Origin of the sequence: Micromonospora sp. NPDC048830, assembly GCF_043198215.1 — a bacterium.
In the GTDB taxonomy this organism is placed as follows: domain Bacteria; phylum Actinomycetota; class Actinomycetes; order Mycobacteriales; family Micromonosporaceae; genus Micromonospora.
Genome location: NZ_JBICUP010000009.1, coordinates 57672 through 115342, shown reverse-complemented (window position 1 = coordinate 115342; position 57671 = coordinate 57672). Strand labels below are relative to the sequence as shown.

The 57671-nt window shown below is 74.2% G+C and carries 39 protein-coding genes and 1 pseudogene (2 of these 40 cut by a window edge); 14 read left to right on the top strand and 26 right to left on the bottom strand.

The window, feature by feature from the left end; translation table 11 throughout:
- From ACGFIZ_RS11290 to ACGFIZ_RS11265, 6 genes and pseudogenes are all read left to right on the top strand, one after another.
- Window positions 1-512 (top strand): annotated as a pseudogene (locus ACGFIZ_RS11290) (2-deoxy-5-keto-D-gluconate 6-phosphate aldolase domain-containing protein); its annotated part reaches 397 nt to the left of the window's first position; the annotation flags it as partial.
- Entirely contained in the window at window positions 509-1957 is a 1449-nt protein-coding gene (locus ACGFIZ_RS11285) for an L-fuculokinase (RefSeq protein ID WP_393418145.1), read from the top strand. The pseudogene ACGFIZ_RS11290 and the gene ACGFIZ_RS11285, both read left to right, overlap by 4 nt.
- Window positions 1958-1960: 3 nt before the next feature.
- Entirely contained in the window at window positions 1961-3193 is a 1233-nt protein-coding gene (locus tag ACGFIZ_RS11280) for an ABC transporter substrate-binding protein (protein ID WP_393418143.1), read from the top strand.
- A 108-nt stretch (window positions 3194-3301) separates the two neighbouring features.
- Entirely contained in the window at window positions 3302-4252 is a 951-nt protein-coding gene (locus tag ACGFIZ_RS11275) for a carbohydrate ABC transporter permease (protein WP_393418141.1), read from the top strand.
- A 2-nt stretch (window positions 4253-4254) separates the two neighbouring features.
- The gene (locus ACGFIZ_RS11270; RefSeq protein ID WP_393418139.1) at window positions 4255-5094 is read left to right on the top strand and encodes a carbohydrate ABC transporter permease; all 840 of its coding nucleotides are present in this window, start codon (window positions 4255-4257) and stop codon (window positions 5092-5094) included.
- Between the two features lie 95 nt (window positions 5095-5189).
- A complete protein-coding gene (locus tag ACGFIZ_RS11265) occupies window positions 5190-5504 on the top strand; it encodes a dihydrofolate reductase family protein (RefSeq protein ID WP_393418137.1) in 315 nt (104 codons plus the stop codon).
- A gap of 34 nt (window positions 5505-5538) precedes the next feature.
- Here the strand turns inward: ACGFIZ_RS11265 and ACGFIZ_RS11260 are convergent, their stop codons facing one another.
- Genes ACGFIZ_RS11260 through coxB form a run of 10 tightly spaced genes read right to left on the bottom strand, consistent with a single transcriptional unit; the run spans window position 5539 to window position 14713 of the window.
- Entirely contained in the window at window positions 5539-6018 is a 480-nt protein-coding gene (locus ACGFIZ_RS11260) for a DUF421 domain-containing protein (RefSeq protein ID WP_393418135.1), read from the bottom strand.
- Window positions 6015-7784 (bottom strand): cytochrome bc complex cytochrome b subunit, encoded by a 1770-nt coding sequence (locus ACGFIZ_RS11255; RefSeq protein WP_393418133.1) that lies wholly within the window; start codon window positions 7782-7784, stop codon window positions 6015-6017. Before ACGFIZ_RS11255 ends, ACGFIZ_RS11260 begins: the two co-directional genes overlap by 4 nt.
- A complete protein-coding gene (locus ACGFIZ_RS11250; protein ID WP_393418131.1) occupies window positions 7781-8644 on the bottom strand; it encodes a Rieske 2Fe-2S domain-containing protein in 864 nt (287 codons plus the stop codon). The genes ACGFIZ_RS11255 and ACGFIZ_RS11250 overlap by 4 nt, the downstream gene beginning before the upstream one ends.
- Window positions 8644-9432, bottom strand: coding sequence for a c-type cytochrome (locus ACGFIZ_RS11245; protein ID WP_393418129.1), 789 nt, complete (start codon window positions 9430-9432; stop codon window positions 8644-8646). The genes ACGFIZ_RS11250 and ACGFIZ_RS11245 overlap by 1 nt, the downstream gene beginning before the upstream one ends.
- 3 nt (window positions 9433-9435) lie before the next feature.
- Complete coding sequence (locus ACGFIZ_RS11240) at window positions 9436-9822, bottom strand: c-type cytochrome (RefSeq protein WP_393418127.1); 387 nt, start codon at window positions 9820-9822, stop codon at window positions 9436-9438.
- A complete protein-coding gene (locus ACGFIZ_RS11235) occupies window positions 9819-10724 on the bottom strand; it encodes a cytochrome c oxidase assembly protein (RefSeq protein ID WP_393418125.1) in 906 nt (301 codons plus the stop codon). The genes ACGFIZ_RS11240 and ACGFIZ_RS11235 overlap by 4 nt, the downstream gene beginning before the upstream one ends.
- Window positions 10721-11122, bottom strand: a complete 402-nt coding sequence (locus ACGFIZ_RS11230) for a hypothetical protein (RefSeq protein ID WP_393418123.1) — start codon at window positions 11120-11122, stop codon at window positions 10721-10723. Before ACGFIZ_RS11230 ends, ACGFIZ_RS11235 begins: the two co-directional genes overlap by 4 nt.
- On the bottom strand, window positions 11122-11751 hold the full coding sequence (locus ACGFIZ_RS11225) for a heme-copper oxidase subunit III (protein WP_393418121.1): 630 nt from the start codon (window positions 11749-11751) through the stop codon (window positions 11122-11124). Before ACGFIZ_RS11225 ends, ACGFIZ_RS11230 begins: the two co-directional genes overlap by 1 nt.
- Complete coding sequence (gene ctaD, locus ACGFIZ_RS11220; RefSeq protein ID WP_393418119.1) at window positions 11748-13676, bottom strand: cytochrome c oxidase subunit I; 1929 nt, start codon at window positions 13674-13676, stop codon at window positions 11748-11750. The genes ACGFIZ_RS11225 and ctaD overlap by 4 nt, the downstream gene beginning before the upstream one ends.
- A gap of 8 nt (window positions 13677-13684) precedes the next feature.
- Window positions 13685-14713, bottom strand: coding sequence for a cytochrome c oxidase subunit II (coxB, locus tag ACGFIZ_RS11215; RefSeq protein ID WP_393418117.1), 1029 nt, complete (start codon window positions 14711-14713; stop codon window positions 13685-13687).
- Window positions 14714-14852: 139 nt separating this feature from the next.
- On the opposite strand from coxB, the gene ccsA reads away from it, so the two are divergent.
- From ccsA to ACGFIZ_RS11190, 5 genes are read left to right on the top strand one after another with little or no spacing between them, the layout of a single operon-like run.
- Window positions 14853-15611 (top strand): cytochrome c biogenesis protein CcsA, encoded by a 759-nt coding sequence (ccsA, locus tag ACGFIZ_RS11210; RefSeq protein WP_393418115.1) that lies wholly within the window; start codon window positions 14853-14855, stop codon window positions 15609-15611.
- Entirely contained in the window at window positions 15608-16018 is a 411-nt protein-coding gene (locus ACGFIZ_RS11205) for a cytochrome c maturation protein CcmE (RefSeq protein WP_393418113.1), read from the top strand. The genes ccsA and ACGFIZ_RS11205 overlap by 4 nt, the downstream gene beginning before the upstream one ends.
- Complete coding sequence (locus ACGFIZ_RS11200) at window positions 16008-17978, top strand: heme lyase CcmF/NrfE family subunit (protein ID WP_393418111.1); 1971 nt, start codon at window positions 16008-16010, stop codon at window positions 17976-17978. Before ACGFIZ_RS11205 ends, ACGFIZ_RS11200 begins: the two co-directional genes overlap by 11 nt.
- A complete protein-coding gene (locus ACGFIZ_RS11195) occupies window positions 17975-18529 on the top strand; it encodes a TlpA family protein disulfide reductase (protein ID WP_393418109.1) in 555 nt (184 codons plus the stop codon). The genes ACGFIZ_RS11200 and ACGFIZ_RS11195 overlap by 4 nt, the downstream gene beginning before the upstream one ends.
- On the top strand, window positions 18526-19464 hold the full coding sequence (locus ACGFIZ_RS11190; protein WP_393418107.1) for a cytochrome c-type biogenesis protein CcmH: 939 nt from the start codon (window positions 18526-18528) through the stop codon (window positions 19462-19464). Before ACGFIZ_RS11195 ends, ACGFIZ_RS11190 begins: the two co-directional genes overlap by 4 nt.
- 274 nt (window positions 19465-19738) lie before the next feature.
- Here the strand turns inward: ACGFIZ_RS11190 and menC are convergent, their stop codons facing one another.
- From menC to ACGFIZ_RS11160, 6 genes are all read right to left on the bottom strand, one after another.
- Window positions 19739-20845 (bottom strand): o-succinylbenzoate synthase, encoded by a 1107-nt coding sequence (menC, locus tag ACGFIZ_RS11185; protein ID WP_393418105.1) that lies wholly within the window; start codon window positions 20843-20845, stop codon window positions 19739-19741.
- Window positions 20842-21702: a GNAT family N-acetyltransferase gene (locus ACGFIZ_RS11180; protein ID WP_393418103.1), complete on the bottom strand. Its 861-nt coding sequence runs from the start codon at window positions 21700-21702 to the stop codon at window positions 20842-20844. Before ACGFIZ_RS11180 ends, menC begins: the two co-directional genes overlap by 4 nt.
- 184 nt (window positions 21703-21886) lie before the next feature.
- Entirely contained in the window at window positions 21887-22831 is a 945-nt protein-coding gene (locus tag ACGFIZ_RS11175) for an SCO2521 family protein (RefSeq protein ID WP_393418101.1), read from the bottom strand.
- Window positions 22815-23849: an SCO2522 family protein gene (locus ACGFIZ_RS11170; protein ID WP_393418099.1), complete on the bottom strand. Its 1035-nt coding sequence runs from the start codon at window positions 23847-23849 to the stop codon at window positions 22815-22817. Before ACGFIZ_RS11170 ends, ACGFIZ_RS11175 begins: the two co-directional genes overlap by 17 nt.
- Window positions 23846-24781, bottom strand: coding sequence for an SCO2523 family variant P-loop protein (locus tag ACGFIZ_RS11165; protein WP_393418097.1), 936 nt, complete (start codon window positions 24779-24781; stop codon window positions 23846-23848). Before ACGFIZ_RS11165 ends, ACGFIZ_RS11170 begins: the two co-directional genes overlap by 4 nt.
- A 1-nt stretch (window position 24782) precedes the next feature.
- Window positions 24783-26627, bottom strand: a complete 1845-nt coding sequence (locus tag ACGFIZ_RS11160; RefSeq protein WP_393418095.1) for an SCO2524 family protein — start codon at window positions 26625-26627, stop codon at window positions 24783-24785.
- Between the two features lie 296 nt (window positions 26628-26923).
- Here ACGFIZ_RS11160 and ACGFIZ_RS11155 point away from each other — a divergent pair, with 296 nt between their 5' ends.
- A complete protein-coding gene (locus ACGFIZ_RS11155; RefSeq protein ID WP_393418093.1) occupies window positions 26924-31924 on the top strand; it encodes a pentapeptide repeat-containing protein in 5001 nt (1666 codons plus the stop codon).
- On the opposite strand, the gene ACGFIZ_RS11150 is transcribed toward ACGFIZ_RS11155, so the two are convergent.
- The 5 genes from ACGFIZ_RS11150 to ACGFIZ_RS11130 form a co-directional block, all read right to left on the bottom strand.
- On the bottom strand, window positions 31889-36535 hold the full coding sequence (locus tag ACGFIZ_RS11150; protein ID WP_393418091.1) for an SAV_2336 N-terminal domain-related protein: 4647 nt from the start codon (window positions 36533-36535) through the stop codon (window positions 31889-31891). The two genes, ACGFIZ_RS11155 and ACGFIZ_RS11150, sit on opposite strands and share 36 nt — an antisense overlap.
- On the bottom strand, window positions 36532-37605 hold the full coding sequence (locus ACGFIZ_RS11145) for an AAA family ATPase (protein WP_393418089.1): 1074 nt from the start codon (window positions 37603-37605) through the stop codon (window positions 36532-36534). The genes ACGFIZ_RS11150 and ACGFIZ_RS11145 overlap by 4 nt, the downstream gene beginning before the upstream one ends.
- Window positions 37598-39475, bottom strand: coding sequence for a trypsin-like peptidase domain-containing protein (locus ACGFIZ_RS11140; RefSeq protein ID WP_393418087.1), 1878 nt, complete (start codon window positions 39473-39475; stop codon window positions 37598-37600). Before ACGFIZ_RS11140 ends, ACGFIZ_RS11145 begins: the two co-directional genes overlap by 8 nt.
- Before the next feature lie 4 nt (window positions 39476-39479).
- Complete coding sequence (locus ACGFIZ_RS11135; protein WP_393418085.1) at window positions 39480-39824, bottom strand: CU044_2847 family protein; 345 nt, start codon at window positions 39822-39824, stop codon at window positions 39480-39482.
- A gap of 238 nt (window positions 39825-40062) precedes the next feature.
- The gene (locus ACGFIZ_RS11130; RefSeq protein WP_393418083.1) at window positions 40063-40695 is read right to left on the bottom strand and encodes a hypothetical protein; all 633 of its coding nucleotides are present in this window, start codon (window positions 40693-40695) and stop codon (window positions 40063-40065) included.
- 307 nt (window positions 40696-41002) lie between these two features.
- Between ACGFIZ_RS11130 and ACGFIZ_RS11125 the strand changes: the two genes are divergently transcribed.
- Window positions 41003-41518 (top strand): NUDIX hydrolase, encoded by a 516-nt coding sequence (locus ACGFIZ_RS11125; protein ID WP_393418081.1) that lies wholly within the window; start codon window positions 41003-41005, stop codon window positions 41516-41518.
- Between the two features lie 28 nt (window positions 41519-41546).
- A complete protein-coding gene (locus tag ACGFIZ_RS11120) occupies window positions 41547-42773 on the top strand; it encodes a hypothetical protein (protein WP_393418079.1) in 1227 nt (408 codons plus the stop codon).
- Between the two features lie 58 nt (window positions 42774-42831).
- Here ACGFIZ_RS11120 and ACGFIZ_RS11115 read toward each other — a convergent pair whose 3' ends face one another.
- The 5 genes in view from ACGFIZ_RS11115 to ACGFIZ_RS11095 are tightly spaced (at most 25 nt apart) and all read right to left on the bottom strand, a layout consistent with a single transcriptional unit that may run on beyond the window.
- Window positions 42832-48369 carry an amino acid adenylation domain-containing protein gene (locus ACGFIZ_RS11115; RefSeq protein ID WP_393418077.1) on the bottom strand — a complete coding sequence of 1846 codons (5538 nt, stop codon included), beginning with the start codon at window positions 48367-48369 and terminating at the stop codon, window positions 42832-42834.
- Window positions 48366-51488 carry an amino acid adenylation domain-containing protein gene (locus tag ACGFIZ_RS11110; RefSeq protein ID WP_393418075.1) on the bottom strand — a complete coding sequence of 1041 codons (3123 nt, stop codon included), beginning with the start codon at window positions 51486-51488 and terminating at the stop codon, window positions 48366-48368. The genes ACGFIZ_RS11115 and ACGFIZ_RS11110 overlap by 4 nt, the downstream gene beginning before the upstream one ends.
- Complete coding sequence (locus ACGFIZ_RS11105) at window positions 51485-51673, bottom strand: MbtH family NRPS accessory protein (protein WP_347668844.1); 189 nt, start codon at window positions 51671-51673, stop codon at window positions 51485-51487. Before ACGFIZ_RS11105 ends, ACGFIZ_RS11110 begins: the two co-directional genes overlap by 4 nt.
- Complete coding sequence (locus ACGFIZ_RS11100) at window positions 51673-52626, bottom strand: TauD/TfdA family dioxygenase (protein WP_393418072.1); 954 nt, start codon at window positions 52624-52626, stop codon at window positions 51673-51675. Before ACGFIZ_RS11100 ends, ACGFIZ_RS11105 begins: the two co-directional genes overlap by 1 nt.
- 25 nt (window positions 52627-52651) lie before the next feature.
- Window positions 52652-57671 carry the 3' portion of an SDR family NAD(P)-dependent oxidoreductase gene (locus tag ACGFIZ_RS11095; protein WP_393418070.1) on the bottom strand. It continues 488 nt past the right edge of the window, so only the last 5020 of its 5508 coding nucleotides appear in the window; the start codon falls outside the window, past its right edge; it ends in the stop codon at window positions 52652-52654.

Below are 57671 nucleotides of genomic sequence, written 5' to 3'. Positions count from 1 at the left end.
TGTCCCGGCTCCGGGAGCTCTCGGAGTGGGTGTCCCCGCGGCGTCAGCGGCTGATGCTGGAGCTTCTCGTGCTCCCGTCCGTCGAGCAGTTGGAGGCGGTCGGCGGCGACCGGGAGCGGTTCGACGCCGAGCTGCGCCCGCAGATCATGGTGGACACGATCCGCGCCTACCAGCAGGCTGGCATCGAAGCGGACATCTGGAAGGTCGAGGGCCTCGCCACCGTCGACCAGTACCAGGCGGTTGCCGCCCAGGCGCGGGCGGACGGCCGCGACGACGTCGAGTGCATCGTTCTCGGCCGTGGCGCCGACGACGCACAGATCCTGCGCTGGCTGCGCGCGGCCGGACAGGCCGACGGCTTCACCGGCTTCGCGATCGGCCGCAGCACGTGGGCGCCGAGCCTGGAGGGGCTGATGACCGGCCGCCTCGACCCGGAGCAGGCCCGCGCGGAGATCGCCGACCGGTTCGTGTCGTACGTGAACGCCTTCGAGGGCAGGGCCGGGGACCTCCCATGACCGGAGCGGCCGACGAGTTCTATCTCGGCGTCGACGTCGGCACGACGTACACGAAGATCCAGATCGTGGACGCCGACGGGAACGCCGTCGCGCTGAGCTCTCGGGCCACCCCCTGGGAGGGTGCGGCGGGAGCCACGCTCCTCGCCCCGGACCGGCTGCTCGACGAGGTACTCCAGCACCTCGAGGCGTTGCTCGACGACCACCCGGTGGGCCGGGTGGTCGGCATCGGGCTCACCGGGTTCGGCGAGACCGGCGTGCCGCTGGGCGCGCGGGGCGACGTCCTGGCACCTGGCCTGCCCTGGTACGACGTGCACGGCGCCAACCAGCTCGACCGGCTCGCCGTCACGCTCGGCCTGGAGGCGTTCACCGGCAGCAGCGGCCTGCCCGTGAACCTCAAGCCGTCGCTGTTCAAGTTCGCCTGGCTGGCCGAGCGGTACGCCCCGCTGTCGCAGTGGGTCCGGTGGCTCAGCATCCAGGAGTGGCTTGCGTTCCGGTTGACCGGGGCGCTCGCCGGCGAGGCGTCACTGGCCAGCCGCACCGGACTCCTCGACGTCGTCTCCGGCCGGCAGTCGGAGGAGACCAGCGCCTGGGCGGGCGTGCCGCCGACCCTGCTGCCCGACCGGGTGGGGGCCGGCACCTCGCTCGGCCCGGTGACGACCGGGCCGGCCAGGATCCGCGGCGCGCACGTCACCATCGCCGGCCTCGACCACCTCGTGGCCGCGGTCGGGCTGGGCGCCCTCGACGACGCCGATCTCGTCGACTCGTGCGGCACCGGCGAGGCGATCATCCGGCACCTTCCCGAGCGCCCGTGGAACGCGCTCAACCTGGTGGATGCGGTGAACCGCGGGCTGTCCGTCGGTCGGGACGTGTTTCCCGGCCGGCTGCAGGCCATGGCCAGCGTGCGCAGCGGGATCGGCATGGGGCGGTTCCTGAAGCTCATGGGAATCCAGCGCGACGAGCTGCCGGCGCTGGACGAGGCGGCGCTCGCCGTGGTTCCCCGGGCCGACGGACCCCGCGTCTCGAACGTCTGGCTCGACCAGGCTCAGCTCACCAACATCGACTACGAACCGGACCGGGCCGAGGTGTGGCGAGCCGTCATCGAGGCGGTGCAGGAACGCGCCGCCTACCTGGTCCACCAACTCGACGTCGTGGCCGGGATCCCCGCCCGCCGACGCATCATGACCGGTGGCGGGCTGACCAGCCACGCGGTCCGCGAGATCAAGCGCCGCTATCTCGGCGACTACGAACTGCCGGACATCTCCGAGGCCACGAGCCTCGGTGCCGCGCACTTCGCCCGGATGGCCGCCGGTGCCATCCCCCCGATCCGGATCACCGGATCACCAACCGACCCGGCAGTCGACAACGCCTCCCACCACCACCGTGCGCCCGTCGACCCTGCCGATCACCTCGCCAGCGTTCCTGGCGGCAGAGAAGATCAGAGGTAAGGCATGCGACACCACCGACTCGGCGCCGGCGTCTGCGCCGTGACCGCACTCGCCCTCCTCGCTGGCTGCGGCGATTCCGCCGGTACCGACAGCGACGGCCCGGAAACCATCACCTTCGCCGCGTCGATGCTCGGCGAGCCGAAGCGGGGCCCGGAACTGACGGCTCTGCTGGAGAAGTTCAACGCCAGTCAGGACGACTACGTCGTCAAACCGGTCTCCATCCCGTTCGCGTCCTTCGGCACGACCATCTTCACCCAGCTCGGCCAGGGCAAGGGCCCCGACGTCATCGCGTTCGACCAGATGAACATCTACGAGGCCGCCGATGCGAAACTGATCCGTCCGCTGGACGATGTCGTGAAGGACGTCGACCTCACCGCGGCCGCCGAGTCTCTCGTCATGGACGACCACCAGTGGGGCGTCCCGCTCGACGTCTCCAACTACGCGCTCATCTACAACCCCGACCTCGTCCCGAAGCCGCCGGCGACGTTCGAGGAGTTCGTCCGGGTCGCCCACGAACAGACGGTGGACGGCCGGTTCGGCTTCGCGTTCCGGACCACCCAGGCCGAGGAGGCCGGTGTCTGGTACGACCTGAGCAACTTCGTCTACGGCGCGGGCGGCGCGTGGAGCGACGACGCCGGCAACCCCACGATCAACAGCCCGCAGACGGTCGCCGGTGTCAAGGCGTACGCCGACGTCTACCAGGCCGGCGTCATCCCGAAGGGCTCGACCGCCGCCGACTACCGCCGCATGTTCGCCTCGGGCAAGATCGCCATGATGATCGACAACGGCGGGATCCCCACCGTTCTTCGTGGCACCAACCCCGACATCCCGATCGCCGCAGCGCCCGCACCGTTCCCGACGCAGACCATCGGCCAGGTGATGGCCGCCATCGGCATCAACGCCAACACCAAGCACGCCAAGGCGGCCGAGGCGTTCGTCCGCTGGTTCCTCGGTAAGGAAGCGCAGACGACCGTCCAGGGCTTCCTCGGCGGAAGCCTCGTCGCCACCCCCGTGGAACGGACCACGGAGGAGCTCACCAAGTCGCCGTTCGTCAAGGTGTTCGACGCGCAGAGCGACCACGCGCGTTCGTTCATCCCGACCGGGCTCGAAGTCGAGACGCCGCGGATCCGCTCCGCGGTGGTGCAAGCGGTGCTCAACGCGCTGCAGACCGGCGGCGACATCCAGCAGGCCCTCGACGGAGCGCAGGAGAAGGCCAAACAACTCGCCGGCAGGTAGCCGCCCACGGGAGTGGGGGCCGGCGCCGTGCCGCCCCCACTCCCCGCCCCCGTCCCGCCGGTACATCCCCCCGGGCGTACGCCCGTCCCCCGACGAAACGAGCCACACATGTCCGTACTCGACGCGACATCGACGCGCGGCCGCCAGCGTGTCGGCGGGCCGAAACCGGCACCGCGACGACGGGCGGGCGAGCGCCTGCTGCCCTACCTCCTCGCGGCGCCGGCCGTCTGCTACCTCGTGGCGTTCCAGGGCATCCCGTTCCTTCAGCAGGTCGTGCTGAGCTTCTCCGACACGAGCCTGCTCAACCCCACGAGCATCGACCTGATCGGCCTGGACAACTACCGCGACGTCCTCGCCGATCCCGGATTCCTCGGCGCCGTTCGCGTGACGATCGTGTACGTCATCGCCTGCGTCGCCGGAACGATGCTCCTCGGACTCGGCACGGCGCTCCTGATGAACCGCAACTTCAAGGGCCGCGGCATCGCGCGATCGCTGCTGATCATCCCCTGGGCGGCGCCGGCCGTCGCCGTCGCGCTCATCATGGCGTGGATCTTCAACCCCCAGTACGGCGTGGTGAACGACGCCCTCGGCGGCGTCGGCCTCGCGCCCACCGACGGGCAGTGGCTCGACAGCACCTCCCGAGCCCTGGGCACGATCCTCTGCATCACGATCTGGCAGTTGTTCCCCTTCACCGCCGTGATCATCCTCGCCGCGCTGCAGGCCGTTCCCGACGAACTCCACGAGGCGGCGCTGCTCGACGGAGCCACCTGGACGCAACGCTTCCGGGCCGTCACCTGGCCGGTCATCCGGCCCACGATCTCGATCCTGGCGCTGCTCATGACCATCTGGTCGATCCGCCGCTTCGAGTTGATCTGGCTGATGACCCAGGGTGGACCGGCCGGGAGCACCAACACCCTGGTCATCGACCTGTACCGGCGGGGATTCGTCGAGCGTGAGCTCGGGCATGCGGCCGCCGTCGGGTTCGTCGGGGTCGTCATCTCACTGGCGATCACCGTCATCTTCTTCGTCGTCACCAACCGAGCAGAGAAGTCGGCCTAGCCATGCGTCATGGACTCAAGTACCGAATGGGGCTGACCGGGGCCGTCACGGTCGTGCTCGCCCTCGTCGGTCTCGCCGTGTTCCCGTTCTACTGGATGCTCATCACCGCCACCCGTACCGACGACGAACTGTTCGGCGATCGACCACCCCTGTTGCCCGACCCGTCCGGGCTGGGCACGTTCGCCGACGTGTTCAGTGACACGACCATCGTCGACTGGCTCACCAACAGCGCCCTGATCGCCGCTGGGACGACGGTCCTGACGATGGCACTGGCCGTGCCGATCGCCTACGCCATGTCACGGTTCGACTTCCGTGGCAAGGTGCTCGTCGGCATCGGGCTCCTCGTGACCCAGATGCTTCCCGAGGCGGTGCTCGTCGTGCCGCTGTTGTCGGTGTTCAAGACGCTCCATCTGCTGGACAGCCGCAGTGGGCTCGTACTGGGCAACACCGCCTTCGTGCTGCCGGTCGTGACCTGGATCCTCAAGAGCGCCATCGACACCGTGCCACGCGACCTCGACAACGCGGCCAAGATCGACGGCTGCTCACCGGTCAGCATCCTGTGGCGAGTGATCGTTCCCATCGTCGCGCCCACCATGGCAGCCGGGTCCGTCATCGCGTTCTTCCACGGGTGGAACGAGTACATCTTCGCGGTGAGCTTCCTTACCGACCCCGGGCTCCAGCCGATGTCCGTGGGCCTCGCCGGATTCATCGGGGAGATCAGCACACCGGTCCAGACCGTCATGTCCGTCGGAATGATCTACACGCTGCCCGCCGTGGCGCTCTACCTGCTCATGCAGCGCTACATCGTGTCGGGCATGGCCGCCGGAAGCGTCAAGGGATGACGGCGACGACCCATACCGCCGCCGACGGGTGAGCCAACCCGGCCGATGGGCCGCGCGACGAGGGCTTCGCGCAGTGGCTCGTCGACACCGACAAGGTGGTCCTCTCCTCCACTCTCGGCGAGGCCCCGTGGGAGCGGACGACGGTCGTTGACAAGCCGACCACCGAGGTGGTCGCGGACCTCAGGGCGACCGAGGGCGGCGACATTCTCGTGCTCTCCAGCGCGAGCGTCATCAAGGCGCTGCTGGCGGCCGACGAGGTCGACCGGCTGGCGCTCACGATCTTCCCGGTCTTCCTCGGCGGCGGGCCGCGCCTCTTCGACGACGGCCTGCCCTCGGGGCAGTGGGCGCTCGCCAGCCAGGCCGCCGGCGAGCGTGGCACGTTGGCTCTCGTCTACGACCGCGTCCGCTGAGCCAAGGCTGCCGGCGCACGAAGGTGGGGTCCATTCATCCGGCTGGTGCCCGGGCCACGATCGACAGGCGGCCCTGCTGCTCCAGCACCGCGAAGTCGATCCCACCCGGGTCGGTCACCCCGTGCCCGCGCAGCAGCGCGTCGAGATCGGCACGGGTCAGGCCGGCCACGCGTAACTGGTCCTCCAGGACCTGGCCGTGCGCCACCAGGAGCAGGGGTGCGTGGTCGACCAGGCGACGGCCCAGCCGGGTGAACCGGACCCGGGTGAGCACGGCGTGGGCGAGGAGGATCGCCAGCAGGGTGACCATACCGGCCAGGTAGCTGGCGTCCGGCGCGCTGGGCAGCCGGCCGACGATGGCGCCGACCGCGACGGCGGCCACGAAGTCGTACGGAGAGACGTCGCCCACGGTGCGGCGGCGGCTGATCCGGAAACCGGCCACGGCGGTGACGTAGAGCAGCACCGCCTTGAGCCCAACCCAGACCAGCTCGGGCGGGTGCCCGATCAGCGCCCTCACGGCCGCCCGCTCGGTCCGGCGGGCTCGTCCGCCGGTGGCGACCCGGGTTCGGCCGGGTCCGGCGGGGGCGGCCCCCGACGGCCGCCGCGCCGCCGGTGGTCGAGGAGGAGGCCGACCAGAAGCGATCCGGCGGCGGCGGCGCGACCCCAGCGGCGCAGTGCGGTGCGGACCCGGCCGGGCGGCGGGGGCGGCGGCGGGCCGGGCACCACCGCCCGGTCCACGCCCGGGTACGCGAGCCGGGCTGCCCCGACCGCCTCCTCCCGCGACGTGACCGCCCGGTTGCTGGTGAGAGTCACCTGCCCGGTGTCGTCCCGGTAGCGCCACCGCCACAGCGCACCCTCCGGCCACAGCTCGACCTGCCCCGGTCGGTGCAGGTCGGGGACCTCGGGTTCGTCCTCGCGGGCCGGGCGCCGGGGCGCGGGGCGGGTCGCCCGGCGCAGGTCGGCGCGGGTGAGCTCACCGAGCGAGGATGCCTCCCCGCGGCGCAGCGCCCGCGCGACGAGGAAGGCGAGGACACCGGCCAGGACCGGCAGGACGAGCACCAGGATCCGGAACACTGTGAGCAGGTCGTAGACCGGCACGCGGAGGAGCCGGGCGAGGATGTCGTCACCCGCGGCCACGACGAGCAGACCGTAGAAGGTCAGGGCGCACACGCCGATGCCGATCCGGGCCGGGTGGTCCCGGGGCCGGTCGAGCAGTTGGTGCAGCTGGCGGTCGCCTGTGCGCCACCGTTCGAGGAACGGCCACAGGTAGAGGAGGAGGAAGGTCAGCCCGCCGAGGACGACGCCGGGGAAGAACGGCGCCGGCACCAGGTACCCGCCGATGCGGAACTCCCACGGCGGGAACAGGCGCAGCGCGCCGTCGCCCCAGGCGACGTACCAGTCCGGCTGGGCCGGTGAGGTCGACTGTGCGGGCTCGAACGGGCCGTACAGCCAGACCGGGTTGATCTGGACCAGGCCGCCGAGGGCGAACAGCACCGCCAGGATCCAGGAGAAGAGGGCGAGGGTACGCAGGGTGTAGCTCGGCCACAGCCGGGATCCGACCACGTTGTGCTCGGTCCGGCCCGGGCCCGGGAACTGGGTGTGCTTCTGCCGAACCACGGCACCCAGGTGCAGCGAGATGAGAGCGACGAGGACGGCCGGTACGAGCAGCACATGGGTGACGAACATCCGAGGAATCATCTCGTCGGACGGGAACTCGCCACCCAGGGCCAGTGCGACCAGCCACGTACCGACCACGGGGATGGACTCCACCACGGAGGTGATGATCCGCAGGCCCAGCCCGGACACGAGATCGTCGGGCATCGAGTAGCCGGTGAAGCCGTTCGCCAGGGCGAGGGCGAGCATGGTCACGCCGATCAGCCAGTTGAGTTCGCGCGGCTTGCGGAAGGCCCCGGTGAAGAAGATCCGGGCCAGGTGGAGCGTGATCGCCGCGACGAAGGCCAGCGCCGCCCAGTGGTGGGTCTGCCGGATCAGCAGGCCGGCCCGGACGTCCCAGCTCAGCCGCACGGTGGAGGCGTACGCGGCGGAGGTGGTCGCGCCGTCCAGGGGAGCGTAGGAGCCGTGGTAGACCCGGTCGGCGGAGCTGGCGTCGAAGAAGAAGGTGAGGTAGACCCCGGTGAGGATCAGCGTGACGAACGAGTAGAGCGCGATCTCGCCCAGCATGAACGACCAGTGGTCCGGAAAGACCTTCGCCAGCGCCCGGCGGGTGATGGGCGAGAGCCGGAACCGGTCGTCCAGCGCGCGGGCCAGGCTGCCGAGAATCATGGCCGGCTCCAGAAGCCGGCGCCGGGCGGCGAGGTGAAGTCGCCGGTCGCCCGGAGGTAGCCGTCGGAGCCCACCTCGACCGGCAGTCCCGGCAGCGGCCGGGCCGCGGGGCCCGCGACCGGCCGGGCACCCGCCAGCAGGTCGAACGACGACTGGTGGCAGGGGCAGAGCACCCGGCCGGTGCCCTTCAGGTAGAGCCGTACCGGACAGCCTGCGTGGGTGCAAAGCAGCGACCAGACGGCCAGTCCGCCGAGGTGCCCGCCAGCGGGCTGGCGGATGAAGCGCCCGGGGTCGAGACGGACCGCGAACGCGGGGGCGTCCCCGACGTCGACGCCGCCCTCGGGGAAGACCCCGACGAGCGTCTCGGCGGGCACGTCCTCCGGGCGCAACGGTCGTCCCTCGCTGTCGACCAGCCGGACGCCGGGCCCCCACGGGGTGTCCTTCAGCGACCGCGCCGGGCGTTGCCGGCCCGACGGGAGCAGGGAACGCAGCGGGAACAGCGCGGCGACGCCGAGGGCGGTCAGCGCGAAGCCGAGCGCCGCGAGCAGCCCCCACCGGCGCGTGGGGCTGTCCGGCGCGTGGAGCACGGCTGCCGTCATCGCCTGCTCGGCCGGGGGCGGGGTGAAGCCCTCGTGCTCCTCGACGTAACCGCCGACCCGGACCAGCCGCCGGGACCAGACCGCGAGCCCCACCGCCAAACCGGCGAAGGCGACCGCCAGGCACACCCCCTCCCACTGGGTTCCGCCGTCCAGCCCGTACGTGACCGCGAAGCCGATCGCCCCGGCGGCGCTCACCAGGAACGCGCCGGTGATCCGGCGGCTCGCGGCCCGCTCGGCCTTCGGCTGAGTGCCGCCGCTCATCACTCACCCGCCCTTCGGCTCAGCCAGCGCACGGCGCCCACCAGCAGCCCGAGCACCACCACCCAGGCGACCAGCCCCTCGGCCAGCGGACCCAGCCGGCCGAGCGGGTTGCCGCCCCGGTCCAGCCGCTCGCCGCGCAGCTCCCGGACGTAGCCGGTCAGGTCGTCGACCTGCCGGTCGGTCAGCACCTGGCTGGGAAAGGCCGGCATCAGTCCCGGCCCGACGCGGACGGCCTCGGCGACCTGGGTGGGCGAGGCGTCGTACAGCGGCGGCGCGATCCAGCCGTTGGTGAGAGCGGCGCCCGAGCCGGTCGCCCCGTGGCAGGGCGCGCAGTTGGCGGCGAAGAGATCTCGGCCCGAGACGACGTCGCCGGGGCCGACCTGGGGGATCTGCGGGCCCCCGCCGCCGAAGCTGGCCACGTGGTCGACCAGCGCCGAGATCTCCTCGGGGGAGAAGACCGGCGGCCGGCGCGACGACTGTTGCACCTCCTGTGTCACGGGCATCCGGCCGGTGGAGAGCTGGAAGTCCACCGAGGCCGGGCCGACGCCGATCAACGACGGCCCGCGCTGCGACCCCTGCCCCTGCGGGCCGTGGCAGCTCGCGCACTGCTCCAGGTAGAGCCGGCTGCCCAGGTCGGCCGCGGGAGCGGTGGTCGCCGGGGTCGGCGCGGCCGGGCCGGGCGCGGACGCGAGCGCCACCGGTCCCGCGGCGAGCACCAGCACGACCCCCGCCGCGAGCGCCCGGCGTGGATGCGCCGCCGGCAACGTCACCGCTCGTCGTCGCCGCATCGATCAGTCCAGGGTGTAGAGGTAGGCCGCGATGTCCTGCGCGTCGATCGCGCTGACGCCCAGCTTCGGCATGGCGGTGCCCGGCTCGACGGCCTGCGGATCCATGATCCACCGTTGCAGGTTGTCCGCGTTGTTGGGCAGCTCACCGGCGACGTAGGAACGGGCGCCGAAGCGGGTCAGCGGCGGGCCCACGAGTCCGTCGGCCCGCGCGACGCCGGGGATGGTGTGGCACGAGCCGCAGCCGTACCGGGCGATCAGCTGCGCGCCCCGGTCCGGGCGGCCGGCCCGGGACTCGGGCGGCGGCGGTGGCGACGTCGACGCGCACCCGGTCACGGCGACGATCGGCAGCACCGCCAGCACGGTCGCCAGAACCCAGAGCCGACCGCTCATCGCACCGTTCCTTCCGTCGTGGTGCCGGTCGCCGCCGGCTTCGGGGGCCGGCCCGGACAGGCGGCGACCAGACGGTCGGGTCGCTCCCGGTTCAGCTGCAGCAGCCAGTTCAGGAAGATCGCCAAGGTGGCCACCAGCACGACCAGGTCCATCGGCGCCCACATCAGCAGCCCGGCGAGCTGCTGGTCGGCCAGCGGGTCGGGGCCGAGGACGCGCGCGGGATAGACCGGTTCGGGGGCGAAGGTGAGGGCCGCGCCGAGGGCCGAGGCGGGCAGCATGGTGCCGACCAGCAGCAGCACCGACACCGGTGCCGGGGTGCGGTGCCCGGCCGCGCCGAGCACGGGCGCCCACAGCAGCCAGGCCGCCGCCACCAGGCTCAGATGCTCGGCGGTGTGCACGACCGGGTGGTCCACCGCGGCGACGTACGGGCCTGGCAGGTGCCACAGCCACAGGACGAGGGTCTGCCCCGCTCCCGCCAGCAGGGCGTACCGGGTCGGACGGCGCAGCCAGCGCACCGGCCGTGCGGCCCGCACGCGGGCCAACTGCCGGCGCAGCGACCGCGGCGCGGCCAGGGTCAGCGGCAGGCCGGCCGCGCCGGCCGCGAGCAGGGGGCCAGCCACCAGCGCGAACAGCATGTGCTGGGCCATGTGCCCGGCGAAGGAGGACTCCGCCAGCCGATGCAGCGGGCCCTGGTCAGCCGCCAGCGCCACCAGCAGCCCGCCGGCGAACGCGCCCACCCGCCGGCCCGGCACCACCCGGCCGGGGCCACGGCGCGTCCACACCTCGTGCACGCCCCGGCCGTAGCCGGCCGCGATCAGGCAGAGCCCGGCGACGACCAGCATGGTCAGCAGGCCGTCCGCGACGTCGCCCGGGCCGGGCCCGTGGGCCCGGTAGCCGCTCACCGCTGACATGGCGGGAACACCAACACGGCGACCCCGCCGAGCACGATGATCGCCAGAAACAGCAGGTTCGCCCAGACGCCCACCACGGCGAGCAGCCGCGACCGGCTCGTCGCCCGGTCCGCGTCGCCCGCCGCCTGCGCCCGCGCGGTCCGCCACCACACGAACGCGGCCACCAGAAGCGATCCCGCGGTGGCCACGGCGGGTACGACCACGGCGATGCCGAGCGCCTGCCAGAGCGGCACGCCGGAGATGTGCTGGGATCCGGCGGCGCAGGCCAGTTCGTCCAGGCTCCAGGCGGCGAGCAGGTGCACCGCCCAGGCGACGGCGCCACCGAGCACGCCGTACCAGAGCAGCAGCCCGCCGGCGAGGCGGATCCGCGGACCGGGCTGGGCGCTCATCACAACCGCGGGGAGAGGTAGATGGTGAACAGGATGGCCACCCACACCGTGTCGACGAAGTGCCAGTAGATGGCGACGTTGCGGACCCGGTCGTGGCGGTGGGCGCCGAAGCTGCCGCCGCGCAGGGACGCGACGAGCAGCCAGCCGATCATGGTCAGTCCGACCAGCACGTGCAGCCCGTGGAATCCGGTGATGACGTAGAACAGCGAGCCGTACGCGTTGGTGGTCAGGCTGAACATGTGCAGCTTCTCGTCGTACTCGGTGCCCTGCAACAGCAGGAAGGTCGTCCCCATCAGGAGAGTGGCCGCCATCCCGAGCCGCAGCCGCCAGCGTTGGCCGTGCCGGATGCCGCGCTCGGCCCACATGACCGGCAGGCTGCTGGGCACCAGGATCGCCGTCATCACCAGCGGCTTGAGCAGCGTCGGGTCCTCGATGCCGGGGGGCGGCCACTGCGGGCCGTACTGGAAGCGCAGGTAGAAGTAGCTGCCGAGCAGGCAGGCGAAGAGGGTGGCCTCGGTGGCCACGAACATCACCATGCCCCACCAGCCGGTGGGCCGGCCCGCCGGCAGTTCCGTGGTGAGCGCCTCGGCGCCGGTGGCCGCGGCCACGACTCCGCCCCGGTCCGTCATGACGCGACTCCGAGTTCCTCGTCCGGGCGGCGCGTCGGCCAGAGCCAGGCCGCGACGGTCGCCGCCACCGCCACCACCGCGGCGACGGCGACCGGGTACCAGGCCAGCAGCATGGCGACGAAGAAGACCAGCAGCGCGCCGGCGAGCACCAGGGGCTTGAAGGTGGGCTCCGGCATCTGCACCGCCCGCTCGGGGCGCGCGTCCAGCTCGCTGGTGAACAGGGTGCGCCGGCCGTGGCTGAGGATGCGGTCCTCGGTCGCTCCCGAGGTGGTCGACTCGACGGTGCGCTCGTCCCAGGTGGGATGCACGCTGTGCACCTGCGGGATCACCAGGAAGTTGTACGGCTCGGGCGGTGACGCGGTGGACCATTCGAGGGTGTCCCCGTCCCACGGGTCGGCCGGCGCGGGCCGGCCCCGCCGCACCGCGTGCACCACCCCGACGAGCACCAGCAGCAGGCTGACCGCCAGCAGGTACGCCCCGATCGTGCTGACCAGGTTCCAACCGTTCCATCCCAGGTCGCCGCGGTAGGTGTAGACCCGCCGGGGCATGCCGAACAGGCCGTAGAGGTGCATGGGGAAGAACGTGACGTGCATGCCGGTGAAGAACAGCCAGAACGCCCACCGGGCGAGCCCCTCGTGGTACATCCGGCCGGTCAGCTTGGGCAGCCAGTAGTAGATGCCCGCGAGGATCGGGAAGACCGCGCCGCCGACCAGCACGTAGTGGAAGTGGGCCACCACGAAGTAGGAGTCGGTGACCTGCTGGTCGAACGCGGTCAGCGCGAACATCGCGCCGGTGAAGCCACCGAGCACGAAGGTCACGATGAACCCGATGACGAACAGCAGCGGCGCGCGGAGCACCAGCCGGCCGAGCAGCATGGTGGCCAGCCAGGCGAAGATCTGGATTCCGGACGGGATGGTGATGATCGTGCTGGCCGCGCTGAAGAAGCTGTACGACAGCTGCGGCAGTCCGGTGGCGAACATGTGGTGTACCCACACCCCGAACGAGATGATCGAGATCGCGACGATCGCCAGCACGATGAGCGGGTAGCCGACGACGCCCCGGCGGGTGAAGGCGGGCAGCACGGCGGAGACGATGCCCAGCGCCGGCATCACGATGATGTACACGTCGGGGTGCCCGAAGATCCAGAACAGGTGCTGCCAGAGCAGCACGTTCCCGCCGTGGGACGGGTCGAAGAAGTGGGCGCCGAACCGGCGGTCGAGGAAGAGCAGCGCGTTGTCCGTGTTCAGCGCCGGCAACGCGAAGATCACCATGAACGCGGTGGCCACGATCGCCCAGACGAACAGCGGCACCCGGTTGAGCGACATCCCCGGCGCGCGCAGCTTGAGCGCGGTGACGATGAAGTTGATCGCGCCCGCCGTGGTCGAGATGCCGAGGAAGAGCAGGCCGAGCGCGTAGACGTCCATGTGCAGGCCGGGGTTGTTCCGCACGTCGTTCAGCGGCGCGTAGGCGAACCAGCCGTTGTTCGGGGCGGCGCCGAAGGGCAGGCTCGCCCACATGAACAGCCCGGCGAACAGGAACACCCAGTAGCCGAAGGCGTTCAACCTCGGGAACGCCATGTCCCGGGAGCCGATCATCAACGGGACGAGGAAGTTGCCGAAGCCGAACAGCATGGGGGTGGCGAACAGGAAGATCATCGCCGTGCCGTGCATGGTGAACAGCTGGTTGTACTCCTGTGGGGAGAGGACCTCCGCCTCGGGCCGGGCCAGCTGGGTACGCATGGTCAGCGCGCCGAGTCCGGCGAGGGCGAAGAAGAACCCGGCGGTGACCAGGTAGCGCCGGCCGATCTTCTTGTGGTCCACCGTGGTGAACCAGGCGCGCAGCGACCGGGGCTCCTCCCAGTGCTCGGTCAGCCGAGCCAGGTCGTCCCGCCCGACGCCGGGCGGTGTGCCGGTGGTGGTGGACATCGTCGCACCTACTCCAGTGACCGCAGGTAGGCGATGAGGTCGGGCAACCGGGCGGCGTCGACCGGCTGCGGGGGCATCGCGTTGCCGGGCTTGACGGTCTGGGAGTTGGCGATCCACCCGCCGAGGTGCCCGGCGTCGTTGGGCACCGCCCCGGCGCCGATGCTCCACCGCGAGCCCACGTCCGACAGGTCGGGCCCCACCCGCCCCTGCGCGCCGGTGCCCCGGATCGAGTGGCAGGCGGCGCAGGTGCCCTGCACGAACGCCTGCTGCCCACGCCGCTCGGCGTCGGTCCGGGGCGCCCGGGCCGGAGCGTCCAGCCGGGCCAGCCAGGCATCGAACTCGGCGCGGGACTGCGCCACCACCAGGAACGCCATGTGGGCGTGCTGGGTGCCGCAGTACTCGGCGCACTGGCCACGGTAGCTACCGGCCTGCCGCGCCTCCAACCAGGTCTCCCGGGTCTCGCCGGCGATCAGGTCCGTCTTCGGCATGAGCTGCGGCACCCAGAAGCTGTGCAGCACGTCGGCGGTCCGCAGGCGCACCTTGACCCGCTCCCCCACCGGGATGTGAATCTCGTTGGCGGTGGCGCCGGAGGCGTCCGGGTAGCGCACCTCCCACCACCACTTGTGGCCGGTGACCTCCACGGTCAGTGCGTCCCGGCCCTGGCCGGCACCGAGCGCGGCGAGGTCCCGCAGGCCGACCCCGTAGACGGCCACCAGGATGACGAAGGGAATCGCGGCCCCGGCTATGGTCACGAACCGCAGCGGCTGGCCGTGGCGCACCCGTGCGGCACCCCGCCGGAACACCAGCGCCCAGGCGAGCAGCGCCATGACCTCGACGAAGACCACCACGGAGATCCAGAACAGCAGCCACCAGAGGCCGCTGATCCGCGCCGCCCCGGTCCCGGCGGGGTTCAACGCCGACGGGCTGTCGCCGGAACAGCCGGCGAGCAGCAGCAGGCCGGACAGCAGCGGCAGCACCGCCCAGGGCCGGCGCTGCCGCCGGGCCGGGCGTGACCTGGTTTCCACTGTCGTCTCCACCGGGAAGAACCCTAATCACGGCCGCCCGGCTTCCTCCGTTTTATTCCGAAAGGCGCTGTATGTGGGGCCGAGCGCCTTATGGTGGGCTCCACAGTCCCCACCCTCAGCGAAGCGCCTCCTGGGCGCGGACAGGGAGATCATGCGCGCCCGCAGCGTGGACCTCGTCGCGGACACCGCCCGGGCCGCCGCCGCCCGCCGAACAATGGCATGGTTCGCCGCCGGGCTCGCCGCCGCAGCAACCGTGACCGGGGGCTGGCTCGCACCACCCGACGAGGTGCAGGGCCACGCACAACGGCTGATGTACCTGCACGTTCCCGCCGCCTGGACCGCATACGCCGCATTCGCCGTCGTACTCGCCGGCAGCGGAGCATACCTGCACGGCCGCGACCTACGCTGGGACCGGTTCGCCCGAGCCGCCGCCGAAGTCGGCGTCACCCTGACCGCCGCAGCCATCGCCACCGGAGCCCTCTGGGGCCGACTGGTCTGGGGCACCTGGTGGGCCTGGGACCCCCGACTCGTCAGCACCGCCCTGCTCCTGCTCACCTACACCGGCTACCTCGCCCTACGCCACGCAGCCGCCGAACACACCGGAACCCACAACGGCAACAACCACCAGACAGCCCGACCGGCCGCGATCCTCGGCACAACCGCATTCCTACTCGTACCGGTGGTCCACTTCTCCGTCCTCTGGTGGCGGTCGCTGCACCAGCAGGCCACCGTGCTCGCCCCCGACCGCCCACCGATCGACCCACGCATGGGCCTCGCCCTGCTCCTCGCCGTGGCCGCCGCCACCCTCGCCGCGCTCTGCGTCCTGCTACACCGGGTGGTCCGGCTGGAACGCCGACTCGGCGCGGACGCCGCCCCCGCCGCCGAGCGCCTCCCGGCCCGGGTCGGATGAGCCGTCGCCGGGCCGGCCGGGCCGCTGTCGTCGCCGTGCTGGCCGCCGCCGGCGCGCTGTTGGTCGCCGCCGCGCTGGCCGACACCCTCACCTACTACCGCACCCCCGCCGAGGTGCTCGGCGACCCCGCCGCGGCCCGGGACCGGGTCCGCCTCGGCGGCGACGTCGTGCCCGGGTCGCTGCGCCGCGACGGCGACCTGCTGGTCTTCCGCCTCGCCGAGGGCGGTCGGGAGATCACCGTCGAGCAGCGCGGCGTGCCGCCGGAGACGTTCCGGGAGGGCGAGGGGGCGGTCGTCGAGGGCACGCTGTCGCCCGACGGCGTGTTCCACGCCGACCACGTCGTGGTCCGGCACGGCAACGAGTACCGCCCGGCCACCAGCCTCCCGGAGCCCGCCCGTGCTCGGTGACCTGGGCACCGCGAGCCTCGCCGCCGGACTGCTCTGCGCGACCCTGACCGCCCTGCTCTGGCTACGGGTGGCCCTGTTCGCCGCACCCACCCGGCCGGCCCGGCTGGCCTCCGCCGCGACCCTGGCGGCCGCCACCGCCGCCTGCGCCCTGCTGGAGGCGGCCCTGCTGCGGCACGACTTCGGCGTGGAGTTCGTCGCGGAGAACGGCGGGCGGCACGTCCCGGCGTACCACACCGTGACCAGCCTCTGGGCGGCGCTGGACGGGTCGCTGCTGCTCTGGCTGCTGGTCCTCGCCGGGTACGCCGCCCTGCTGGCCCACCGCCGCCGGTACCCGGCCCGGCTGCACGCGTACGCCATGGCGGTCGTCAGCACCGTGACCGTGTTCTTCTTCGCGCTGTCCGCGTTCGCGGCCAACCCGTTCCGGCCGGTGAGCCCGGTGCCCGCCGACGGTCCCGGCCCGAACCCGCTGCTGCAGCAGCACCCGGCGATGGGCGTGCACCCGCCGCTGCTGTACGCCGGGTACCTGGGCCTGGTGGTGCCGTTCGCGTTCGCGCTCGCCGCGCCACTGGCCGGGCCGCAGGGGCGGGACTGGGTGCGGGCCGCCCGCCCGTGGACGCTGGCCGCCTGGGCGGCGCTGACCGCGGGCATCGGGCTCGGCGCCTGGTGGTCGTACGCGGTGCTGGGCTGGGGCGGCTACTGGGCGTGGGACCCGGTGGAGAACGCCTCCCTGCTGCCGTGGCTCACCGCCACCGCGTTCCTGCACACCGCCACCCGCCGCGGCGCCGGCCGGGCCGGCTGGAACCTGGTGCTGGCCTGCGCGAGCTTCGTGCTGGTGCTGTTCGGCACGTTCCTCACCCGCTCCGGGGCGGTGTCCAGCGTGCACGCCTTCACGGACTCGCCGCTGGGGCCGATGCTGCTCGGCTTCGTGCTGCTGGCGGTGGTCGCGGCGACCCTCCTGGCCGGCCGGCGGGCGCCCGAGCCGCCCCGCCGCGCCGCCGCGCCGGCCCTGTCCCGCAGCACCGCCGTGCTGGCCAACAGCGTGCTGCTGGTGACGATCGCGGCGGTGGTGCTCGTCGGCACGGTCTTCCCGCTGCTGTCCAGCCCGCTCGGCGGCGTACGCACCTCGGTGGGCCCGCCCTACTACCAGCGGACGGCGGTGCCGCTGGCGGTCGCTGTGCTCCTCGTCATGGGGACGCTGCCGGCGGTCACGGCCCGCGCGGGGGGACTCCGGCGGCTCGCCGTGCCCGGGGGCGTCGCGCTGGCCACCGTCGCGGCGGTGGGGCTGCTCAGCCGGCCCGGCCCGGCGGCGCTGACCGCGTTCGGCGCGGCGGCGTTCGTGCTCACCGGCGTGGCCACGGAACTGGCGGAGCGGATGCCACACCCCGGCCGGTCGCGACGCGGCGACTCCGGCGCGGCCGCCGCCGGGCGCCGGCACCGGCGGCCCGGCCGGGTCGGCGGGCTGGTCGCGCACGCCGGGATCGCCCTGGTCGCCGTGGGCGTGGCCGGATCTGCCGCGTACGGCCGCGACGTGGAGCGGGTCGTCGGCGCCGGGGAGACGCTGGGGGTGGCCGGCGCGTCCGTGCGCCTGGTCGGCGTGGACCGGACCGCCGAGGAGGGGACGATGACCGTCCGGGCCCGGCTGCGGCTGACCGGTGCGGGCGGCGAACGCACCCTCGCGCCGGCGCTGCGCTACCACCCCGCCCGGGACGCCACTGTCACCGTGCCGGCGATCCGCACCGGGCCGCTGCGGGACACGTACGTCACGCTGCTCGCGGTGGCCCCGGACGGCGGCAGCGCCACCGTGCGGCTGGCGGTCAACCCGCTCGTCGGGCTGCTCTGGACCGGCGGCGCGCTGACGGCCGCCGGGGGCCTGCTCGCGGCGGCCGGCGCCGTCCGCCCGCGCCGCCGGGCCGCCGCCCCGGCGGGACCCGGGCCGGTGCCTGCCGGGACGCCGGCATGATCCGCCCCCGTTTCCGTACGCCGCGCGTCGGCCCGGCGCTGGCGCTGGCGCTCACCGCCGCCCTGGGCACGGTCCTCGCCCTCGGCCTGCGGCAGCCCGCGCCGCCGCCGGACTCCGCCGCGGCCCGCGGCACGCCCGCGCCGGCCCCGGCGCTCGCGGGCGCCACCCTGGACGGCGGCCGGTTCGACCTGGCCGACGCCCGTGGTCAGGTGGTGCTGGTCAACGTCTTCGCCTCCTGGTGCGGCCCCTGCCGCGACGAGCTGCCGCTGCTGGTCGACGCCGACCGGCGCTGGTCGCCGCAGGGGCTGCGGCTGGTGGGGCTGAACGTCCGGGACGGGGCCGACGCGGTCCGCGCGCTGCTGGAGCAGACCGGCGCGCAGGGGTTGACCGTGCTGCCGGACCCGGACGGCACCCGGGCGGTCGACTGGGGGGTCCGGGGGGTGCCGGAGACGTTCCTGGTGGACCGCGACGGCCGGATCGTCGACCGGCAGCGGGGCGTGGTCACCGGGCAGTGGCTGGAGCAGCGGGTGGCGCCGCTGCTGGCCCGATGAGGTGGCGGGCCGCCCTCGGGGGGCTCGTCCTCGCGGCCCTGCTCGCCGCCGCCGGCGCGGGGCTGGCCCGGTCGGCCGGCGGCACCGACCGCCAGGACCCGGTGCGCGCCGTGGCCGCCGGGCTGCGCTGCCCGGCCTGCCAGGGCGAGTCGGTCGCCGACTCCCGCTCGCCGATCGCCGCCGCCATGCGGCAGGTCGTGGCGGACCAGGTCGCGCAGGGCCGGGACGCCGAGGAGGTCCGCCGGTGGTTCGTCGACCGGTACGGGCCGGAGGTGCTGGCCGACGCGCCCGGCCGGGCCGGGCCGCTGCTCTGGGCCGTACCCGCGCTGGCCCTGCTGGGCGCCGGCTGGGCCGCCCTGCGTACGCTGCGGCCCCGCGCGGCGCCGCCTGCCCCCGGGCCTGGCGCGCCGACCGGTTCCGGCTCCGGGGCAAGCGCGCTCCCCACCCACGTGCCTGCCGCGCCGCCCGGCCGGGGGGTCCGCCGGGCGTGGCGGGTCGCCTCGGTCGGGGTGGTCGCCCTCGTGGCGTCGGTCGCGGTGACCGCCGGCCGGCTCGACCGGCCGGGCCCGCCGGCCCAGCCGGCGGACCCGGTGACGGTCGCCGTCGCGCTGGCCCGTGACCTGGAGGCGCAGCGGCGCTACGACGCCGCCGCCCGGATGTACGAGGAGGCGCTGCGGGACCGGCCCGACGACGCGATCCGGCTGCGGCTGGCGTTCGCGCTGCTGCGGGCCGGCGACGCCGCCGGAGCGGAGGACTCGGCGCGGAGGGTGCTGGCCCGCGCCCCGGACGCCCCCGACGGCCTGCTCGTGCTCGGGCTGGCGCAGCGCGACCGCCGCTCCCCCGGGGCGGCGGCCACCCTGCGCCGGTTCCTCACGGTCGCGCCGGGGCACCCGGCCGCCGCCGAGATCCGCCGGCTCGTGGTCGCCGGCGGGTGAATCCTGGAAATCGGCCGACGGGCGCCCTGCCCCGATCGCGGCGACCGGTAGCGGGACGCCGGGCACGGGGAGGCGGACACGGACGGTCGGCCCCTGTGGAGCTGCCCGCACGAACGGGGCGGCGAGACGGGGCGGCGAGACGGGGCGGCCAGGGGTCCACGCGGGCTACGCGCCGAGCGGGGCGAGCCCTGCCGGATCGGAGGGGGTGCGGTAGCACAGGCGGGGCAGCTCCACAGCGTCCGACAGAGCGCGGCGGGGACCCGGTCACGGCACGTCAGAGATCGATCCACTCGCTGCGCACCGACGCCTCCTTCAGTGCGGCATCGTCCGGTTCCACCCCGATCCCCGGCCCGGTCGGCACCTCGATCCAACCGTCCCGCATGGTGATCGGCGGGGTGATGTCCCGGGCGAAGAAGCGGTCCGACGCCGACACGTCGCCGACCAGGGAGAAGTTCGGCAGCGCGGCCAGCGCCAGGTTGGCCGCGCGGCCGATGCCGGTTTCCAGCATGCCGCCGACCCACACCGGCACGCCGTGTGCGGCGCAGATGTCGTGGATCCGTCGTGCCTGCAGGTATCCGCCGACCCGACCGGGCTTGATGTTGATGACGGCGGCGGCCCCCGACTCGATCGCCTCGACGGCCCGCGCGGGAGAGGTGACCGACTCGTCGAGGCAGATCGGCGTACGCAGTCGCCGGGCCAGCGCGGCGTGCCCGCGCAGGTCGTCCTCGACCAGCGGCTGTTCGATCATCAGCAGCTCGAACGGGTCCAGTTTGGCGAGGTGGACGGCGTCAGCGAGCGTGTACGCCCCGTTCGCGTCCACCTGCAGGGGCACCGCGTCGCCGATGTGCTCGCGCACGGCGCGGACCGGCGCCACGTCCCAGCCCGGCTGGATCTTCAGCTTGATCCGCTGGTATCCGGCGGCCAGGTAGCCGTCGACCGCGTCGAGCAGTTGCGGGATCGACGCCATGATGCCGACGGAGACGCCGGACGGAACCGCCGGCCGGACGGCGCCGAGGTAGTCGGCCAGCGGCATGTTGGCCTGCCGGAGCTGGGCGTCCAGGATCGCGATCTCCAGCGCCGCCTTCGCCATCGGATGCCCCTTGACGGCGGTGAGGGCGTCCCCGACCGCCGCCGCGGTGACGTCGGGCAGGGCGCTGACCGCGGGAACGAGGAAGCGGATCAGCGCGTCGGCGGCGCCGTCGACGTACTCGGCGGAGTAGAGCGGCTGCGGCAGGGCGACGCATTCACCCCAGCCCACCACATCGGGCGTGACCGCCTTCACCAGGAGCGCCTCCCGGTCGTACTCCACGCCGAACGAGGTCTGGAACGGCGCCACCAGCGGCAGCCGCACCCAGTGCAGCTCGATCCGGGTGAGTTTCACGGCTCGTACGACGGGGTCGTGTGGGCCGGCACGAGGACGTACTCGTGGGTGCTGGTCATGCCCGCCACCCGGTAGTTGTCGGCGAAGAGCGCCAGGAAGCGGTCCCGTACCTCGAAGCGCTCGCGCTGGGCCCGCTGGCGGTCGGTTCTCCGAAGCATCTCGATGTCCTCCGGTACTGCGATCAGCTCTGCGCCGGGGACCACACGGGCGTGCCGCCGCATCGCCCCGGGTTCGCCGGTCATGGCCTGCTCGACCCACTCGGAACGCAGGGCCCACTCGACCAGGAGCCGGTCGGTGCGTTCGTTGGTGTTGACGCCGTCGTCGAGTCGCCCGTAGAAGTCCGGCCGGTAGGCGGTGACCGTCGCGCCGAGCTTGCACAGGTTGAAGTACCCGTTGCGGCAGACCAGCGGGTCGTACGTCCACGAGATGGCGTCGATGCCGCGCTCCAGCGCCCACCTGCGTTGATGCCGCTTGAGCGCGAGCCCCGTGCCGCGGCCGCGTTCCGCCTGGGACACGCCGGTGATGTAGGAGTGCAGATGATCCGGTCGGCCGGTGCGCGCACCGAGCATTCCCACGGTGCACCCGACCATGCGGCCGTCACGGTACGCGCCCACCACGTAGTTGCCGGAGTGGCACAGGGTCCGGAGCAGGCTGACGTTGATCAATTCGCTGCGCTCCGCGTCGGTGCTGGCGCCCCAGACCGTCCACAGCAGCTCCGCGGCGGTCTCTATCTGCTCGCCGGTGTGCAGGGTGGCGATCGTCAGCCCGGCCTGCGACGACGTGGTGCCCGAGCCGGTCGGGTCGGCGTCCGCGCCGACCGCGGTTCGCCGCTCGACCACGGCACCTTCGGTCTTCACCACCGCCACCTACCGTCCTCATGCGCGGAATCGCGACATGCAATCCCTGCTCAGCCTGGAGACATAACCACAATCTAACGCCGGCGTAGCATTCGTCGCAAATACCCGAAAAGGCCTTGCGTTACCCAGGGCGGCATACAAGATAACCCATTCAGGGGAGGCGCCGTCGACCCGGTTCGATCCACTAACGAAAGAGCTGTAGGGCATCCGGCGCCCGGTTGACCAACGCGGCGGCCATGGCGATCTGATCACGGATCCGCCGCACGGAGGCGTCCCACTGTCGGGACAGCCCGGGCCTGCCCTCCAGTCCCTCCCAGACGGACAGCGCGAACCCGTCCAGCCGGGCCGCCGGCATCCACAGGTGCAGCAGGTGATCGACGGCCGGCCGCAGCCGGTGGATGATCTGCACGGGCTCGCCGACCCCGATCTGGCTCTGCTCGATGATCGACAACAGCGCGGTCAGCAACCAGTCGTGCAGCGCCAGATCCTCACACAGCGCGACGACGTCGGCCACCGCCGCCTGCCCCAGCAACAGCCGCACGGACCGCAGGCCGTCCTCCCGGACGGTGAGCCGCACCCGGGCCGCCTGGACGTCCTCGTCGGTCAGCGCCGCCCACCGCAGCACCGTACGGCGCGCCCGCACCGGCGTCCGCCGGTCCAGCAGCGACGACCCCTGCACCTCGGCGAGGAGCCGGTTGCAGAACGCGCCCATGCCCATCGTGGACGCCCGCCTGTCCGCGTCGAGGTGGGCCGCCGCCGTCCCGGGCAGGTCGGTCCGGCCGAGGGTCTCCACCACACCGAGCCGCGCCAGGTAGTGCGACCAGGCCCGCCGGTAGCCGCCCCCGACCGGCTCGACCCGCACCACGGCGGAACTCTGCAACACCCGCCCGCCGGTGAGGCAGACCCGGCCCGTGAGCGTGCCCACGCCGCGCACCCGGGCACCCGAGCGGGCGGCGATCCGGCAGTCCACCCCGGTGAAGGTGTGCGGGCTGACCGCGTACCCGATCGGGCGTTCCGAGACGCGGACGCGCTCGCCGGCCAGCAGCGCCAGCACGTTCTCCGCCAGCTCACGGGGCACGTCGCCGGAATGGCGCAGGGCCGTGGTCTGCACCTCACCCAGGACCAGCACCGTGCACCGGTCCGGTGTCGACGAACAGATACTCGATCCGATCGACCACGGCGGGCGGCAGGGCGATCCCCTCGTCGGCGCCGCGCCCGCCGAGCTGGTCGAGTACGGCGGGATCCACCGCCACCTGCTGCATTATCGTCCGGACCGCGTTCTCGATCGGCAGGAACAGCGGGGCGCAGATCGTCATGGTCCGGTAGGCGCTGAACGGCGCCGCCCGCTCGTTGAGCCGCAGCACCGCGGGCAGCCGACGCCAGTCGTCCGGCAGCTCGTCCGGCAGCGGCCTCGGCACCGCGACCCGGCGGCCCTTGTCCCGCAGGACGCCCAGCCGCAGCAGCTGCCACACGGCGGCCAGCATCGCGCAGGACCACTGCCGGCCCCGCTCACCGTCCCGCCACAGCTCGATGTCGGCGAAGATGGAGTGGTTGACGGCGGCGTTCTCGGCAGGCGGCAGCCACGCGCTCGGCCGCTTCATCGCCTCGTGACGGTCCGTGGCCGGCGAACGCTGCCCGTTGCACAACCACCCTGTGTGACGCACCGGTGGACGGGCCCCGGTGCTGTCCGGGGGTGGGTCCTCCACGATCCGCGCCTCGACCAGTTCGGCCAGCGACAGGCCGGCCGGAGCGTCGTCCGCCGGTTCGGCCGGGTCCGCGTCGGCCGGGTCCACCGGGTCCGCGCACCCGGACTCGCGGGCGAGGTAGTCGAGCTCCAGGCCCCCCTCCCGGGCCGCCGCGAGCAATTTCGGCAGCAGTGTGCGGGGCGACTCCGGCTGCCCGAAGTAATCGTCGATCAGCACGCACGTGCTGATTCGCGCGGTCTTTCCCTGGACCGCGTCGCGGCAGGCGGCCCGGGCGGTCGCGGACCACCTGGCGATTCGACGGAAATGGTCGGTGAAAAAGTCGACGCCCCGGCTGAGGTCGGGGGAGTAGAAATGGCCCAACTCGATCGACAAATGCGAAAGCGGAATGGACTCCACCCGCGCGTCCGCGGTCGACTCGAAGAACTCGGCGTCGGCTCTCATGTGGTGGCCCACACTTCGTCGTCCACGAGGTTCCGGGCGAGCTCGTCGAACGCGGCCACCGTCGACAGGTTGGCGATGTCCCGGGCGACGACGTCGTTGTCGGAGAGCAGCTGCTCGCGCCACTGCAACACCGGATCGAGCGGAACCGAACCGAGCAACGCCAGCCGCCCGACCCGATGCCGGGCGGCGAGCCGCCGCAGGTCCTGGTCGCAGTCGCGCAGCCACGCGACCTGGGCGGGCCGCAGTCCGCGCAGCTCGGCGGAGTCCGGGTCGACCACCGCGGTGCGGACGAACCGGATCGACGCCGCCAGTCGCTCCCGGTCGTGCCCGGCGCGCTCACCGACGTCGAGGATGCCGTCCTTGCCGTAGACGAGGCCGGCGGCGGCCGGAATGTGCTGCCGGGTCCAGCGGTGGAAGACCAGCCAGCGGGCGACCACGCCGCGCAGTGCCGCGTCGGCCGTCGCCTCCAGCACCAACTGGGTCGCGTACGACCGTCCGGCACTGAGGTCGATCAGGCACATGTCGAACTCCTCGTCGAGTGCGAGAAGCAGCCGGACGCACCGGCGCAGGGCCTCCTTGTCCGGCCGGAACTCACCGCCGTCCTGGTCACCCGGGAAGAGCATGAGCTGCCCGGAGCCGGGCGGGCGGTGCCGCAGGCTGGCCCGGGCCGACCGGTTCCACACGTCGATGCGCAGGGGCTCCTCGACCGCCGCGTGCGGGTCCTGCTCCATCAGGTACGAGTGCAGCCCGCCGCCCTCCCGCACGCCCCGCGCGGCGTCGACGATCTGGAAGATCGATCCGGCGGTGGGCGAGCCGAAGTCGAAGTCGAGGTAGCAGACCTCGGCACCGGCGAGGGCGCGGCGGTACACGACGTTGCAGCTCGTGACCGACCTTCCGGTGCCGCCCTTGTCGGACGCCGCGAAGACCAGCACGCTAGTCTCCAACCTCGGATTCCCGGGCCGCGGCGAGTTTGTCCAGCTCGCGTAGGACGTCCAGGGTCAGTGCGGCGGCCGTGCCGGGCCGGGTGGGCAGCAGCCGGCGTGCCCGCCGCAGCCCGATCGCCTGCCGGCTCAGGCTGTCACGCAGCGCCGGACCACCCTCTCCCGAGCCGCGCAGTTGCTCCTCGTCGAACACGTCCTCCGCCTCGACCAGGAGTTCGGTGGCGATGTCCGACAGCATCGAGCCAGGCGGCGGCACGCCCTGGATCAGGTCGGCCGCCGTGCCCATGCACTGCATGGCCCGGGTGGTGTGGTACCAACTGGGCGTCCCGCGGCGGGGCAGCGTCGGGTACACGTTGGCCGGCTCATCCCACAGGCCGGCCCCCTTGCCGTCACGCAGCCGGCGCCGTTCCAGGTGCCGCCACGCCTCGTCGGCCAGACGCAGCAACCGGGCCCGCAGGCGGTGGTCGTTGGCCTGGGCCGCGACGGCCAGTGCCCGGCCGAGCAAGAGGGTGCCCAGCTCACCCAGCCGCCAGCCGAGTGGGGGCGCGTCCGATCCCGCGAGATCGGCGCCGACGAGCGCGACCCAGGTGCCTGGGTGGTGCAGCTTCAGGGCGGGATCGGCGGCGAGCGGACGGCGCCTGATCCGCCCGCGGTCGGCCAGATCTTCGAGCACCCGGGCGATCCGGGCCAGGTCGGAGTCGGGGGCGCCCTGGTCGAGCAGGGCGTGGCGCACGAGAGAGACGACCAGCAGACTGTAGTAGTCGCTCTCCTCCTCGTCCGTCGTCCGCCAGGGCAGGTCCTCGACCGGCCAGCGATCATCGCCGAGGGTGGCGATCGTGGACCAGTAGCGCTGGGCCAGATCCCACTGCAGGTTGAGGATCCGGGCGAGCGACTGCTGCTCCTCGTCGAGCAGGCCCTGCAGCCGGGTCTCGCGGGAGAAGAGGTCACGGATGCCGTCCACCGCCACCACCGTGAAGTAGAGGTACGGGTACGGCTCGGCGAGCCCGGGCTGGGCGTACACGGTCGTCGGCGTCTTGACCGGTTCCGCGCCCTGGACGATGCCCCAGGACCAGCCGCACTCGAACAGCAGGTCGCGGTTCTCCAGCAGCGTCTCCACCTCGTCGGCGGACGAGCCCAGCTCACGGAGGCCGGCCATGACGTCGGTCAGCGAGTTCCGGATCCGGGCGACCAGCTCGGCGGAGTACCCCTCCTCCGGGCTGACGGTCTCGCACAGCGCCCGCCCCGCGCGGCTGTCGCCCCGGAAGACGCTGAGGGTGAAACTGCGCTGGAGCCCGGCCATCGCCGCCGTCAGCCGCTTCCGCGCGTCGACTTCCACCTTGTCGATCTCTTCGCGGTGGGACGGCCGCTGCACCTGCGGCCGGTAGCCACGCAGGAACCCGATGGCGGCCGTGGCGAGCACGACCGACGTGGCGTACGAGTCGACCACCTCGAGCGCCAGCTGCTCCGGGGTGGGCTCCCGGTCGTCGTCGGGCGCGGTGGTGAGGTAGCTGCCGCCGGAGAACTCCGGCAGCCCCGTCCCGGGGTCGGTGTAGCACCGCAGGTACTCCCCGATGAGCCGGACGACCCGCTGCGGGATCTCCACGGCACCACCGAACGAGGCGAGCGCGGCGCAGACGTCCGGCTTGGTCTCGTCCGGACGGTCGAAACGGATGCCGGGCAGTTTCGTCGGCGGCAGCAGGAGGCAGAGAAGCAACTCGGCGTCACTGATGGAGTTGCGGCCGGACCGGTCGCCCCAGGAGAATGCCTGCCCCGAACCGCACCACCTGGATATCGCTTTCCACACTGACAGCAGTTCCTGGCGCGGCTGAAGTCTCATTGATCGGCAACCACCGTTCATTCACCTCGGGCAATACGCCACGCGGCGTCGTCCGCGCCGGGCAGCCAACCTCAGGAACAGTGCCTCTCCTGCGGCGCAGCATATCCCGCCAGCCCATTGGACCAACAGCGTCACATTCCGGGCGTATCAATATTTAGCCCGCATAACGGAACGGCCTATTTATGGATCATCGACAATTGGTACGCTCGTTACCGCCCATGGCAGACGAAGAGCGCTCCCGTACGCGGCCTGCGCGTCTCACCACTCGCCCGCGCCTGCCGGGAAGGCTCCCGGAAGTGGGGAGAACACCGGTTTACACCACGTCGCCGATCACGATCCTGCACTGCCGGGACTTCCTGACCACGATGCGTTCTCCGCAGGTCGGAGGGCCGGCTCCGCGCGATGTGGTCACCGCCCTGCTCGACCAACTGGCTTCCTCGGAGGTGACCCGACCGCCGGACCTGGTGATGATCGCCGGCAATCTCGCCGAGCGGGCGACCTCCGCGGAATACGAAATCGCGCACCAACTTCTCGGCACCCTGCGGGACGCGCTCGGGCTCGACGCCCGCCGGATCGTGCTGGTCCCCGGCAGCAGCGACGTCAACCGCCTCAAATGCCACGCCTACTTTCTCCAGTGCGCCGCCGACGAGGAACAGCCGGCGCCGCCGTACTGGGAGAAGTGGCAGCCGTTCGCCACGATGGTGCGCCGGTTCCACGGCACGGAACTGCCCAAGGACCAACCCTGGGGCCTCACCGAATACCCGGACCTGGGCGTCGTCGTCGCCGGCCTCAACTCCACGATGGCCCAGACCCACCTGCCGGACGACGAGTACGGCTACCTGGGCGCGGAGCAGATCGACTGGTTCGCCGACCAGCTCGCCGCACCGGCCCGGCGCGACTGGCTGCGGGTCGGCGTGCTGCACCACCGGCCGGACGGAGCGGACGGCGGCGGCCGGCTCGCCGACGCCGACCGGTTCGTCACCGCCCTGGGCCCGCACCTGGACCTGGTCGTGCACGGCCAGCCGGACGGGCCCACCGTGGCCCTCCTCCCCGGTGGCGCGCCGGTGATCGGCGGCGGGAACGGCGGCTGGCAACTCCTCGAGGCGCATCCGGACCACGTACGGCTGCACGCGCTGCCACCCGGTCCGCACCCGGCCGGCACCGACCCGGTCCCGCTGCCGTACCCTCCCCCGCGCCGGCCGGCGCCCCGCCCCCGCCCGCCGAGTCCACCGGCTGCGCTGCGCCGGCTGGCGGACCAGGTCGCGGAGGTGTGCCGGCTGCGCCACCCGGACGCCGACGTCGCCCTGGTGCCGCAGCCGGACTCGACCCGGCTCGCCTACCTGCGGATCTCTCCCGACCCCGCGCACGGCGACCGCGGCCCGGCGGAGCAGCACCCGGTCGGGGTGTGCGCGGCCGTCCCGACCCGCGACGACGTCGCGTGGTTCGGCACCGTGCTGGCCCGGTTCCGGATCGGCGGCGCCGGCCGCACCGCCAGCCTCGTGCACGTCGGCGCGGAGACGGACCAGCGGCTGCGCGACTGGGCCCGCGCGCGCGGCGTCGCCCTCGTCACCTTCGCCGACTTCCAGCTCGGGTCCGACCTCGACCGCTTCGCCGAGCGGCAGGCCGCCGTGCTGGACAGCGACCCCGTCTACCCGTCCGCCGCATACGTCCCGCAGCGCTACACGGAGTTCCTGCCGGGACCACGGGCGCCGTCCGAGGCGCCGCCGTCCACGGATCTTCTGGCGTGGCTGCGCGACTGGGTCGACGCGCCGCGCGGGCGGCTGGTGGTGGTGCTGGGCACGTTCGGGCACGGCAAGACCTTCCTCCTGCGCGAGCTGGCCCGGCGGATGCGCGGCGACGGTTGCCGGACCGTGCCGGTACTGATTGACCTGCGGGGCTTCGAGAAGGCGTACAGCCTGGACGAGCTCGTCGCCGTCCAGCTCTCCCGGCACGGCCAGCGGCAGATCGACCTGGACGCGTTCCGGTACCTGCGCCGCGAGGGCAGGGTCGCGCTGCTCTTCGACGGCTTCGACGAGCTGGCCACCCGGGTCAGCTACGACCGCGCGACCAACCACCTGGAGACGATCGTGCAGGCCGCCGAGGAACGGGCCAAGGTCATCGTCACCAGCCGTGACCAGCACTTCCTCACCGACGCCGACGTGCTGTCGGCGTTGGGGGCGCAACTCGGCGCCGACCGCCGGGTCGTCCGCCTGGCCGACTTCGACGACCAGCAGATCCTCACCTTCCTCACCCACCAGCTGCGCGACCCGGTCAGCGCCCAGCGCCGCCTCGACCTGCTCCGGCACGTCAACGACCTGCTGGGGCTGTCCCGCAACCCGCGGCTGCTCGGGTTCATCACCGAGCTCGGTGAGGAGCCCCTGCGGATCGCGAGCGACGCCGGGAACCCGATCACCCCCGCCGACCTCTACCAGCAGGTACTCGACCGCTGGTTGGCCTACGAGACCAGGCGACTGGGCCGCCTCGGTCCGCTCGCACCCGACGAGGCGGACCTGTGGGAGGCCGTCACCCACCTGGCGCTCCGGTTGTGGGACTCGCCCGACGACAGTCTCAGCCTGGACGACCTCGGAGCCGCCGCGGCCACGCTGTCCCAGCTCACCGCCGCGGCGGTCGGTGAGACGGCCGCCCTGGAACCGCAGGAGAGCGCCCACCTGCTCGGGTCCAGCACCCTGCTGGTCCGGTCCGGGCTGCGCCGGTTCACCTTCGTCCACCACTCGGTACGGGAGTGGCTGATCGCCAAGCACCTCGCCGGTCAGCTGACCGCCGGCGGCGGCGCCGCCCCCGGCCTGGTCGGACGGTCCATGTCCCCCCTCATGATCGACTTCCTGGTCGGCCTGGCCGGCCGCGACGTCATGCGCGACTGGGCGGAGCAGACCCTGGCCGACAAGTCCACCGCGCGCGGAGTCGGACGCAACGCCGTCGAGGTCCTCCGCCACCTCCGGGTGGCCACCTCGTCCCCACTCCACATGCCCGGCTTCGACCTGCGCGGGGAGGACTTCTCCGCCCGGTTCCTCGCCGGCGCCGACCTCAGCGGCGCCGACCTGACCGGCGCCCGGCTGGTGGGCGCCGACCTGACCGGGGCCAACCTGACCGAGGCCAACCTCACCGGCGCCCGCCTGGACCGGGCCGCGCTCCGGGACGCCGACCTCACCGAGGCCGACTTCACCGGGGCGAGACTGCTCGGCACGGACCTGACCGGCGCGGTGTTCACCGGCGTACGGCTGCGCCGGGCCGCGCTGGTGGCCGCGACCGGAGCCGACGGCGAGGCGCTGCGCGGCGTGGACGCGCTCGGCGCCGCACTGCCCGGGGACGCCGCCGCCGAGCCGCAGATCGCCTCGTCCGCCGTCGTGCACGCCGTCGCGGTGGCCTTCGGGGTGCGGCTGCTGGCCGGAGGTGGCGAAGACGGCGCCATCCGGGTGTGGGACGCCGGAAACGGGACCCCGCTGCGGGTGCTCACCGGGCACACCGGCGCGGTGCGGGCCATCGCCTGCACACCCGACGGCCGGTACCTGGCCAGCGGCGGCGACGACGAGACCGTCCGCGTCTGGGACACCACCACCGGCCGCACCGTACACACCCTCACCGGCCACACCGGCCGCGTACGCGCCCTCGCCTACAGCCCCCACAGCCGGCACCTCGCCAGCGGCGGCGACGACGAGACCGTCCGCGTCTGGGACACCACCACCGGCCGCACCGTACACACCCTCACCGGCCACACCGGCCGCGTACGCGCCCTCGCCTACAGCCCCCACAGCCGGCACCTCGCCAGCGGCGGCGACGACGAGACCGTCCGCGTCTGGGACACCACCACCGGCCGCACCGTACACACCCTCACCGGCCACACCGGCACGATCCACGCCGTCGGGTACGCGCCGTCGGGCGACCGGATCGCCAGCGCCAGCGACGACCGGCGCATCCACGTGTGGGACGTGGCCACGAGCGCCATCGTCCACACCATGACCGGGCACACCGGCTGGATCCGCGCCCTCGCCTTCTCCCCCGAGGGGCGGCGGCTGGCCAGCGCCGGCGACGACAGCACCATCCGGGTCTGGGACACCGGCACCGGCCAGGCGCTGCACACCCTCACGGGCCACACCGGCACCGTCCACGCCGTGGCCTACTACCAGGACGGCCGGCAGTTGGCCAGCGCCGGCGACGACGAGACCGTCCGCGTCTGGGACACCGCCGACGGCAGGCCGTCCCGCACCCTCCGGGGCGGCGGCGGTGACTCCTGTGCGCTGTGTTTCTCCCCTCGGGAGGACGATCCCTGGATGGCGGTCGGATCGGGCGACGGCGCCGTACGGATCTGGAGCGCCGTGGTCGGCGACCAGCCCCGCGTGCTCAGCGAACCGGTCGGCCCCGACACGGCCGTCACCGCCCTCGCCGTCTCCTCGGACGGCCGCTACCTCGCCTGCGCCGCCCACGACGGCGGCATCCGGGTCTGGCACCCCGCCACGGCGGCGCTCGAGGCGACCCTGACCGGGCACATCGGGGCCGTCCGCGCGATCGCCTTCTCCCCCGACGGGCGCCACCTGGCCAGCGCCGGCACCGACGGCACGATCCGGATGTGGGACGTCACCGGCCACGGCGGGGTCCGTGCCCTCGCCGGTCAGTACGGCGGGGTCACCACCATCGCGTTCTCGCCGGACGGGCACCACCTGGCCAGCGCCGGCACCGACGGCATCCGGGTCTGGCACCTCGCCACCGGGCGGCGGCAGTCCGTGCCGGGGCACGCCAACACCGTCCGGGCGGTCGCCTTCTCCCCCGACGGGCGCCACCTGGCCAGCGCGGACGAGGACGGAGCGATCAGGATCCGGGGCATCGACGCCGGCCAGCCGCCGCGGGCCCTCGCCGGGCACCAGGGTCCGGTCACCGCCATCGCCTTCTCCCCCGACGGGCGCCACCTGGCCAGCGCCGGTGCCGACGGCACCATCCGGATCTGGGCCACCGCCACCGGCCGGCTCACCCACACGCTCACCGGCCACGCCGGGTGGATCTGCTCGCTGGCCTACACCCCGGACGGCCGGCACCTCGCCAGCGCCGGCGGGGACCGCGCCGTCCGGTTCTGGGACACCACGCGCCGAGGGCCGCGGGCGGTGCTCGTACCGCTGGTCGCCGGCGGCTCGGCCGTCCTGCTCGACGACCAGCGGTACGTCCTGGCGGGACAGCCGCACGGCGAGTACTGGTACGCCATCGGCATGTGCCGGTTCGAGCCCGGCGAACTCGACCCGTACGTGCCGGCGCTAAGGCCGGTCCCGGCCGGCGGGCGGCTCTGGTGAGCCGTCCGCCCCTCCCTGGTCCGGGCTCCCCTGGCCCGCGCCGGACCGGTCGAGGTGGTCGAGCACCCGACGGGCCGCGACCCGCACCTCCACGGGTGCGGCCGGGTCGGCGACCGCCGCCCGCGCCCACCGGCGGGCGGTGTCGTGCCCGGCGAGGTCGCACAGGAACTCCACCAGCAGCGGGGACATCTCCCGGCGCAGCAGCCCGCGCACCCGGCCGGCCGGGTGGTCCGGATCCAGTTGGTCGGCGACCTCCCGGGCGACCAGCCACTCCAGGACCGAGCGGTCGACGAAGTGGAAGCGGTAGGCCGGATCGCGGACCAGCAGGGTGCCGGCGCCCAGCAGCCGTGCCGTCTCGCTGCGGCCGGACGCCCCACCACCCCGGGCGGTGGTGAGCCGGGTCAGCACGTCGGCCGCCGCACCCAGCGCGTCCGCGCCGAGCGCCGCCTCGCCCGACTCCCACAGTCGCCGGGCCAGGTAGGTCACCGCGCGCTCCAGGTCGGCCAGGGGCGTCAGGCCGAGGACGTCGTCGGCGCCGCCACGCCGCCGTTCCCCGTCGAGCCACTCGCTGATCAGCCGCCGGTAGAGGTCCGCCACGGTCACCCGGCCGTCACCCGACGCGGCCGCGCGCAGCCGCTGCTCGTCGATGTCGGCGATGAAGGCGAGCATCCGCGGGTTGCGGGCCATCCGCAGCAGGCCGCCGACCCGCCCGAGCAACTCCAGGCGGGCCCGCGCCCGCTCCGGGCCGCCGAGCCGCCGGGCCAGGAACTCGAGTATCTGCTCCCGGTCCAGGCCCACCAGCCGCACCCAGCGCACCACCGGGCCGGTCGGACCCCCGACGGAGTACGGGCCGAGCGCGTCGGCGAGCAGGTCGGCGTCCCGGCTCACCAGGACGACCTTCCCGCGGCCGGGCCGGATCCGCGCGCCGGCCTCCCACCCGGCCACCCAGTCACGCAGCCGGTCGTGGGTGGTGCGGGCGGCGAGCTCGTCGAGCCCGTCGCACAACAGCGCGACGCGCCCCTCGCGCAGCAGGTACCGGCTCCGGTCCAGGTCCACCCGGCGCAGGCCGCCCCGGGACAGGTGGATCGCCACCAGCTCGTCCAGGCCGACGCGCCAGTCCAGGCTCCGCAGATCCACCAGGATCGGCACGACCGGGTCGCGGTCGGCGTGCAGCCGGCGCGCCAGCTCCCGCAACAGGAACGTCTTGCCGGTCCCCGAGGCGCCCACCACCGCGATCATCTGCCCCTCCGGGGCGGCCAGCCAGCGGCGGAGACGGCCCAGCAGCTCGGGCGCCGGCTCGGCCGGCCCCGCGTCGCCGGCGCGGGACGCCCCGCTGTCGGGGTCGAACAGGACGTACGGCTGCGGGACGTAACGGGCGGCCGGGAACGCCGGGTCGTCGGCCAGCAACGCCGCCTGCCCCTCGGCGTACCAGAGCACGTCGTCACCGAGCTCGAAGTCGGCGAAGCTCACCAGCCGAACACCCTGGCCGAGGGCCCGGTCCCGGAGGCCGGAGTGGGCCGGCACCGACCGGCAGACCAGCATGGCGTCGCGGCCCGGACCGTCCGGCCGGACCACGTCGGCCAGGAACCGCTGCACGGTCTCCGCGCGCGGCTCACCGTCGAACACACCGATCAGGTACGGGGCGGACAGGTGATCGCCGGCCGGCGAGACCACCAGGTAACCGGCCCGCGGCGCACCCGGCGGCGCACCCGGCCACCGGTGCTCCGCGAGGACGGCACCCGGCGTACGGGCCCGGTACGCCCGCGCCACCCGGGCCACCAGGTCGGTCCGGGATCCGTCGACGAGGTCGTCCACGCCGGCCGCGCCCGCCGCACCGGCGTCCCGGTCGCCCACCTCCGGCGGCCACCAGTGGTCGCCGTACGCGTGCGAGACGTCCCGCCCGGCCGCCGCGCCCCGCCGGGCGTGGCTCTGTGGCAGCACCCGCAGCTTCCCCGGCCGGAGGTCGACGAGCTGGTACCGGTACCCGCCGGGCGTACCCGTCCCGTGCGTCGCGTCCGGCGGCAGCAAGCCGTCCGCGCCGTGGAGGCCGACCGCCGGCACCCCGGTCAGACCGATCTCACGTACGCCGCCGGGGTGGTCGTGCAGCACCACGTCCAGCTGGGCGGCCAGCAGTCGGGCGAAGGCGTCCGCGTCGCGCAGCCCCGTGTCGTCCGCGCCGTCGGTCGGGTTGTGGTGCAGCACACCGACGCGCAGCCAGCCGCGCCGTTCGTAGTCGCGCAGCCGGTCGGCGAACCACTCCAGCTGGGCGTGGCCCAGCCGACCGAACCGTTCCCCCGGTAGGTGACTCACCGACATGGTGGAGTTCAGCGCGGCGACCACCGTGCGCGCGGCGGGCACCGGCAGCAGCTGCCACGGCTGGTGCGGCTGGAACGCCGTCGCGCCGGGCAGCCTGGCGGTCAGCTCCGCGAACGGTTCCCACTTCGGCCAGTACGGCGGGACCGGCTCCGCACCGTCCGCCGCCCGGCTCAGAAAGTGGGCCAGGCACCGCCCCTCGTTGACGTCGGACAGGCCGGGGACGACGATCACGCGCCCGGTGGGCAGGCCCAGCCGCGTCCGCAGGTTCTCCAGCAGGCGATGGGCCGCCTGGTACTCCGCCGGGGTGGCCCGCCGGGCCGCACCCCCGGTGACGATCACGAGGTCGGGTGCCCTCCCCTCGCGGTGACACGCGGCCGCGAGGTCGTCGAGCAGCTCCGGGCCGGACGGTCCCGAGGCGGATCCGGCGCCGTCCGGGTCGCCCGTCGCCGGGTCGCCCTCCCCGGCCAGCCTCGACCCGCTCACCTGCAGGATCGTGAGGTGGCCGGCTGCTGCGGCGGCCGAGCCCAGCCGCGGCCCGCCGCCCGGAGCAGTCGCCGACGGCCCCGGACCGCCCGCCGGCTCCGGATCGCCAGGTGCCGCGCGCCCGGCCAGCCTGCGCAGCACCTCGGCGCGGATCTGCGCGAACGGTTGACGCAACGCCGGCACCGTCAGGCTGCCCACCGGGGCGGACACCACCGCCGTGAACGACGCCCCGGCTCGTTCCAGGTGCCGCTCCACGTAACTGGACACCTCGGCGAGGACCTGGCCCGCCTCCGCCCGGTCCAGCGTGCCCAGCAGCGCCTGGCGCACGCCCCGGCGGAACTCGAAGTGCTGCTCGTCAGCCGCCCCACCGCCGAGTGACACCGGCACGAGCAGCCCGCCGTACAGCACCTCGGCCAGGTGGGACGGGCGGGCCGAGGGCACCATCACGGCCTGCACGACGCGGATCACCGCGAGGTTGAGCGGCACCGCCGCCGACAGGTACCGGGCGAGCCGGTACGCCGGTGCCGACGCGGCGGCCCGGAACTCCCGTACCCGCCGCTCGGGAGTCGGCTCGACCGGCGGCTGCCGCGTCCCACCCGGCCCCCGGCCGGCCGCCGGACGACCCACCACGTCGTCGACGTCGCGCACGCCGGCGGGCGTCACGATCGCGTCGATGCCACCGACCGCCCGGCCGGCGACCAGGTCCGCCCAGGGGCGTAGCCACCGCGGATCGATCTCCAGAACCGGTACCGGCCCGGTGCGCTCCGGCAGGCCACGCCGCCGCCAGGCCGAGGTGAACGGGGACTCCGCGCTCGGCGCGCCGGCGCGGAGGGCGGACAGCCGGCCGGGCACCGGATCGAGACCGGTACGGGACCACAGCCGTTCCGGCAGGGGCTGGAGGATCGCGACAGGCGCGCGGCGGGCCCATCTTTTGAGCACCCGGGCCATCTCGCCGTCGTGCCACGGGCCGCTGACGCAGTCGCTGAGCACCAGGACGAGATGATCACCGGTCCGGTCGGTCAGGCCCAGCGGCGAGCGCGGCGCGACCGGCGGGTTCGGCCCGTCGAGCCGGGCGCGCGCGGTGAGGCCCATCGTCCCGTCGGGGCGCAGGCCCAGGTACACCACCCGGATCGTCCGGAACGCCCCGAGCCGCTCCAGCAGCGTACGGACCTCGTGCCCCAGCCGGTCCCAGACCCCGCCGACGGAGCTGCGGTCCAGCACGAGCGTGAGGTGCAACCACCGGTCGGTCGCCGGCCGCCAGACCGGCGTCCACAACCGACGCTCGGCGATCTGGCACGCGGTGGCCTCCTCGTCGATCGTGGCACGGTGGCCGGAGCGGACGCGCCGCTTGAGGGGGCGCAGCGCGCGCAGGACCTGTCCGCTGTTCGGCAGGGCGCCGGCGGTGCGCACCAGCAGCGGCCACCCCGGCACCGCCTCCAGGCCGAGCCCGCCGTCGCCACCCCCGCCGTCCGGGTCGGGTGCGGGAGCGTTCCCGCGGCCCGGCGCCGCCGGCCCGCCCGGGTCGCCCGGCGGTCCCGCCTCCGGGGCGGCAGCGGCCGGCCCCGGATCCTTCCCCGGCGGCACCGGCAGCCGCAGGTCCACCTGCTCGCCGCGCGACGGCGGCGACGGCGCCGGGCCGGGCCCGGAGACCACGGCCCGCGCCCCGGACCGCGGGCCGGCGGCCGGAGCGGACGACGGCCCGGCCACGTCCACCCGCAGGGCGAGCCAGACGGCCTCGGCGAGCTCGGCAGGGGTCAGCCGGACGCCGGCGGCGTCGAGAACGGCGAGCAGGCGGTCGATCCGTGCCGTCACCCCGACCCGCTCAGCTCTCGCAGCACCACGTTGACCAGTTCGTCCCGGTCGGGCCTGGCGTCACCGCTGGCCCGGTGGAGCAGGTACACCGCGTTGAGCAGCTGGTCCGTGGCCAGCTGCCCCTGCTCACGGCGGGCCAGGAAGTCGTCGATGAGATCAGCCGCCTCGGCGACCGCCTCGTCACCCAGGTGCGCCCGGACGATCGCCTCGATCCGCCGCTCGTCCGGCTGCGCCAGGTCCAACTGGACACACCGGCGCAGGAACGCGGGCGGAAACTCCCGCTCGCCGTTGCTGGTCAGCACGATGAACGGGAACTCTCGACAGCGGATCCGCCCGTCGTTCACGGTCACCGGCTCGCCGTTGTCGGCCGGACGCACCCGCACCAGCGGGACGAGGTCCGCGATCCGTTGCAGCTCCGGGATGGCGTACTCGCCCTCCTCGAACACGTCGAGCAGCTCGTTGGGCAGGTCGATGTCGCTCTTGTCGATCTCGTCGATGAGCAGCACGCGGGGCAGCGCGTACGGGGCGAAGGCGGTGCCGAGCGGCCCCAGCCGGATGAAGCTGCCGATGTCGACCGGCCCCCACCGGCTCGAGCCGTCGCCGCGGGGCACGGCGTCCGGCTCCGCGGCCCCCGCGGCGGCACCGAGGGCAGGTTGGCCGGCCGCGCGGGCGTTGGCCTCCTCGATGCGGCCGACCGCGTCGTAGTGGTAGAGGCCCGAGGTCAGCGTGGAGCGGCTGGTGATCGACCAACGCAGCACCGGGCCGAGCCGCAACTCGTGCGCCACGGCGTAGGCCAGGGTGGACTTGCCGGTGCCGGGATGGCCGGTCACCAGCAGCGGGCGGCGCAGGTGGAGCGCCACGTTGACCAGCCTGACCGTGTTCTCGTCGGCCTGGTAGGGCACTGCCCTGCGCCGGTACGGCAGCCGGCGACCCACCGGCGCGTCGCGGTCCAGCGGTGTCAGCGGCTCCCCGTCGAACACCCGCCACGGCGGGGGCTCCGCCCGGCGCAGGATGCGGTCGTCGTCGCGGTCCGCGACGCCGGTGCCTTGATAGACCAGGAACTCACCCACGCCGCTCCCCTGTCGGTGTCGCCATCCGTGGCCGCGGAAGCCGGCGACCCGGATCGTCCCACAGCAGCACGACGTCGTGGCCGCACTCGGGATGCCCGTCGGCGCCGGCCCGGTTGCGCAGCCGCATGATCCGCTCCGGGACGTCGTCCCGGCCGGCCTTGCGCAACTCGAGGGTGACCGCCTCCGCCAGCCGGCTGGCCGGACAGTCCCGGTGCGAGAGTCCGGGCTGCCCGGCGCACCCGCGCCGGCGCCACAGCACGACCGGGATGCCGCAGTGGAGCCCGACCTCGAGCGCCGCCCGCGCGGGAACCTCCTGCGGCGAGCACGGCAGCACGAGCGCGCCCAGCGAGGGTTCGAGCTGGAACCAGGCGTGCAGTGCCCGGTGCTCCCGCCGTTCCAGGCAGGAGACCGAGGTCAACGCCACCCCGATGTCCTGGCCTTCGAGCGCCTTCCAGCGTTGCCGCCAGCCGCCGAGGCGGTCGTCGTCCTCGTCGAAGCGCTCCAGCTCGCGGACCACCACCGGGTTGGTCTGCCCGATGACCGACCACGGATTGCGGTCGGGCGCCTCCAGCCACTGGTCGACGTCCTCGTCGAGGAGATCGTACGGAAGCACCAGCTCGATCAGGGGACGCGGCGCGTCGTCGGGCCCGCCCCGGGCCAGGTCCGGCAGTCGGGCCCGCAGGTGCCGCCGCAGCTCCTCCAGCGACCGGTCGGGGTCGTCCGTGGCGATCGGCGTGATGTCGCCGCCGTCGGCGTGGCGCCACAGCTCGCAGCGGTACCGCCGCCGGTTCTGGCCGGCCGGCCGCACGTACACCAGCACCGACGGCGTCCGGGAGGTCGCCGCCGACTCCGCAAGGGCGGGCCCGTCGGCCAGCCGGGTCGCCGCCTCGTCGCGGTCCCGGGGAGTCTGGGGAGACATCCGTGCCCACACCCGCAACGACTCGGCGACGGACTGCTCGCCGGCGGCGAAGGACATGTCGATCGCGTACGCCAACACGTGCGGGAAGCCGTCCTCGGCCGGTAGCAGCCCGGCCAGCTCGCTGACCACGTCGCCGTGGTCGTGCAGCGGGTGCCGGGGCGGCACCGCCAGCTCGCCGGCCACCGCCCGGTAGGTCGCCAGGTGCTGTTCGTGGCCTGCCGCCGGCAGCCCGGCGAGTATCGCGCGCAGCTCCCGCTCGGCCCGGCGGCTGACCGGTCCCGTCGCGCCCGGCAGGTCGTCGGCCAGGCCGGTCCAGCGCCGGTTGCGTCGGTGGTAGGCGTCGTGCTCCCGGCGCAGCCGCCGGTACGGGGCCGGCTCCATGATCCCACGGAGGGCCCGGACCGGAACGGCGACGCCGCCCGAGGGCTGCCCGGATCGCCGCGTCGCCTTGGTGACGGCGCACACCCCACCGGTCTCGGCGTTGAGGACCGGCGCGCCGGACATTCCCGGCTCTATCTCGTCCCCGGTCAGCCGGATCATGTCCTCGTAGCCGCCGCCGTGGGCGAACCACCCCGATGTCCGGCCGACCCGCGGGCCGTACAACCGGGCGTGCCCGACGATGACGAGCCGCGCCGACATGGTGGGCGGGTGATCGTCCAGCCACACCGCGGGATGGCCGCCGGGCGGCGCGGCCACCTCGACCACCGCCAGGTCCGGGTACGGCGCGATGCCGCGCCCGTCGAGCGCGGAGGCCCAGCGGACGGTGCCCGCCAGGTCGGCGTCGCGCCACCCGACCGTGACCCGGTCGCCGGCCGCGCCGGCCACGTGGGCGCAGGTGGCCACCAGCCCGGGGCCGACGAAGAAGCCGCTGCCCTCACCGCGCCCGGAGACCCGCACCAGGCAGTTCTTCAGCAACGCGGTCAACTGGTCGATGCTGTCCGGCGCGGCCATGCCGTCACCTGGGTTCTTCGGCCGGCGGCTCCGCGCCCGGCTCGTCGTCCCCCGGGCCCCAGTTCATCGTCACCTTCACGGCGGTCTTGCCCCCGATCCCGCCGAGCGCGGCGACCAGGCCCCGCTCGCCGACCGCCATCTCGACGCCGAACTCCACGGTCAGCCGGTCCGGCTTGGCGTGCCGCAGCCCGGCGACCACACCGGAGCTCACCCAGTCGACGATCTCGGCCAGCCCGGGAAGGTCGGCGAACCGCTCGCGGAGCCCCACGTCGCGCGACTCCTCGTCGGAGTCCACAGTGACCCACATCGTGTTGCCGGAAGGAAGTCGGACCTCGATCAACTCGCGCACGCCGCGCTCCTCCGTCCCCGTGCGGTGACTCTTCGTGCAACGGTAGTCCCACCGGGACCCGCGCAGAAGGGCCGATCTCCGCAGAGCCCCCCGACGTCCAGTGTGATCCGTCCATATTGGTCGGATATGGCGGCCCACGCGGCTCGTCCGGCCGTTGGGCGGATCCGTGCCCTGCCGGCCGGGTCAACAGTTGCAGGCGGCCGGAGCGGAGACCTACCTGTCGTCCTGACGGCCGTGGTCACGCGGAGACGGGCGGGGCCGGACGGACGGTGGCCCAACCCGGCCGGCGGATCAGGCCGACGGCCAGCAGGATGATCGAGAGCAGCGGCAGCGGGTGGCCGATGACCAGGGCGAGGGCCAGGTCGGCGAGGCCGCCCAGGACGGCGGCGACGAAGACCCAGCGCGGCCCGGTCCCGGCCTTACGGCGGCGGCGCATCGTGCCCCACGGCTTCGTCACCGACAACCAGCCCTGGAACGCGATGGCGCCGGCCATCAGCGCCGTCCCGACGACCTGCGCCGGCGACGGCCCGGCGGTCACGGAGTCGGTGAGGGCCGGCGAGAGCACGAAGATGCCGAGGTAGAGCTGGACGAGGGTGATCGTGAACTTGACGAACACCCACCAGTGCCGGAAGAAGCCCCAGGGCGTGGCGGCGGCCAGCATGACTCCCGTGAAGGCCGACGCGTCGGCCATCGGCCCGACCAGGCGGCCGTCGACGGCGTGCGCCATGGACGTCGCCGCGTCGCGGACGGCATCGTCGTCGGCGGCAAGACCGACGGCGAGGAGCACGCAGAGCGTCATGACCTGCGCCATCCACCCGACCGAGGTCAGGATGTGCAACCACACCGTGAGCTGACGCCAGGGCTTCACCACACGTCCGATGGTCGCAACGGCCCCCGCCGAGATCCATCGGAGGAAACCCGGAACCGGGCATCCGGGTTTCCCCCTGCTCCGGGTGCCGCCAAGCCGGAGGGCGAACAAGGGCCGGCGCCGCCTTTGGAGCTGCCCGCACGAACGGGGCGGCTACGACGGAACGGCGGGCAGCCCATCCCCGTGCGATAGCACAGGCGGGGCAGCTCCACAGGGCCGACAGGACACCGAGCCCACCGGCCCCCGCCGCTGCGGCATGATCGGTCGTGGCGGTGCCGGTGCCGCCGGGCAGCAGGGAGGGGGCGAGGCTGTGCTGGAACTTCCCGACGACCTGCCGGTCGTCGAGCGCCGTGCGGTGCGGCTGGTGGTGCTCGACGCGGACGAGCGGCTGCTGCTGTTCCACACCCGCGACCCGGACCATCCCCGGCTGGGCACCTGGTGGGAGCTGCCCGGCGGCGGGATGGACCCGGGCGAGACGTACCTCGACACGGCCGTGCGGGAGCTGCGCGAGGAGACCGGCATCCTGCTCGACCCGGCGCGGGTCGGGCCGCCGAACTGGCGGCGGCGGGCCAGCTTCATCCACCGGCAGCGGCGCCACGTGCAGGACGAGGTGATCCTTCCGGTACGCCTCGACGGTCCCGGCCCCGACGTCGACGAGACCGACCGGCTCGACTACGAGCGGGAGGACTACTTCGGCTTCCGTTGGTGGGCGGTCGGTGACGTGGTGGCGAGCCGCGAGCGGTTCTACCCGGGGCGGCTGCCCGGGCTGCTCGCCGCGTTCCTGGCCGGGGACGAGATCGACGAGCCCTTCGAGCTGTGGTCGTGACGACGGCCCGGGCGGGCACAGTAGACCCATGACGACGGACCTTCACGCCCCGCTGGCCCGCTACGCCGCCCGGCTGCACGCCTCGGTCGGCGACCGGCACCACGTCGCGTCCCCGCTCGGCGCCTGGCTGCTGCTCGCGCTCTGCGCGGCGGCCCCGGACACCGCCGCCGGTTCGCACCGCGAGGACGGCCTCGCCGGGTTCCTGGGCACCGACCCGGCGGCGGCCGCGCGGGCCGCCGCCGCGCTGCTCGACGCCCCGCACCCCCTCGTACCGTCGGCGACGGCGGTCTGGCACCGACCGGACGCGGACACCGCCGGCCTGGCCGCCTGGCGGGCCGCCCTCCCCCGCGCCACCGCCACCGGAGAACTGCCGGACCAGGCCGGGCTCGACGCGTGGGCCCGGGAGCACACGGCCGGGCTGGTCGAGCGCTTCCCGCTGACCGTCTCGCCCCAGGTGGTGCTGGCGCTGGCCTCGGCGCTGGCCACCCGGGTGTCGTGGGCGCAGCCGTTCGACGTCGCACCGGCGTCCGCGCTCGGCCCGGCCAGCCCCTGGGCCGGGCGGCTGACCCGGGTGCTGCGCACCCCGGCGCACGGCCACCGAGCGTGGATCGCCGCGACGCCCGAGGCCGGCGACGTGGCGGTGCACACGGCGGCGGCCCGGCCCGCCCCGGACGGGGGCGACGGGGCGGGCCTGTCGGTCGTCTCGGTCGCCGCCGCGCCCGACGTCGTCCCGGCCGACGTGCTGGCCGCCGCGTACCGGATCGCCGCCGGCGCGGACGCGGCCGAGCCGGCCGGGCGGCGGTCGCTGTTCGACCTGCCGCTGGGCGAGACGCCGCTGTGGACGCTGCGCGAGGAGGTCGTGCACACCCACGCCCGCGACGGGCGGGAGGAGCGGCACGCGGCGGTGCTGCCCCGCTGGTCCGCGCGCAGCGAGCACGACGTGAGCGAACTCGGGTTCCGGGCGGCCGTCGCGGCGCTCGCGCCGGGGTTGCGCGCCGAGGCGCGGCAGGCGACCGTGGCCAGCTACACCCGGTACGGGTTCGAGGCCGCCGCGGTCACCGGGGCGTTCGGGTTGGTCAGCCTGCCGCCGGAGGGGGTGGCCCGGACGGCGGAGCTGCGCTTCGGCCACCCGTACGCGGTGGTCGCCGTCGCCACCGACCGCCGGGCCGGTGGGGCGGGGCCGTGGCACGGGGTGCCGGTCTTCTCGGGTTGGGTGAGCGAGCCGGACGACCTGCCGGACAGCGAGGCCGCCTGAGACGCCGGTGGGGGCCTCCGGCCGACGCCGGAGACCCCCACCACAGCCCATCCGCGGGTCACACCCCGACGGGCACCTTCTCCTCCGCCTGCCGCTGCTCGGCGGCGCGGGCGGCCAGCCGCCGCTCCCGCTCCTGGGCGCCGATCAGGTCGTCCGGCAGCGAGTCCGGCACCTCGATGTCGAAGCGCCGCAGCAGCCGGATCGCGAACCCGCCGAGCGTGACGAGCACCAGGGCCGCGCCGAAGCAGACATACGCGAAGCCGATGCCGCGGCCCGGGCCGGTGCCGATCACCGCGCCCACCGAGCCGGCCAGCGCGCCGCCCGGGGCGAACATCGGCTCGAACAGGCCCGTCGCCGCCGGGGCGAGCACGGCGAAGCCGATCGGCAGCGTCGACCAGGAGATGGTCTGGTTCAGGCTGAACACCCGACCGTGGTACCGCTGCGGCACCTTGACCTGGACGATCGTGGCGTAGATCGACTGGGCCGTGGTCATCGACATGGCCAGCCAGAACACCCCGACGCAGATCATCGCCACCGAGGCGTCCAGGCCGACGAGCACGCAGCCGACCGCCGTGCCCAGGTTGCCGAGCAGCACGCCGATCATCCGCCGGTTGCGGGGGCCGCCCCACACCGACATCAGCACGCCGCCGGCCACCGCGCCGAGCGCCTCGGCCAGGGCCACCTGCGCCACCTGGGTGGCGGTGGCGAACGACAGCACCAGCGGCGTGGTCAGCACCAGCGCCGGCGCCAGGAAGATGTTGCCGATGGCGAAGTAGCCGAGCATCAGCCGGAAGCCGCGGTGCTGCCAGGAGTAGCGCAGGCCGTTGGCGATGGCCACCAGCAGCCGCTCCCTCGGCCGCCAGCCGAGCAGGTCGGGGAAGCGGACCACGGCCAGGGTCAGGATCGCCACCGCGTAGCTGGCCACGTCGATCAGCAGGATGCCCTTGAGCTCGATCGCGGCCAGCAGGCCGGCGGCGAACACGGGCATCAGCAGCATGGCGAAGCCGTTGGTGAGCTGGGTGACGCCCATCGCGTGGCCCAGGTAGCGCTTGGGCACCAGCTGGGGCACGGCCGACTGGAACGCGATGCGCTGGAACGACCCGGCGACCTGGCTCAGCGCCACCAGGGCGTAGATCATCCACAGCCGTAGGTTGTCCGTCCAGAGCAGCCCGGCCAGCAGGAGCTGGATCGCGCCGGCGCTGGAGCTGGCGATCATCATGATCTTCCGGCGGCTGACCCGGTCGGTGATCGCGCCCGCCACCGGCAGCATCAGCACGCCGCAGATCAGGGCCAGGCCCCAGAGCAGGCCCAGGTCCGCCACCGAGCCGGTCTGCGTGAACAGCCAGATCGGCAGGGCGAACGCGGTCAGCGCCGAGCCGGTCGTGGAGACGAGTTGGCCCAGCGTCACCGCGACGAACCGGCCCATGCTCGGCTTCACCACGGTCTTCTCCGCCGTCCCGGTCTCGCCGACACGCTGGTGGTCGGCGACGACCCAGCCGGCGTCCTCGCCGCGCGCCTGCGGGGTGAGCGCCGAGACGTCACCGGCCCGCACCGCCGGGTGCGTCCCCGTGACGATCTCGGCCAGCTCGTTGGCCCGGTACTTGAGGAAGAAGTGCCCGGCCTGGTCGAGGACGACCAGCCCGAGGTTGTCGCTGAGGAACTGCCACTCGACGTACCGCTCGGTGTAGTAGTCCGTCACCGGGTCCTCGGAGCCGACCACGGAGACGATCGGGGCGCTCAGCTTGGTCGCCCCGGTGTCCAGCAGGCCGGTGAAGTACTCCTCGGAGTTGCGGGAGTCGGTCCGCATGTTGCTGATGATGCGGTCCGCCTGCTCCGGGTCCAGCTCGTCGGTGTCGACGCCCATCGACTTGAGCCAGCTCGCGTAGTGCTTGTTGCTGCGCAGCTGCTCGAGGCGGCTGCGGGCGGCGGCGTACAGGCCCTTCGGCCGGGCGAACGGGAACATCGCACCGATGTACACCGCCTCCAGCTCCCGGCCGGCCGCCTCGACCTTGCGGGCCACCTCGGCGACGATCGCGCTGCCGACGCCGCAGTGGCCGTACAGTACGATCGGGCCCTCGATCCGCTCGACGATCTCGGCGGCGACCCGGCCGGTCAGCTCGTCGAACGGCAGCCCCTCCTCGCTGAGCCCCACGTCGTGGCCGGGGATGGCCAGCGAGTACAGGGCGTTGCCGGCGGGCAGCGCGTCCGCGAGCGGCTGGTAGACGATGGCGCTGCCGCCGCCGTACGGGACGCAGACGTACGTGCGGACGCGCTGGCCGGCCGGGATGGGCTTGGTCAGCTCGTACAGCAGCCGGCGCGGGCCGTCGTCGGCGGCGTCGCCGGACATGAACGCGGCCAGCTCGCGGATGGTCCGCTGCTGGAGCAGGTCCATCACGCCGACGGGCCGGCCGCCGTGCTCCGCCTTGCGGATCTTCGCCACGACCTGGGTGGCGAGCATCGAGTGCCCGCCCAGGTCGAAGAAGTCGTCGTCGATGCCGAGCGTGTCGACGCCCAGCACCTCCGACCAGATCCCCGCCAGCAACCGCTCGGTGTCGTCGCGCGGCTCGACCAGCGCCACCGACGCCTCCCGGGTCACCACCGGGGCGGGCAGCGCCCTGCGGTCGAGCTTGCCGTTCGGGCTCAGCGGCAGCGCGTCCAGGGTGACGAACGCGGTCGGCACCATGTACTCGGGCAGGCTCTCCTTCAGCGCCGCCTTCAGCGCGGCGTGCTCCGCCTCGCCGACGACGTACGCGGTGAGCCGCTTGTCCCCCGGGGTGTCCTCGCGGACGATCACCGCCGCCTCGGTCACCGCCGGCTGCTCGCGCAGGGCGCTCTCGATCTCGCCCAGCTCGATGCGCAGGCCGCGCAGCTTCACCTGGTGGTCGATGCGGCCGAGGAACTCGACGACCCCGGCGGGTCGCCCGTCGGCCGCCGCGCCGGAACCGGACGGCTCGGCCCGCCAGCGGGCCAGGTCGCCGGTGCGGTACAGCCGGGCGCCGGGCTCGAAGGAGAACGGGTCGGGCACGAACCGCTCGGCGGTCAGCGCCGGCCGGCGGTGGTAGCCGCGGGCCAGCCCGACACCGCCGATGTGCAGCTCGCCCGCGACGCCGACCGGGCACTCGTTGCCGGCCGGGTCGAGCACGTGCAGCCGCAGGTTGGCGATCGGAGCGCCGATCGGCACGCTGGTCAGCCCGGCCAGCCGGGCCGGGTCGCAGTGCCAGGCGCTGACGTCGATGGCCGCCTCGGTGGGGCCGTACAGGTTGTGCAGCTCGCACCAGGGCAGCCGGGCGGTGAACTCGGTCGCGGAGGCCAGCGGCAGCTCCTCGCCAGAGCAGATCACCCGGCGCAGCGCCGTGGCCGCCTCGATGCCGTCCTCGCCGAGGAACGCCGTCAGCATCGACGGGACGAAGTGGGCGGTGGTGATCCGCTCGGCGACCAGCAGGTCCCGCAGGTACCCGGCGTCCTTGTGGCCGCCCGGCTTGGCCAGGACCAGCCGGGCGCCCTCGCGCAGCGGCCAGAAGAACTCCCACACCGACACGTCGAAGCTGGCCGGGGTCTTCTGGAGCACGGCGTCGGCGGCGGCCAGCCGGTACGTCTTCTGCTTCCAGTCCAGCCGGTTGACGATGCCCCGGTGGGTGTTCGGCACGCCCTTCGGCCGGCCGGTGGAGCCGGAGGTGTAGATGACGTACGCGAGGTTGCCCGGGCCGGCCGTCGGCACCGGGTCGTCGGCGGGCTGGTCGGCCCAGACGGCCTCGTCGTCGAGGGCGAGCACGGTCGCGCCGGTGTCCGGCAGCACGTCGCGCAGGTGCCGCTGCACGAGCACGACGGGGGCGTCCGCGTCGGTGACCATGAACGCCAGCCGGTCGGCCGGGTACTCCGGGTCCAGCGGCAGGTACGCGCCGCCGGCCTTGAGCACGCCGAGCAGGCCGGCGACCAGCTCCACGGAGCGCTCCGCGCAGACCCCGACGAGGGTCTCCGGGCCCACCCCGGCGGCGCGCAGCCGATGGGCGATCCGGTTCGCGGCGGCGTTCAGCTCGGCGTACGTCGCCGAGCGGCCCTCGAAGGTCACCGCCACCGCGTCCGGGGTGGCGGCGGCCCGCTCCTCGAACGGGCCGTGCAGGGTCTGCCCGGTCGGGAAGCCGGCGCTGGTGTCGTTCCAGCCGGCCAGCAGCTCCCGCTCGCCCGGGGCGAGCAGCGGCAGCGCCGAGACCGGGGTGTCCGGCGCGGCGACGACCGCCCGCAGCAGGGCCGTCCAGCGCTCGGCGATCCGCTCCACCGTGGCCCGGGTGAACAGGTCGGTGTTGAAGACCAGCTTCCCCCACAGCCCGTGGGCGGTCTCCACGGCGTGCAGCTCGAAGTCGAACCGGGTGGCCCGCAGCTCCATCGGGTTCCACTGGAAGCGGACCTCGGCCGAGTCGGAGACCCCGGTGAACCGGCCCATCTCGTAGTTCTGCAGCACGAACATGGCCTGGAACACCGGGGACCGGCTGACGTCGCGGGGCAGGCCCAGCTCGTGGACGACCTTCGCGAACGGCACCTCGGCGTGCTCGAAGCCGTCCAGCACGCTGCGCCGGGTGCGCTCCAGCAGCTCGGTGAACGTCGGGTCGCCGGCCAGCTCGGCGCGCAGCGGCAGCATGTTGATGAACATGCCGACCAGGTTCTCCAGCTCGGGGGCGGACCGGCCGGCCACGGACGCGCCGACGGCGAAGTCGTCCTGGCCGGAGTGCCGGGCCAGCAGCACCTGGTACGCGGCGAGCAGCGTCATGAACAGCGTGGCCCCGCTGTCGCGGGTCAGCGCGTTGAGCCGCTCGGTGTCCGCCGGGTCCAGGGTGAACTCGACGAAGTCGCCCCGGTAGGTCTGGGTGGCCGGGCGGGGCGCGTCGAGCGGCAGCTCCAGCGGGGTGATGCCGGCCAGTCGCTGCTGCCACCAGTCCAGGTGCCCCCGCGCCGCCGGGCCGTCCAGCTCCCGCGCCTCCCAGACGGCGAAGTCGCCGTACTGCACGGTCAGGGCGGGCGGCTCGCCGCCGTGGTAGTAGGTGATCAGGTCGCGCAGCAGCACGTCCACCGACCAGCCGTCGCCGACGATGTGGTGCTGGCCGAGGAACAGCACGTGGTCGTCGTCGGCCAGCCGGATCAGCAGGGCGCGCAGCAGCGGCCCGGTGGCCAGGTCGAACGGCTCGGCCGCGGCGGCCTCGACCAACGCCTGCGCCGCGTGGGCGTCGGCGGCCCCGGTGACGGTCAGCGGCACCTCGACCGTCTCCTCGACCACCACCGTCGGCCGGCCGTCGGCGTCGGCCGGGAACCGGGTGCGCAGCGACTCGTGCCGCCGGACCAGGGCGGCCAGGGCGCCGCGCAGCGCCCCGACGTCCAGCGGGCCGCGCACCCGCAGCGGCACCGGGATGTGGTACGCCGCCTCGCCCGGCGCGATCTGGTCCATGAACCAGACCCGCTCCTGGGCGTACGACAGCGGCACCTCGGCCCCCTCCGGCCGGGGGGTGATCCGGGCGGCCGGGGCGGCGGTCTGGCGCTTGCGCAGCCGCTTGGCGATCAGCGCCTGCCGGGCCGCCTCCCGGGCCGGATCCTTCAGGTCGGTCATGGGGTGGTTCCCTCTTCCGTCGCCAGCAGCTCGGCGACCTCGTCGTCGGAGAGCTCGTCGAGTTCCGCGGCGATCAGGCTCTCGATCTGGGCGGCCAGGTCGGCCACCACGGGGCTGGCGAACAGCGCCCGCATGGGCAGGTCGACGTCCACCTCGGCCCGGATGCGGGCCATCGCCCGCATGCCGCGCAGCGAGTTGCCGCCGAGGGCGAAGAAGTCGTCCAGCGCGCCGACCTTCTCCACGCCGAGGATCTCGGCGTACACCTCGGCCACGAGGACCTCGGCGTCGGTGCGCGGGGCGACGTAGCCGTCCTCCTCGACGACCGGGCCGGCCGGGGCGGGCAGCGCGGCCCGGTCCAGCTTGCCGTTCGGCGTCAGCGGCAGCGCGTCCAGCCGGACGAACGCGGCCGGCACGAGGTGCACCGGCAGCTCCCGGGCCAGGTCGGCGGCGAGCGTCGCGGAGTCGGCGTCGCCGACCAGGTAGCCGACCAGCGTCGGCTCGCCCGAGTCGGTGCGGACCACGACGGCCGCCTCGCGCACGTCGGGCCGGGCCAGCAGCGCCGACTCGATCTCGCCCAGCTCGATCCGCATGCCGCGCACCTTGACCTGGTCGTCGCGGCGGCCCAGGTACTCCAGCGTCCCGTCGGCCCGCCAGCGGGCCAGGTCGCCGGTGCGGTACATCCGCTGCCCGGGCGGCCCGTACGGGCAGGGCAGGAAGCGCTCGGCGGTCAGCCCGGGGCGGCGCAGGTAGCCGCGGGCGAGCTGGTCACCGGCGACGTACAGCTCGCCGACCACGCCCGGGGGCACGGGGTTGAGGGCGGCGTCGAGCAGCAGCGCCTGGGTGTTCCAGGTGGGCGTGCCGATGGACACCGCCCCGGCCGCCAGCTCCTCCCCCGGCGCGATCCGGGCGGCGACGCAGCCGACGGTGGCCTCTGTCGGGCCGTACTCGTTGATCACCGCGACGCCCGGGTGGGCAGCCCGCCAGTCCGCGAGCTGCTCGCCGGTGAGCGCCTCGCCGCCGATGACCAGGTCGACCGTCGGCGACAGCGCCTCCTCCAGCAGCGGCAGGTGGCTCGGGGTGACCTTGAGGAAGGTCGGCCGGCCGCCGGCCCGGGCCGCCGGGTCGTCGATCGCCGCGAGGCGTACGGTGCCGCCGGCGGTGAGCGGCCCGAGCAGCCCGGTGACGGTGAGGTCGAACGACGCCGGCGAGTGCAGCAGCGCCGTCCCGGCCAGCCCGGGGTAGGTGGCCCGCGCCCAGGCCAGGTACGCCGTCACCGACCGGTGCTCCACCACCACGCCCTTCGGGCGGCCGGTGGAGCCGGAGGTGTACAGCACGTAGGCCGGGTGCTCCGGGCGCAGCGGGGCGCGCCGGTCGGCGTCGGTCAGGTCGGCCGCGTCGAGGTCGGCGGCGGTGAGCGGGTCGAGCACCAGCGCGTCGCCCGGCACCAGGCCGGCGGTGTCGGCGGTGGCCAGCACCAGCGCCGGCTCGGCGTCCTCCAGCAGGTACGCGACGCGCGCGGCCGGGTAGCCGGTGTCCACCGGCACGTACGCCGCGCCGGACTTCAGCACGGCCAGGATCGCCACGAGCAGGTCGGTCGAGCGGGGCAGCGCGAGGGCGACCCGGGTCTCCGGGCCGGCCCCCCGGGCCACCAGCAACCGGGCCAGCCGGTTCGCGGCGGCGTTCAGCTCGGCGTACGTCAGCTCGGCGCCCTCGCAGACCAGCGCGGTGGCCTGCGGCGTGGCGGCGGCCTGCCGCTGCACCTCGGCGACGATCGTGCTGGCCGGCCGGTCGTGGGCGGTGTCGTTCCAGGTGGCGAGGACGAGCTGCCGCTCGGCGTCGTCGAGCAGCGGCAGCTCGGAGACCCGGGCGCCCGGGTCGGCGACCGCGGCGGCGAGCAGCCGCACGTACCGGGTGACCACCGCCTCGGCGCTGGCCCGGTCGAACAGGTCGGTGCGGTAGACCAGCCGACTCTGCCCGGCGGTGACGTCGAAGGCCAGGTCGTCCTTGGTGGTGCCCAGCGGCACCGGGTCCAGACCGGAGTCGGGGATGAAGTTCAGCGCGGTCTGGAAGATCGGCTGCACGGACGGGTCGCGCTGCGGCGCGACCGCCTCGACGATCTTCTGGAACGGCGTCTGCCCGTGCTCCATCGCGTCGACCAGCCCCCCGCGCACCCGGCCGAGCAGCTCGGCGACGGTCGGGTCGCCGGACAGGTCGCAGCGCAGCGCCACCGGGTTGACGAACATGCCGATCAGCGGGGTCACCTCGGGGGTGTCCCGGCCGGCGGTGGACACCCCGACCACCACGGTCTCGTCGCCGGAGATCCGCGACAGCAGGGCGGCGAACGCGGTCAGCAGCACCATGTACGGGGTGGCGGCCGAGGCGACGGCGAGCTGGCCGACCCGGTCGAGCAGCCCGTCGGGCAGGTCGAAGCGCACCTCGTCGCCGGCGAAGCCGAGCCGCGCCGGGCGCGGCCGGTCCAGCGGCAGGCCCGTGACGGCCGGGGCGCCGGCCAGGTGCGCCTTCCAGAAGTCGAGCTGCCGGTCCAGCTCCGCGCCGGCGAGCTGGTCGCGCTGCCAGGCGGCGAAGTCGGCGTACTGGATGGGCAGCTCGGGCACGTCGGCGGGCGCGCCGGTCAGCGCGGCCCGGGCGAACGCGTCCAGCTCCCTGCCGAACAGCACCGCCGAGTGGCTGTCGAAGACGGCGTGGTGCACCACGAACACCAGCACCCAGGCCTCGGTCAGCCGGACCAGGCGGGCCCGCCACAGCGGCGGGGCGTCCAGCGGTACGGGCGTGCGGGCCAGCTCGGCCGCCAGGGCGTCGAACCGGGCGCGCCGCTCGGGCTCGGGCAGCCCGGACAGGTCGTCGGCGGGCAGCCGGACCGGCTCGTGCTCCCGGACGACCTGCACCAGGGCGCCGTCGTCCAGCCGCAGGTGGGTGCGCAGCGCCTCGTGCCGGGCGAGGACCTGGTCGACCACCCCGGTGGCGGCGTCGGCGTCCAGCTCGGCGGGGAACACCGACAGGTAGGTGATGTTGTAGACGGGGGAGTCGGTGTCGAGCTGGTTGGCGATCCACACCCGTTCCTGGGCGTAGGAGGCCGGGAAGGTCCACTCCCGGGTCATGACGCCGCCTCCCGTACCGAGCGGGGCCGCATGTCGGTCCAGACGGTGTCGATGTGCGCCAGGCACTCCTCGCGGGTGCCGGCGAAGCCGGTGTCGTGCCAGCCCGCGGGGAGCTCCCGGTCGGCCGACCAGATGGAGTACTGCTCCTCGTCGTTGCGCACGACCAGGAAACGGGATTCGGCCATCAGTTGTCTCCAGTGCTCTCGGGGGTGTGCGGCTCGGCCATCGCGACGGCGATCTTGCGGGGCCCGGTGAACGGCTCCCGACCGTGCGCCGCGGTCATGTTGTCGACGACCAGCACGTCGTCGCGCTGGTAGTCGAAGCGGACGCTCGCGGCCCGGTACGCGGCCCGCAGGTGCTCCATCACGTCGGCCGGGATCTCCCCGCCGTCGCCGTAGTAGGTGTTCGAGGGCAGCCCCGCGGGGCCGAACATGTCCAACAGCCCGTCCTGGTAGTCCTTCGGGAGGGTGCTCAGGTGGAAGAACGTGGCGTGGTTGAACCAGCGCGGGGTGTCCGACCCGGGCCGGTGGTGCACCACGTCCCGCACCGCGCGGGTACGCAGGCCGTCCTTGCCGACCCACTCCAGCGCGATCCGGTTCGCCGCCGCGTACGCCTCGACCTCGGCCCGGTCGTCGGTGTTGAACACCTCCTGCCAGCGGGTGCCGAAGTCGCCGTGGAAGTTGCGCACCAGCATCCACCGGCGGCGGACGAACTCCTCCCGCACGGCCGGGTCGATCAGCTCGTACACCCGGCGGACGTCGGCCAGCGGCGTCGCGCCCTGCGTCTCCGGCGGGCTGACGCACCAGAAGAACAGCGTCAGCGGCCAGCGCGCCTGGTACGAGTTCTCGTTGTGCAGGAAGATCTCCTCGTCCGGCGGGTAGTCGGTCGAGGTGTAGACCCGGCCCTTGATGGAGTGCCGGGGCGAGGACCGCTCGGTGTAGACCAGCGGCTCGCCGGCCAACGCCCGCACCACTCGGTCGAAGCCGTCCACGCCGCCGACGTCGAAGCCGCGGAACAGCAGCCCGCCGTGCTCGACGAGGCTGGCCCGCAGTTCGGCGCGCCGGGCGTCGATCAGGTCGGTCAGCGCCCGGCCGTCGTTCTCGACGACCACCGGCAGTGTGGTGATCGTGTCGCTCATCGCTCTGTGCTCCTGTTCGTACTGGTCACGCGCGGGGCAGCCGCGGGATGCTGGTGGTCGGTGCCAAGGCCGGGGGCTCGTCGGCGGCGGACGCCTCGGCGCGCAGTTCCTCGATCCGGGCGGCCAGCCCGGCGACGGTCGGCGTCTCGAACAGGCTGCGCATCGGCAGCCGCACACCGGTGGCCTTGCGCATCGCCGCGATCAGCTGCACCGCGACCAGCGAGTTGCCGCCGAGGGCGAAGAAGTCGTCGTCCACGCCGACGACCGGCACCCCGAGCCCGTCGCGCCAGACCTGCGCGATGACGGCCTCCAGCTCCGTACGCGGGGCCGCCGAGCCGCCCGCGGCGGCGGTCTGCGCCGACACCGCCGGGTCGGTCTCCGACTCCAGGGTCTCGGTGGTGACCCGGGCGGCGCGCCGCCGGATGTCCGCCACCGACCGGGTGGTGATCACCACCTGGGCGCCGAGCCCGGCGGTGAGGCTGCGGCGGAACGCCTCCGCACCGTCCACCGGCCGGATGTCCTCGCTGGGGCCCTCGGCGGCCGCGGGGGCGGCCTCGGCCGGGGCGGCGTCGGCGGCGAGCCCGCCGGTCACCGCCGAGGAGTCCACCCGGCGCAGCACGAAGTCGCTGATCGCGACCAGTTCCCGGCCCCCGGTGTCCAGCAGGGACAGGTCGGCGGAGACCACCTCGTCGGTGCCGCCGTCGCGGTGGCGCAGGTGGCTGAGGAACACCGCCGGCAGCGCCCGCCGCACCACGATCCGCCCGTACGACAGCGGCAGGTAGGTGCCGGAGCCCTGGCCGCGGCCGAACGCGGTCGCCACGTCCAGCAGCGCCGGATGCAGCCCCCACGCGCCCAGGTCCGCGGCGGCCTCGGCGGGCGCCTCGACGCGGGCCAGCTCCTCGCCCTCGGCGAGGTGGTGCTCCCGCAGCGAGTTCCAGCGCGGGCCGAAGGTCAGCATGCTGGTGCGGCCCCGGCCGAAGGACGAGTCGTCGTCGACCCGGCGGGACCGGGCCGCCACGTCGGCGAGGTCCCGGGCCGCCGGCGCCGGCTCGTCGGTCCAGCCGGCCGTGCCGCGTACGTGGGTGCGCAGCTGCCCGGCGGCGAGGCTCTGCACCACGAAGTCGTGCGTGCCGTCCTCGGCCGCGGTCAGCGTGACCCGGTACTGGGCGACCGAGCCGTCCGGGACCGCGAACGGTTCCAGGAACGCCACGTCGCGCAGCTCCACCGCGGCGTCCGGGCCGGGCGCGGGGACCGCGGCGGCCACGGCGGCCCGCACCGACTCCAGGTGGGCGGTGCCCGGCACCACCGGCACCCCGCCGATGCGGTGCTCGTCGAGCAGCCAGTGGGTGGTGGCGGAGACCAGGCCGTGCAGCACCGTGCCCTCCGGGCCGACCACCTTCGTGGTGAGCACCGGGTGGTCGACCGTGGTGGTGACCGTGTCGCGGGTCAGCGCCCGGAAGCCGGCCGGGGCGTTGCTCTCCGCCGCCATGCCGACCTCGGCCCAGCCGCCCCAGTTCTGCGACACCACCGGCGCGTTCCAGCCGGCCCCGGCGCGGGCGTACGCGTCGAGGAAGTTGTTCGCCGCGCAGTAGTCGACCTGGCCGAAGCCGCCGATGACCGCGGTGATCGAGGAGCACAGGACCACGAAGTCCAGCGGCAGCTCGCCGAACACCTGGGCCAGGGCGAGGGTGCCGGCGAGCTTCGGGCCGAGCACCTTCTCCGCCTCGGCCCGGTCCTTGACCTCGGCCATGCCGCCGCCCGGGAGGCCGGCGGCGTGCACGATCCCGTCGATCCCGCCGAACTCGGCCTCGGCCGCCGCCCGCACCCGGCGCAGGTCGGCCGGGTCGGTGACGTCGGCGGAGAGCACCAGCACGGACGCGCCGGCGGCCTCCATCCGGCGGATCGCGGCGATCGCCCGGCCCACCCGGTCGGCCGGGTCGGCGCCGTGCACGGCGAGGTGGTCGTCCCACTGCTCACGCGGCGGCAGGGGCGAGCGGGCCAGCAGCACCAGCTTCGCCCGGGCCCGCCGGGCGAAGTCCTCGGCGAGGGTGATGCCGATGCCGCCGAGGCCGCCGGTGATGACGTACCGGCCGCCCTCGCGCAGCGCGCCGGGCTCCCCCTCGGCGTCGACGGTCACCTGCTCGTAGCCGGTCACCCAGCGGCGCCTGCCGCGCAGCGCCACCTCGGCGTGCTCCGCGTCGACCGGGCGGCGCAGCTCGGCGACGAGGGCGTCCACGCCGGTGGCGGCGGGTTCGGCGTCGAGCAGCCGGACGGTCAGGCCGGGCACCTCGACGGGCAGCACCCGGGCCAGGCCGGTGAGGGTGGCGTGCTCGGGCCGGGTCAGGTCGGGGCCGGTCACGTCGCCGATGCCGGCGGTGACCAGTTCCAGGGTCAGCGCCCCCTCCTCGGCGGTCCGGCCGGCCCCGGCCAGCGCCTGCACCAGGTGCAGCGCGCTGAAGAAGCCGCGGTCCTGCGCGGCCCAGCCGGCGGCGATGTCGGTGCCGACCGGCTCGCCGTCGAGGGCGAAGGCGTGCACCAGCCGCTCCGGCAGGTCGTCGCCGAGCGCGGCGACCAGGGCGTCGTAGTCGTCGCGGACCCCCGGCCGCAGCCGCCAGCCGGTCTCCGTCGCGGCGAAGGCGTCGCCGGCGCGTACCTCGACCGGCTCGGCGCCGGCGGCGCGCAGGGCCGCGACCAGCGCGTCGCCGCGCGGGCCGTCGGCCAGCACCAGGCAGCGGCCCAGCGGCGCGGTACGCGGCTCGGGCGCGGCCTGCCGCCACACCGGCACGGAGAACCACTCGGGCAGCGCCCGCGGGCCGGTGTCGGCCGGCGCGGCGGCGACCTGCTCCACCGGGTCCGGGTCGACCCAGTACCGACGCCGCTCGAACGGGTACGTCGGCAGCGGCACCCGGCGGGCGTCCGGGTCGGAGCCGGGGCGCACGGCGACGCCGGCGCACCACAGCGCCCCGGCGCTGGTCAGCAGGGTGGCCAGGTCGCCGGTCGACTCGCCCGGGCCGGGCAGGCTGCCCAGCGGGACGAGGGCCCGCTGCTGCGGGGAGCCCTTGGCGACCTGCATCCGGGCCAGGTTGGCCAGCTGCCGCCCCGGGCCGCACTCGACCAGCGCCCAGGTGCCCTCGGTGAGCAGGGTGGCCACGCAGTCGCCGAAGCGCACCGGCTGGCGCAGGTGCGCCGCCCAGTACGCCGGGTCGGTGGCCTGCGCGTCGGTGATCCAGGTGCCGGAGACGTTGGACAGGAACGGGATCCGCGGCGCCCGCAGCGGCACCGCCGCCATCAGCGCGGTGAACTCGTCGAGGATCGGGTCCATCATCGGCGAGTGGAAGGCGTGCGAGGTGCGCAGCGCCTTGCTCTTGGCCTTGTGGCTGGTCTTCAGCGTCTCGGCGAACGCGGCGACCGCGTCGGGCTCACCGGCCACGACGCAGGTGCCGGGGCCGTTGACGGTGGCGATGGAGACGCCGTCGGGCAGCAGCCCGGCGACCACCGACTCGTCCAGCGGCACGGCCAGCATCGAACCGGCCGGCAGGGACTGCATGAGCCGGCCCCGGGCGGCCACGACCCGCAGCGCGTCGGGCAGGTCGAGCACCCCGGCGACCGTCGCGGCGACGTACTCGCCGATGGAGTGGCCGGCCATGGCCGCCGGCCGGACGCCGGACCGCTGCCAGTGGCTGGCCAGGGCGTACTCGACGACGAACAGGGCGGGCTGGGTGTAGCGGGTCTGGAGCAGCTTCTCGGCCGCCTCCGGGTCCCGGCCGAGGATCAGGTCCCGGATGTCCAGGCCCAGCTCGGGGCGGAGCAGCTCGGCGCACTCGTCGACCACGGCGGCGAAGCCGGGCTCCTCGGCGTACAGCTGCGCGCCCATGCCCGCGTACTGCGACCCCTGGCCGGAGAAAAGGAGGGCGACCCGGGGGGCGGGGCCGCCGACGACGCCGGCCTGCCGGCGGCGCTTGGTGCGGAGCGCGGCGACCGCGTCGGGCAGGTCGGTGGCGACCACGGCGACCCGGTGCGGGTACTGCTGGCGGCCCACCTGGAGGGTGTACGCGACGTCGGCGAGGTGCGCGGCGCCGCCGTCGGGGTTGCCGGCCAGGTGCTCGGCGAGGCGCTCCACGGCCGTCTCCAGCGCGGTGTCGGTCTTCGCCGAGACGTGCAGCAGCTGCGCCGGGCGCACCCGCCGGTCCGGCCGGTACCCGGCCGGGGCCTCCTCCAGCACCACGTGGGCGTTGGTGCCGCCGATGCCGAAGGAGCTGACGCCGGCCCGGCGGGGCACCCCGTCGGTGTCCCACTTGGTGAGGGCGTTGGCGACGTAGAACGGGGTGTCGGCGAAGTCGATGGCCGGGTTCGGGGTCTCGTAGTTGATGGTCGGCGGGATCAGCCCGTGCTCCATCGCCAGCACCGTCTTGATGACGCTGACGATGCCGGAGGGCTGGCTGAGGTGGCCGATGTTGGACTTGACCGAGCCGATGCCGCACCAGCCCCGGTCGTCGGTGTCCTTCGTGTACACGGCGGACAGGGCGGCGACCTCGATCGGGTCGCCCAGGGCGGTGCCGGTGCCGTGCGCCTCGACGTAGGTGATGCTGCGCGGGTCGATCCCGGCCATCCCGACGGCCTGGGCGATCGCCTCCGTCTGCCCGTCGACGCTGGGGGCGGTGAAGCCGACCTTGCCGGCGCCGTCGTTGTTGATGGCGTTGCCGAGCACCACCGCGCGGATGTGGTCACCGTCGGCGACGGCGTCGGAGAGCCGCTTGAGCAGGGTGACGCCCACGCCGCTGCCCCACACGGTGCCGTTCGCGCCGGCGTCGAACGGCCGGCACCGCCCGTCGGGGGAGGTGAAGCCGTCCATGCCGAGGTAACCGGCGTGCGGCAGCTCGATGTTGACGCCCCCCGCGAGCGCCATGTCGCACTCGCCGTTGCGCAGCGCCTCGACGGCCAGGTGGAACGCGACCAGCGAGGTGGAGCAGGCGGTGTGCACGGTCAGGCTCGGCCCGCGCAGGTCCAGCCGGTACGACACGTTGGTCGCCACGTAGTTGGGCGAG

Bases quoted from the DNA above. Each gene is read 5' to 3' on its own strand.
- ACGFIZ_RS11285 (WP_393418145.1), top strand. From the start codon at position 509: ATGACCGGAGCGGCCGACGAGTTCTATCTCGGCGTCGACGTCGGCACG.
- ACGFIZ_RS11280 (WP_393418143.1), top strand. From the start codon at position 1,961: ATGCGACACCACCGACTCGGCGCCGGCGTCTGCGCCGTGACCGCACTC.
- ACGFIZ_RS11275 (WP_393418141.1), top strand. From the start codon at position 3,302: ATGTCCGTACTCGACGCGACATCGACGCGCGGCCGCCAGCGTGTCGGC.
- ACGFIZ_RS11270 (WP_393418139.1), top strand. From the start codon at position 4,255: ATGCGTCATGGACTCAAGTACCGAATGGGGCTGACCGGGGCCGTCACG.
- ACGFIZ_RS11255 (WP_393418133.1), bottom strand. From the start codon at position 7,784: ATGATTCTCGGCAGCCTGGCCCGCGCGCTGGACGACCGGTTCCGGCTC.
- ACGFIZ_RS11250 (WP_393418131.1), bottom strand. From the start codon at position 8,644: ATGAGCGGCGGCACTCAGCCGAAGGCCGAGCGGGCCGCGAGCCGCCGG.
- ACGFIZ_RS11245 (WP_393418129.1), bottom strand. From the start codon at position 9,432: ATGCGGCGACGACGAGCGGTGACGTTGCCGGCGGCGCATCCACGCCGG.
- ACGFIZ_RS11240 (WP_393418127.1), bottom strand. From the start codon at position 9,822: ATGAGCGGTCGGCTCTGGGTTCTGGCGACCGTGCTGGCGGTGCTGCCG.
- ACGFIZ_RS11230 (WP_393418123.1), bottom strand. From the start codon at position 11,122: ATGAGCGCCCAGCCCGGTCCGCGGATCCGCCTCGCCGGCGGGCTGCTG.
- ACGFIZ_RS11225 (WP_393418121.1), bottom strand. From the start codon at position 11,751: ATGACGGACCGGGGCGGAGTCGTGGCCGCGGCCACCGGCGCCGAGGCG.
- ctaD (WP_393418119.1), bottom strand. From the start codon at position 13,676: ATGTCCACCACCACCGGCACACCGCCCGGCGTCGGGCGGGACGACCTG.
- ccsA (WP_393418115.1), top strand. From the start codon at position 14,853: ATGCGCGCCCGCAGCGTGGACCTCGTCGCGGACACCGCCCGGGCCGCC.
- ACGFIZ_RS11205 (WP_393418113.1), top strand. From the start codon at position 15,608: ATGAGCCGTCGCCGGGCCGGCCGGGCCGCTGTCGTCGCCGTGCTGGCC.
- ACGFIZ_RS11195 (WP_393418109.1), top strand. From the start codon at position 17,975: ATGATCCGCCCCCGTTTCCGTACGCCGCGCGTCGGCCCGGCGCTGGCG.
- ACGFIZ_RS11190 (WP_393418107.1), top strand. From the start codon at position 18,526: ATGAGGTGGCGGGCCGCCCTCGGGGGGCTCGTCCTCGCGGCCCTGCTC.
- ACGFIZ_RS11170 (WP_393418099.1), bottom strand. From the start codon at position 23,849: ATGAGAGCCGACGCCGAGTTCTTCGAGTCGACCGCGGACGCGCGGGTG.
- ACGFIZ_RS11160 (WP_393418095.1), bottom strand. From the start codon at position 26,627: ATGAGACTTCAGCCGCGCCAGGAACTGCTGTCAGTGTGGAAAGCGATA.
- ACGFIZ_RS11140 (WP_393418087.1), bottom strand. From the start codon at position 39,475: ATGGCCGCGCCGGACAGCATCGACCAGTTGACCGCGTTGCTGAAGAAC.
- ACGFIZ_RS11120 (WP_393418079.1), top strand. From the start codon at position 41,547: ATGACGACGGACCTTCACGCCCCGCTGGCCCGCTACGCCGCCCGGCTG.
- ACGFIZ_RS11115 (WP_393418077.1), bottom strand. From the start codon at position 48,369: ATGACCGACCTGAAGGATCCGGCCCGGGAGGCGGCCCGGCAGGCGCTG.
- ACGFIZ_RS11110 (WP_393418075.1), bottom strand. From the start codon at position 51,488: ATGACCCGGGAGTGGACCTTCCCGGCCTCCTACGCCCAGGAACGGGTG.
- ACGFIZ_RS11105 (WP_347668844.1), bottom strand. From the start codon at position 51,673: ATGGCCGAATCCCGTTTCCTGGTCGTGCGCAACGACGAGGAGCAGTAC.
- ACGFIZ_RS11100 (WP_393418072.1), bottom strand. From the start codon at position 52,626: ATGAGCGACACGATCACCACACTGCCGGTGGTCGTCGAGAACGACGGC.